This is a genomic window from Pseudomonas sp. SBB6 (genome assembly GCF_024213215.1).
Classification (GTDB): Bacteria; Pseudomonadota; Gammaproteobacteria; order Pseudomonadales; family Pseudomonadaceae; genus Aquipseudomonas; species Aquipseudomonas donghuensis.
Window position 1 is genome coordinate 560,183 of record NZ_JANAVH010000001.1, and the last position, 57,395, is coordinate 617,577.

Here is a 57,395-nt window from a genome sequence, read left to right on the forward strand (position 1 = left end):
TAACTGTGTCGGCATGGATGTAGGAATCTTAAGTAAGACACTGCCCATCGCGGGGCAAGTCGGACCGCCGCATCGCCGCTCCCACAGGGGGACCATTCCAGCAGATAAAAAAAGCCCCGCCAAAATGACGGGGTTGAGGTACGAGCGTGGCAGCTCGAAATGGGAGCCTGTCTCCCCGGCAGGGGAGACAGGAAACAGCAATTACAGGAGCATGGTGCGGATGTCGGTCAGCAGGTCGCCCAGGCGCTTGGTGAAGCGCGCAGCAGCTGCACCGTTGATCACGCGGTGATCGTAGGACAGCGACAGTGGCAGCATCAGCTTCGGCTGGAAGGCTTTGCCGTCCCAGACTGGCTGGATGGTCGCCTTGGACACACCGAGGATCGCCACTTCCGGCGCGTTGACGATCGGCGTGAAGCCGGTGCCGCCAATGTGGCCGAGGCTGGAGATGGTGAAGCAGGCGCCTTGCATGTCGTCGGCCGAGAGCTTCTTGGTCCGGGCTTTTTCCGCCAGGGCCGCAGCTTCGCCAGCCAGTTGCAGCAGGCTCTTCTGGTCGACGTTCTTGATCACAGGAACCAGCAGGCCGTCCGGGGTATCAACCGCGAAGCCGACGTTGACGTACTTCTTGCGGATGATCGCCTTGCCGCTAGGGGCCAGCGAGCTGTTGAAGTCCGGCAGTTCCTTGAGCAGGTGGGCGCAGGCCTTGAGCAGCAGGGGCAGCACGGTCAGCTTGACGCCAGCCTTCTCGGCCACGGCCTTCTGGGCTACGCGGAAAGCTTCCAGCTCGGTGATGTCGGCGCTGTCGAACTGGGTCACGTGTGGCACGTTCAGCCAGCTGCGGTGCAGGTTGTTGGCGCCAACCTGCATCAGGCGGGTCATCGGCACTTCTTCGACTTCGCCGAAACGGCTGAAATCGACTTCCGGGATCGGCGGGATGCCGGCACCACCGGTTGCACCGGCGGCAGGGGCTTCCTTGGCCTTCTGCATCATGGCCTTGACGTAAACCTGTACGTCTTCCTTGAGCACACGACCGTGCGGGCCGCTGGCCGCTACTGCGCTCAGCTCGACGCCGAACTCACGGGCGAGCTGACGCACGGCAGGGCCGGCATGCACCTTGGCACCGTTTGCCGCAGGGGCAGCAGCAGGAGCAGGTGCGGCCTCGGCTTTGGCAGCTGGCGCAGGGGCGGCTGCGGCGGGCGCAGCTTCAGCCTTGGCCGGAGCAGCAGCGGCAGGCGCTGCTGCTGGCGCGGCGGCGCCCTGGACCTTGAGCTTGAGGATGAAGTCGCCAGTGCCGACTTCGTCTTCCAGCTTGACGCCGATGCTTTCCACCACGCCGGCAGCCGGCGACGGGATTTCCATCGAGGCCTTGTCGGATTCCAGGGTGATCAGCGACTGGTCGGCTTCGACCGTGTCGCCAACCTTGACCAGCAGCTCGATGATCTTGGCCTTGCCCGAGGAGCCGATGTCCGGAACATGAATGTCCTGGACAGTGGCCGCCGCCGGTGCAGCGGCCGGGGCCGCAGGGGCCTCGGCAACAGCAGGTTGTTGCGCAGCAGCAGGTGCTGCGGCAGGGGCAGCCGCCGCAGGGGCCGCAGCAGCGGCGCCCTCGACTTCCAGCTCCAGCAGTTCGTCGCCTTCTTTCAGGCGGTCGCCCAGCTTGACCTTCAGGCTCTTGACCACGCCGGCCTTGGGAGCAGGGATTTCCATGCTCGCCTTGTCCGATTCCAGGGTCAGGATGCTCTGGTCGGCTTCGATACGGTCGCCAACTTTGACGAACAGCTCGATGACTTCACCTTCACCGCTGCCGATGTCAGGTACGCGAATGAGTTCGCTCACTTAAAAATACTCCTCAGCAGTCCAGTGGGTTGCGTTTGTCCGGGTCGATGCCGAACCTGGTGATGGCTTCAGCCACGACCTTCGGTTCGATATCGCCACGGTCAGCCAAGGCTTCCAGGGCAGCCAGCACCACGAAGTGACGGTCGACTTCGAAGAAGTGACGCAGCTTCTTGCGGCTGTCGCTGCGACCGAAGCCATCGGTACCCAGGACTTTGAACTCTTTGCTCGGCACCCACTGGCGAATCTGTTCGGCGAACAGCTTCATGTAGTCGGTGGAGGCGATGACCGGGCCCTTACGGCCAGCCAGGCACTCTTCGACGTAGGTAACCTGAGGTTTCTGACCAGGCTTGAGGCGGTTGCTGCGCTCTACGGCCAGGCCGTCGCGACGCAGTTCGTTGAAGCTGGTAACGCTCCAGACGTCGGCGCCAACGTTGAACTCTTCACGCAGGATCTTCGCCGCTTCGCGTACTTCACGCAGGATGGTGCCGGAGCCCATCAGCTGAACGTGGTGCGCAGCTTCGCGGGTGTCTTCCTCGAGCAGGTACATGCCCTTGATGATGCCTTCCTCGACACCGGCCGGCATGGCTGGCTGCTGGTAGGACTCATTCATCACGGTGATGTAGTAGAAGACGTCCTGTTGCTCTTCGGTCATCTTCTTCATGCCGTCCTGGATGATCACCGCCAGCTCGTAGCCGTAGGTCGGATCATAGGTGCGGCAGTTCGGGATGGTGCCGGCCAGCATGTGGCTGTGACCGTCTTCGTGCTGCAGGCCTTCACCGTTGAGGGTGGTACGGCCGGCGGTGCCGCCGATCAGGAAGCCACGGGTACGGCTGTCGCCTGCGGCCCAGGCCAGGTCACCGATACGCTGGAAGCCGAACATCGAGTAGAAGATGTAGAACGGCAGCATCGGCTGGTTGTGGTTCGAGTACGAAGTACCGGCAGCGATGAAGGAGGACATGGCGCCCGCTTCGTTGATGCCTTCTTCGAGGATCTGGCCCTTCTTGTCTTCGCGGTAGAACATCACCTGGTCTTTATCGACTGGCTCGTAGAGCTGGCCGACGGACGAGTAGATGCCCAGCTGGCGGAACATGCCTTCCATACCGAAGGTACGGGCTTCGTCCGGGATGATCGGGACGATGCGTTGGCCGATTTCCTTGTCCTTGACCAGTTGCGCGAGGATCCGCACGAAGGCCATGGTGGTGGAGATTTCACGGTCGCCCGAGCCGTCGAGGATCGCCTTCAGGGTTTCCAGTGGCGGCGTCGGGATGCTGAAGCTCTTCGCGCGGCGCTGTGGCACGAAGCCACCCAGGGCGCTGCGGCGCTCGGCCAGGTAACGGGCCTCGGCGCTGCCTTCTTCAGGCTTGAAGAACGGCAGGTTTTCCAGCTCTTCGTCCTTGACCGGGATGTCGAAGCGGTCGCGGAAGTGACGCAGGCTGTCGACGTCGACCTTCTTGGTGTTGTGCGCGGTGTTCTTGGCTTCGCCAGCACCGGTGCCATAACCCTTGATGGTCTTGGCCAGGATGACGGTCGGCTGGTCTTTGTGGTTGACCGCCTGGTGGTAGGCCGCGTAGACCTTGTACGGGTCGTGACCGCCACGGTTGAGCTTCCAGATCTCGTCGTCGGACAGGTCTTCGACCATGGCCTTGAGCTCTGGAGTGTTGAAGAAGTGCTCACGGACGAATGCACCGTCCTTGGCCTTGTAGTTCTGGTACTCGCCGTCGATGACTTCGTCCATGCGCCGTTGCAGGATGCCGTCGACGTCCTTGGCCAGCAGTGGGTCCCAGAAACGGCCCCAGACCACTTTGTTGACGTTCCAGCCACCGCCACGGAACACGCCTTCGAGTTCCTGGATGATCTTGCCGTTGCCGCGAACCGGGCCGTCGAGGCGCTGCAGGTTGCAGTTGATGACGAAGATCAGGTTGTCCAGCTTCTCGCGGCCAGCCAGGGAGATCGCGCCCAGGGATTCCGGCTCGTCGCACTCGCCGTCGCCCATGAAGCACCAGATCTTCTGCTTGCCGGCAGGAATGTAGCCACGGCTTTCCATGTACTTCATGAAACGCGCCTGGTAGATCGCCTGGATCGGGCCCAGACCCATGGAAACGGTCGGGAACTGCCAGAAGTCAGGCATCAGCCATGGGTGTGGGTAGGACGACAGGCCCTTGCCATCGACTTCCTGACGGAAGTTGTTCATTTGGTCTTCGGTGATCCGGCCTTCCATGAACGCACGGGCGTAGACGCCTGGCGAAGCGTGACCCTGGAAGTAGATCAGGTCGCCGCCGTGCTCGTCGGTCGGGGCCTGGAAGAAGTAGTTGAAGCCGATGTCGTACAGGGTGGCACTGGAGGCGAAGCTCGAAATGTGGCCGCCCAGGTCCGAGTCTTTCAGGTTGGTGCGCATTACCATGGCCAGCGCGTTCCAACGCACCAACGAGCGAATGCGGCGTTCCATGAACAGGTCGCCAGGCATGCGTGCTTCGTGGGTGACGGGGATGGTGTTGCGGTATGGCGTGGTGATGGCATATGGCAGCTGAGAGCCACTACGGGTGGCCAGCTCACCCATACGGGTCATCAGGTAGTGAGCGCGGTCTTCGCCTTCTTTGTCGAGAACCGACTCCAGGGCGTCCAGCCATTCCTGGGTTTCGACGGGATCGAGGTCTTGCATGGCTTGCTCCAGGGCGGAAAGGCTTCCAGAATCGGTTGCCTGAGTTTGCGACTGGCCTTTTGGGCAGACGACATAAAATTCTTGGATTACCGGAGAGTGTACCGGCGTTGTGTAGTTTTACTACAAATGAATCACCATTTCATGCTTTTGAGGTGATCGGGCAGTAGTAAAACTACAGAAAAATGGCTCGTGGCCGCTGTTCGGGTTGTGGGAAAAATCGATACCGGTGGTTAAAAACAAGTTAAGAAAAGGTTTGCTGCGATGGTTTCTGCCATAAAATCAGTTTTTTCAGCTATTTCTAACTTTTGTACGACAGTCCAACCGTGGTCAGGGTTCCCCAGTCCGCTCGCTGCCAATCCAATCTCGCCGATCAAGGATAGACCATGAGCCTGCCTTTGCTGGCCGAACTGCCGGCCACTTTCACTGCGTTGGTCAGCCGTAACGCGCAATCGTTTCGTACGGCTGTTGCCCTGCAACCTGAACTGACTGTCGAAAACTGGAGCGCCGACCGCTGGGCGCAGTTCGCCCGGGTAGCCGCGGCCAGTGATTTCGCCCTTGAGCAGGTGGTGCGCGCCCCGGCGATGCTGGTTGATCTGGCCGCCAGTGGCGAACTCGACCGGGCCTTTGCCCCGGGCGAGCTGTGCGCCCAGATCGCTGCCGCTGCCCAGGCTGCCGAGAGCGAAGACGAACTGGCGCGCAACCTGCGCCGCCAGCGCAGCCGCCAGCAGGTGCGGATCATCTGGCGTGACCTGACCCGCCAGGCTGACCTGGTGCAGACCTGCCGCGATCTGTCCGACCTTGCCGACGCTTCTATCGATCAGGCCTACAACTGGCTGTACCCGCGCCACTGCCAGCAGTTCGGCACGCCGATCGGTCATCGCAGCGGCCAGCCGCAGCACATGGTGGTGCTGGGCATGGGCAAGCTCGGCGCGGTGGAGCTGAACCTGTCGTCGGACATCGATCTGATCTTCGCCTTCCCTGAAGGCGGTGAGACTGAAGGGGTCAAGCGCTCGCTGGACAACCAGGAGTTTTTCACCCGCCTGGGCCAGCGCCTGATCAAGGCCCTGGACCCGATCACCGTCGACGGCTTCGTGTTCCGTGTCGACATGCGCTTGCGTCCTTACGGCTCGGCCGGCGCCCTGGTGCTCAGCTTCAATGCCCTGGAGCAGTATTACCAGGACCAGGGGCGCGACTGGGAACGCTATGCAATGATCAAGGCGCGGGTAGTTGCCGGTGACCAGGTCGCCGGCGCGCAGTTGCTGGATATGCTGCGGCCCTTCGTTTACCGGCGTTACCTGGACTTCTCGGCGATCGAAGCGCTGCGCACCATGAAGCAGCTGATCCAGCAGGAAGTGCGGCGCAAGGGCATGGCCGAGAACATCAAGCTGGGTGCCGGCGGCATCCGCGAAGTCGAGTTTATTGCCCAGGCCTTCCAGTTGATCCACGGCGGGCGCGACCTGAGCCTGCAGCAGCGGCCATTGCTCAAGGTGCTGTCGACCCTCGAAGGCCAAGGCTACCTGCCGCCGGCGGTGATTGCCGAGCTGCGTGAAGGCTATGAGTTTTTGCGTTACACCGAGCACGCGATCCAGGCCATTGCCGACCGCCAGACCCAGATGCTCCCGGACGATGAACTGGACCGTGCGCGGATTGCCTTCATGCTCGGCTTTGCCGACTGGCCGAGCTTCCATGCCCAGCTGATGCACTGGCGTGGGCGTATCGACTGGCACTTCCGCCAGGTGATTGCCGACCCGGACGAAGACGAGAATGAAGAGGGCGAAGTGATCGTCGGCGGCGAATGGCTGCCGCTGTGGGAAGAAGCCCAGAATGAAGAGGCCGCCTGCCGTCAGTTGCAGGACGCCGGTTTCGCCGACCCGCAAAAGGCCCTCAAGCAGCTGGCCGGCCTGCGTGTCAGCCCGCAGTTGCGGGCCATGCAGCGCCTGGGTCGTGAGCGTCTGGATGCCTTTATTCCACGTTTGCTGGCCCAGGCGGTGGAGCACGCCGACCCAGACCTGGTGCTGGAACGGGTGTTGCCGCTGGTCGAAGCCGTAGCCCGGCGTTCGGCCTACCTGGTGCTGCTCACCGAAAACCCCGGGGCGTTGCGCCGTCTGTTGACCCTGTGCGCCGCCAGCCCGTGGATCGCCGAACAGATCACCCGTTTCCCGCTGCTGCTCGACGAGCTGCTCAACGAGGGGCGCCTGTTCAGCCCGCCGCAGGCCCCGGAACTGGCCGCCGAGTTGCGTGAACGGCTGACGCGCATCCCCGAAGACGACCTTGAACAGCAAATGGAAGCCCTGCGCCACTTCAAGCTGGCCCACAGCCTGCGCGTGGCCGCTTCGGAAATCGCCGGCAACCTGCCGTTGATGAAAGTCAGCGACTACCTGACCTGGCTGGCCGAAGCCATCCTCAACCAGGTGCTGGCCCTGGCCTGGCGCCAGACCGTGAGCCGTCACGGCCAGCCCAAGCGCAGCGACGGCAGCCTGTGCGACCCGGGCTTCATTATTGTCGGCTATGGCAAGGTTGGCGGCATCGAGCTGGGCCACGGCTCGGACCTGGACCTGGTGTTCATCCACGATGGTGACCCGCAGGCTGATACCGACGGTGCCAAGCCGATCGACAGCGCGCAGTTCTTCACCCGCCTGGGCCAGCGCATCATTCACCTGCTGACCACCCAGACCAACTCCGGCCAGCTCTACGACGTGGATATGCGCCTGCGCCCCTCGGGCGCCTCAGGTTTGCTGGTCAGCTCGCTGGGCGCCTTTGAGCGCTACCAGCAGAACGAAGCCTGGACCTGGGAGCATCAGGCCCTGGTTCGCGCCCGGGTGCTGGTCGGTTGCCCGCAGGTGGGCGCGGCGTTCGAGGCCGTGCGTGCACGCATTCTCGGCCAGGCCCGCGACCTGCCCAAGCTGCAGGCCGAAGTCAGCGAGATGCGCGCCAAGATGCGCGACAACCTCGGCACCAAGCTCAGCGCTGCCGGGACGGCGGCCAATGCCTTCGATGCCGGCGTGCCCTTCGATATCAAGCAGGATGCCGGTGGTATCGTCGATATCGAATTTATGGTGCAATACGCCGCTTTGGCATGGTCTCACGACCATCCGGCACTGCTGCGCTGGACCGACAATATCCGCATCCTCGAAGAGCTCGAGCAAGCCGGGCTGATGCCGGCCAGCGATGCCGTGCTGCTGCGCGAGGTGTACAAGGCGTTCCGTTCCGCCGCGCACCGCCAGGCCCTGCAGAAGCAGGCCGGGGTGATCGACGCCGAACAGTTCGTTCAGGAGCGCCAGGAGGTGCGGCGAATCTGGTCGCAGCTGGGCTTGAGTTGATACATCGGCCAGGCGGTTCAGGCACCAGGACGCCTGCCACGACCACAGTACAGCCCGAGTGGCGTACACTGGTCGATATATAGCCTGAATATAAAGAGGGGAGGCCAGGCTGTTCGCGAACAGTTTGCAGCCTCCCTGATCGTTTCTGGATAAAGCATGAGAATTTTGATCATTGGCCCCAGCTGGGTGGGCGACATGGTAATGGCGCAGACGTTGTTCCAGTGCCTGAAGCAGCGTCACCCGGAATGTGTGATCGATGTGCTGGCCCCCGAGTGGAGCCGGCCGATCCTTGAGCGCATGCCCGAAGTCCGCCAGGCCTTGAGCTTCCCGCTCGGCCACGGCGCGCTCGAGCTGGCTACGCGCCGGCGTATCGGCAAGTCCCTGGCCGGCCAGTACGACCAGGCGATCCTGTTGCCCAACTCGCTGAAATCGGCGCTGGTGCCGTTCTTTGCCGGCATCCCCAAGCGCACCGGCTGGCGCGGCGAGCTGCGTTTCGGCCTGCTCAACGACGTGCGCAAGCTCGACAAGGCCAAGTACCCGCTGATGATCGAGCGCTTCATGGCCCTGGCCTATCCGGCCGGCGCCGAACTGCCGCAGCCGTACCCGCGCCCGAGCCTGCAGATCCAGGCACAGAGCCGCGACGCCGCCCTGGCCAAGTTCGGCCTGAGCCTGGACCGCCCGGTACTGGCGTTGTGCCCTGGCGCCGAGTTCGGTGAAGCTAAGCGCTGGCCGTCGGAGCATTACGCCAAGGTCGCCGAGAGCAAGATCCGCCAAGGCTGGCAAGTCTGGCTGTTCGGCTCGAAGAACGACCACGCGGTCGGCGAAGCCATTCGTGGACGCTTGATCCCGGGCCTGCGCGAAGAGGCGACCAACCTCAGCGGCGAGACCTCGCTGGCCGAGGCCATCGACCTGCTGTCGTGCAGCGATGCGGTGGTGTCCAACGATTCCGGGCTGATGCACGTGGCTGCGGCGCTGAACCGTCCACTGGTGGCGGTCTACGGCTCGACCTCGCCGGGCTTCACCCCGCCTCTGGCCGATCAGGTCGAGGTGGTGCGCCTGGGTCTGGACTGCAGCCCCTGCTTCGACCGTACCTGCCGCTTCGGCCATTACAACTGCTTGCGTCAGCTGGAGCCGGAAGCCGTGGAAGCTGCGCTGCAGCGCCTGAACGGTCCGAACCTGATCGACGTCATGGCCGAGGTCGAGTAAGTGCGGGTACTGCTGATCAAGACTTCGTCCCTGGGCGATGTGATCCACGCGCTGCCGGCGCTGACCGACGCTGCCCGGGCAATCCCTGGCATCCGCTTCGACTGGGTGGTCGAAGAAGGCTTTGCCGAGATCCCCAGCTGGCACCCGGCGGTGGACAAGATCATCCCGGTGGCCATCCGCCGCTGGCGCAAGAGCCTCTGGCAAACCTTCAAGAGCGGCGAGTGGCGCCAGTTCAAGCAGCGTCTGCGCGAGAGCAAGTACGACCTGGTGATCGACGCCCAGGGCCTGGTCAAATCGGCCTGGCTGACCCGTTACGTCAAGGCGCCGGTGGCCGGCATGGACCGCTATTCGGCCCGTGAAGGGCTGTCGAGCCGTTTCTACGACCGGCGTTTGTCGGTGGAGCGCGGCCAGCATGCGGTGGAGCGGGTGCGCCAGCTGTTCGCCCTGGCGCTGGGCTACAACCTGCCGGCCGGGCTCGGTGATTACGGCCTGGACCTCAATCGCCTGCAGCTGCCGCCAGCGGCGCCGTTCGTGGTGTTCCTGCACGGCACCACCTGGGCGACCAAGCACTGGCCGGAAGCCTACTGGCGCCAGTTGGCCGAACGCCTCGGCCAGCAAGGCCTGCAGGTACGCCTGCCGTGGGGCAACGCGGCCGAGCAGGCGCGGGCCGAGCGCATCGCCAAGGGCCTGAGCAACTGCCAGGTGCTGCCCAAGCTGAACCTGGTCGGAGTCGCCCGCGTATTGGCCGCTGCCAAGGCCTGCATTGCCGTGGATACCGGCCTCGGCCACCTGGCGGCGGCACTGGATGTGCCGACCCTGTCGCTGTTCGGTCCGACCAACCCGGGGCTCACCGGTGCCTATGGCAAATCCCAGGTGCATATCGCCAGCGATTTTGCCTGCGCGCCGTGCCTGCAGAAGAAATGTACCTACAAACCGAGCGCTGATGACCAGCGCCGGTTCGATCTCAAACGCGAGTGGCCACTGTGCTTCACTCGCCTGAATCCCGAGCGTGTGGCGAGCCAATTGCGCGCGTTGCTGCTGGCTGAGGATGTTCGTTGATGCAACTGGCTTTTGTGCTGTACAAGTATTTCCCCTTTGGCGGCCTGCAGCGCGACTTCATGCGCATCGCCCTGGAGTGCCAGCGGCGCGGTCACCAGATCCGCGTCTATACGCTGATCTGGGAAGGTGAGGTGCCGGAGGGCTTCGAAGTGCTGGTGGCGCCGGTCAAGGCGCTGTTCAACCATCGGCGCAACGAGAAGCTCAGCGCCTGGATGGGCGCGGACCTGGCCAAGCGCCCGGTCGATCGCCTGATCGGCTTCAACAAGATGCCCGGGCTGGACGTGTACTACGCCGCCGACGGCTGCTTTGAGGACAAGGCGCAGAACCTGCGCAACTCGCTGTACCGGCGCTGGGGCCGCTACCGGCACTTTGCCGAGTACGAGCGGGCAGTGTTCGCCAAGGATGCCAGGACCGAGATCCTGATGATCTCCGAGGTTCAGCAACCGCTGTTCATCAAGCATTACGACACCCCGATCGAGCGCTTCCACCTGCTGCCACCGGGCATCAGCCAGGATCGCCGGGCACCGGCCAATGCCGCCCAGATCCGTGCCGAGTTCCGCCGCGAATTCGAGCTGAAAGACGATCAGCTGCTGATGGTGCAGATCGGCTCGGGCTTCAAGACCAAGGGCGTCGACCGCAGCCTCAAGGCCCTGGCGGCCTTGCCACCGGCCTTGCGCAAGCGTACGCGGCTGATGGTCATCGGCCAGGACGACCCCAAGGTGTTCCAGCTGCAAAGCGCGACCCTCGGCCTGACCGAGCAGGTGCAGTTCCTCAAGGGCCGCAGCGATATCCCGCGCTTTCTGCTCGGCGCCGACCTGCTGATCCACCCGGCCTACAACGAAAACACCGGCACCGTGCTGCTCGAAGCGCTGGTCGCCGGGCTGCCGGTACTGGTCTCGGCCGTGTGCGGCTATGCCCATTACATTGCCGAAGCCGACAGCGGCCTGGTGCTCGATGAGCCGTTCGAGCAGGAGCAGCTCAACCGCTACCTGCAGCGCATGCTCGAAGACGGCCAGGCACGCGCCGCGTGGGCGCGCAATGGCCTGGCGTTTGCCGACACGGCCGACCTCTACAGCATGCCCGAGCATGCCGCCGACGTGATCCTGGCGCAGGAGCGCGCATGAAACTGATACTGGCTGAGCCGTTCAAGCGCCTGTGGGCCGGGCGCGATGCCTTCGAGGCCGTCGAGGCCTTGCAAGGCGAGGTGTACCGCGAGCTGGAAGGCCGCCGTACCCTGCGCACCGAAGTCGAAGGCCGCGGCTATTTCGTCAAGATCCACCGCGGCATCGGCTGGGGCGAGATCTTCAAGAACCTGTTCACCGCCAAGCTGCCGGTGCTCGGCGCCGGCCAGGAATGGCAGGCGATCCAGCGCCTGCACGAAGTGGGCGTGCCGACCATGACCGCAGTGGCCTATGGTGAGCGTGGTGATAACCCGGCTGCCCAGCATTCGTTTATCGTCACCGAAGAACTGGCGCCGACCGTCAGCCTCGAAGACTTCAGCATCGACTGGGTCAAGCAGCCGCCCGCGCCGCGCCTCAAGCGTGCGCTGATCGCCGAAGTGGCACGCATGACCGGCATGATGCACCGCGCCGGGGTCAACCACCGCGACTGTTACATCTGCCATTTCTTGCTGCACACCGACCGGCCGGTGACGGCCGATGATTTCAAGTTGTCGGTTATCGACCTGCACCGCGCCCAGACCCGGGCGAAAATCTCCCACCGCTGGCGTGACAAGGACCTGGCCGCGCTGTACTTCTCGGCGCTGGACATCGGCCTGACCCGGCGCGACAAGTTGCGCTTCTTGCGTGGTTACTTCCAGCAGCCGCTACGGCAGATCCTCGCCGAGGAAGCCGGGCTGCTGGCCTGGCTGGAAGGCAAGGCGCAGAAGCTCTACGAGCGTAAACAACGGTACGGAGACGCGCTCTGATGGCGGGTTGGAAACTGGAGCCTGCCTACCAGGCCCTGGCGACGGATTTTGGCAGTATCGAAGCGGTGTTCGCCCTCAAGGGCGAGCGCCTGACCCACGACCCGCTGAGCGAAGTGATCCGTGTCGAGCGCGACGGGGTCAACTATTACGTCAAACGCTATACCGGCGCTGGCAAAGGCCTGCGCCGGTATTTGGGGCGCCCGCGGATCAAGGCCGAATGGCAGAACCTCAAGCAGTTCGCCAAGTGGGACATTCCCACCGCCGAAGTGGTCGCCTTTGGCCTTGAGCGTAATGGCCTGGCCTTTGGCCGCGGGGCGATGATCACCCGCGAGCTGCCGCGCACCGAAGACCTCTCGGCGCTGGCCGAGCGCAACGATGCACGCCTGGCCGATCGCGGCTGGGTCGACCACATCAGCCGTCAGCTGGCGCGACACACGCGGATCATGCATGACCACCACTTCACCCATAACGACCTGAAGTGGCGCAACCTGCTGGTGGATGACCAGGCCACGCTATTCTTCATCGACTGCCCGACCGGCGATTTCTGGTGGGGCTTCATGCTGCGTTACCGCATCACCAAAGACCTGGCGTGCCTGGACAAAGTGGCCAAATACCACTTGTCGAACACCCAGCGTCTGCGCTTTTACCTGCAGTACCGCGGGCGCGAACGTCTGAATGAATCGGACAAACGCCGCATTCGCCATGTGGTGACGTTTTTCGAGGGACGCGAATGACTGATTTTCTCTCCAGTGCCGATGTGGCACTGCTTGAGCGCCATGGCCTCAACGGTTTCGATCAGCTGTGGGCGCTGCAGCTCGATGCGGTGGACGAGCCCAACACCGGTCGTGGCGGCTGGAGCAGCGTCTATCGCCTGGAGCTTGAAGGCAAAGGCTATTACCTCAAGCGCCAGAGCGACTACCTGACCCGCACCTTGCACCGACCGTTCGGCGAGCCGACCTTCGCCCGCGAGTTTCGCAATATCAGCCGCTACCAGAAGCTCGGTATCCCCGCCTTGCAGGCGGTGTACTACGGCGAGCGCAAGGTCGCAGGCGAGCGTCGGGCGATCCTCATGACCCGTGCCCTGGATGACTGGAGCGATCTGGACAGCCTGCTGGGGCAGTGGCCACAACTGGACATCGGCGAGCGCCAGGGCATCCTGCGTGCCTGCGGGCAACTGGCGCGTACCCTGCACACTGCCAACCAGGTGCATGGCTGCTTCTATCCCAAGCACATCTTCCTGCGCAACCGCAGCGACAGCTGGCAGGCGCAACTGATCGACCTGGAGAAGACCCGGCCATTGTTGCTGGGCATGCGCGACCGGCTCAAGGATCTTGAGCCGCTGTTGCGCCGGGCACCGATCTGGAGCGAAGCTGAAGTGCGGGTGATGCTCTCGTCTTACCTGGACCAGCCCACCGATAGCCCGCTGGTTGATACCTGGCTGCAGCGCCTGACGCGCCGCCGCCGTGAGAAAGAGGCTCGCTGATGCGTTTGTCTGAACTCAAGGATGCCGGGCGCAGCCCGGACCTGCCCCTGAACATCAACCTGGCCGATGCCGCTGGCAGCGCCGAGCTGCAATTGCTCAGCCTGCTGCGGGTGCTGCCGGGCCAGCGCTATGTTGGCGCCGGGATCTGGCGTGGCAAGCCGGTGTTGGCCAAGTTGCTGGTCGGCAGCAGCGCCGCCCGGCATTTTCAGCGTGAACTGCAAGGTGCGCGGCTGCTGGCCGCCCAGGGCCTGACCACGCCGCTGCTGCTGGCCGATGGTTTGCGCGAAGGCGAGGGCGGTTGGCTGCTGTTCGAGTTTCTCGAAAGCGCCGTGAGCCTGGCCGATGCCTGGGCTGAAGTCGAAGCCCTGCCGCCGCTGGCCGATGAACAGCACCTGGTGCTCGGCGAAGCCCTGACCGCAGTGGCGCACATGCACGCCAAGGGCCTGTGGCAGGACGACCTGCACCTGGACAACCTGCTGCGCCATAACGGCCAGCTGTATTTGATCGATGGCGCCGGGATCAAGGCCGAAACCCTTGGCCAGCCGCTGTCGCGCCAACAGGTGTTGCAGAACCTCGGGGTACTGTTCGCCCAGTTGCCCAAGCGCCTGGAGCCCTTTATCGAAGAGCTGCTGGTGCATTACCTGCTGGCCAACGCCGAGCACGCGCTGCCGCTGGAAGCCCTGCAGAAGCAGATCGACAAGGTGCGCAGCTGGCGCCTGAAGGACTACCTCGACAAGGCCGGGCGCGAGTGCACGCTGTTTAGCGTCGAGCGCGGCACGTCGGGCCTGCGTTCAATTCGTCGCAACGAAGTGGCCGCCATGCTGCCGGTGCTGGAGCAGGCCGATACCCTGATCGACCAGGGCCACCTGTACAAGACCGGCGGCGCCGCCAGCGTGGCCAAGGTCGAGGTCAATGGCCGGCCACTGGTGCTCAAGCGCTACAACATCAAGAACACCGCCCACTGGTTCAAGCGCTTCTGGCGCCCGAGCCGGGCCTGGCATTCGTGGATCGAAGGGCATCGCCTGGAGTTTCTCGGCATTGCCACGCCCAGGCCGCTGGCGGTGCAGGAGCTGCGCTTCATGGGCTTGCGCAGCCGCGCCTATCTGGTTACCGAGTATGCTGATGGCCCGGACCTGTTGGCCTGTTTCGCGCCGTATGTCGAATCCGGCGAGGTGCCCGAGGAGCAACTGCAGGCCTTGCAGCACCTGCTCGCTCAGTTGATCCACGAGCGCATCAGCCACGGCGACATGAAGGGCCACAACCTGTTCTGGCAGGACGGCCAATGGTCGCTGATCGATCTGGATGCCATGTGTCATCACGCTACCCAGATGAGCTTTGCCCAGGCTTTTGCCCGTGATCGGGCGCGGTTGTTGCGCAACTGGCCCGCTGGCAGTGCGCTGTACAAGCGGCTGGATGAGTGCCTGCCGAAGCTGGCGGACTGATAAAACCGCATCGCGGGGCTTGCCCCGCGATTGCTATCTAGCCAAGCCACGCAAGCTGTACAGCGCTGGCAAGCCCAACCCCGCCCAGGCCAGGGCATCCCACCAGCCATCGCCAAGCAAGGCGGCAAACAGCCCCAGCGTGCCCACCAGTGCTATCGCCACTGGCATGCCGAACACGGTCCAGAAACTTGACGACTTGCGCTTCATCGCACCGTCTCCGCTTGCGCCGCAGCAACCGGGGCGCTGGCGCGGCGGCGCACCAGCCACAGGTACACGCCGCTGCCCAGCACAATGATGGTCAGCACATCCAGCAGCGCCCAGAGGATCTGCATCGGCCGGCCGCCGTAGTCACCGAAGTGCAGCGGCTGCGACAGGCCCATGGCGTCCATGTACCAGGGCCTGTCGCCGATGGCGGTGACCTGCAGGTTGCTGGCGTCGATCAGTACCGGGGTCAGCAGGTGTGCAGTCAGGTGGGTACTGCCTTTCATGAACACCGCATAGTGATGCTCGCTGGAAAAGCGCGTGCCGGGGAAGGCGATGAAGTCCGGCTGCATGCCCGGTGCGGCTTGCGCAGCGATATCCAGAACCCGGCTGACCGGTGCCAGCTCGGTCAGTGGCGGCGCATCACGGTAGGGCGCCACCATCGCAGTCAGGCTCTCGTTGCGCCAGGCCGCGATGACCAGGTCCGACAGCGCGCTGATGACCCCGGTGACGCCGACTACCAGCGCCCAGGTCAGGGTGACGATGCCGATCAGGTTGTGCAGGTCGAGCCAGCGCAGGCGCGTGGACTTGTCGTTGCGCACGGTGGCGAACTTCAGCCGGCGCATGAACGGCGCATAGAGCACCACGCCGGAGACGATCGCCACCACGAACAACAGGCCCATGAACGCCAGCAGCAGCTTGCCGGGCAGCCCGGCGAACATGTCCACGTGCAAGCGCAGCATGGTCATCATCAAGCCGCCGTTGGCCGAAGGCATTTCCACCGCTTCACCGCTGCGGGCATCGAGCATGAAGGTGTGCGAAGCATTCGGCTCGGTGCCTGCGGTGGCCGCCATGATTGCGATCACGCCGTTGCTGTCGTCCTCATCCCAGCCGAAGTACTGCATCACCTCGCCCGGGCGATGGGCCTGGGCCTTGTGCACCAGTTCCTGCAAGTCGAGCCTGGGCGTGTCGGCCGGCATCTGCTTGAGCTCGGGGGCATCGCCCAGCAGGTGGTCGATCTCGTGATGGAAGATCAACGGCAAGCCGGTGACCGCCAGCATCAGCAGGAACAGGGTGCAGATCAGGCTGGTCCAGGTGTGGACGAAGGACCAGCGGCGAATGGTTCGGCTGTTCATCCAGGGCCTTAGAACTTGTAGTTGACGCTGGCAACGACGTTGCGCTCGTCACCGTAGTAGCACCAGTAACCGTCGCAGTTGGCCAGGTAGTCCTTGTTGAACAGGTTCTTGGCTTCGACGGCGACGGTCATGCCCTTGAGCGTGCTGACCTTGCGGCCCAGATCGTAGTGCACCGACGCGTCGTAGACGGTGTAGGAGCCGACATAACCGAGATCGGTATTGGTGGTGTTGCCGTAGTTGTCACCGACATAACGCACGCCACCGCCGACGCCGAAGCCGTCGAGCAGGCCGCTGTGCCAGGTGTAGTCGGCCCACAGGGTCGCCTGGTTGCGCGGGATCAGCGCCATGCGGTTGCCTTGCTCGTTGGCCGCACCCTTGAGGATCTCGGTGTCGGTGTAGCTGTAGGAGCCGATCAGCTTGAGGTTTTCGGTCACCTGGCTGGTGGCCTCCAGCTCAAGGCCGCGAACCTGCAACTGGCCAACCTGCTGGGTGATGTTGCCTTCGGTGACTTTCACGTTGTCCTGGCGCAGGTCATACACGGCAGCGGTGTAGAGGTTCTTGCTGCCAACCGGCTGGTACTTGATGCCGACTTCGTATTGGCGGCCTTCGGTCGGTTTGAACGAATCGGTGGAGGCGACGGCGGCGCCGGTAGTCGGCTGGAACGACTCGGTGTAGGAGATGTACGGGGTCACGCCGTTGTCGAACACGTAGCTCAGGCCGACGTTGCCGGTGAAGGCCTTGTCGCGTTCGGTGCTGGTCGCATCGCTCTGATTGTGGAAGGTGGTGCCGGTGTGTACCCAGTCTTCACGCCCGCCCAGGGTCAGGCGCCAGTTGTCGAGGGCGATCTGGTCTTGTACGTAGAAGCCGGTCTGGCGGGTTTTCTGGCCGTAGTCGTACATGGTGAAGTAATCCACCTTGGAAAAGTCCTGGCCGTACGGCGGGTTGATTACATTGCCTGGCGGTACGCTGTAGCTCAGGCCGTAGTCCCAGCGGTAGTTGGTGTTCGAGCGCTGGTGGTCGAGGCCGATCAGCAGGGTATGGCTCAGGGCGCCGGTCTGGAAGTCGGCCTGGAAGTTGTTGTCGACGGCGAACTGGCTGATGTCTTCGTTGACGATGCCGGTCTCGCGAGGAACGGTGCCGTCAGGCTGGATCGTGTCGTTGTTCATGGTCGCGACGTTGATGCCCTGGAACGACAGGTCGCTCTTGGTGTAGCGCAGGTTCTGGCGGAACTGCCAGACATCGTTCAGACGGTGCTCGAAGGCATAGCCCAGGGCGTAGTAGGTGCGATCGTAGAATTCCCAGTCCGGGTCGCCGAGGTTCTTGTGGTGGGAGATGTCGCCGGCCGGCGAGCCCAGCTTGGTGCCCTGCAGCGGCAGGAACTGGCCACTGATACCGGTATCGTCACGGGTGAACTGGGTGATGAAGGTCAGGCTGGTGTCTTCATCCATGTTCCAGGTCAGGCTTGGCGCAAGGTTATAGCGCTTGTCCGGGACATGGTCGGTTGGCGAGTCACTGTCGCGGACGACGCCGCTGATGCGGTAAAGGAACTGGCCGTCGTCATCGATTTTGCCGGTGCTGTCGAAGTTGATCTGGCGATGGTTGTTGCTGCCAACCTGCGCTTCGATCTGGTGGGCGCTTTGCGCCTGCGGGCGGCGGCTGACCATGTCGAGCATGCCGCCGGGTGGGGTCTGGCCGTAAACCGACGATGCCGGGCCGCGCAGCACGGCGATGCGCTCCAGGTTCCATGGCTCGACTTTCGGGTTGGCGAACGAGCCTTTGGGCAACGGCAGACCGTCGAGGAACTGGGTCGGGTCGAAACCGCGTACCCGCAGCCAGTCGGCGCGGGGGTCGGAGGCGTAGCCGCTGCTCTGCACGCCGGCGGTATAGCGCAAGGCGTCGTTGAGGTTGAGGATCTGGCGGTCGTCCAGTTGCTCGCGGGTGATCACGCTCATCGAGCGCGGCACTTCAACGATCGGTGTATCGGTTTTGGTACCGGCTGCGGTGCGGGTGGCGGTGAAGCCGGTGGCCGGGCCCCAGGCGCTTTCGTAGTCGCTGCGGGCGTTGACGCTGGTTTCCGGCAGGGCCAGGGTGCCTTCGGGGGCGGCGATCAGGCTGTAGGTGCCGGCGCTGCTCTGCTGCAGTTGCAGGCCGGTGCCACGCAGGGCCGCTTGCAGGGCACCGACGCCGTCGTACTGGCCGTTGACCGGCGCCGACGTGCGGCCGCGGGCCAGGCTCGGGTCCAGGGTCAGGGCGATGCCGGCCTGGCTGGCGATCTGGTTGAGCGTGGTGGAGAGCGGGGCGGCGGGCAGGTTGTAGCTGCGCAGGCTGGCCGATTGTTCGGCGGCAAACAGCGGGCTGCTCGCCAGAGGTGCTGCCAGGGCAATGGCCACGGCCAGCAGACCGGGACGCAGAACGTTCTCAAAAGCGCGGGACATACAGCGGCTCCTCGACGGAAGTAAGTGCTAACTAGCTTCCTTGCCGAGTGAGTTGGGAAAAGTGTCAGGGGGTAGTGGAAATAATTTCGATTTTTATTTCAGGCTGCTCTCGGGGCAAGCCAGCGCCTGTAGGAGCGGGATTGCCCCGCGATCGGGCTCAGTGCGTATCGCGTTTAGCCACCACCGTCACCCACCACGGTGTACGTTGCTCGATCTGCACCGGCAAGGTCGGCAGCAACGAGGTCAGTGCCAGGTCGGTATTGTTGAGCGGGAAGCTGCCGGTGATGCGCAGGTCGGCTACATCCGCAGCAACCCCCAGATGCCCGCTGCGATAGCGCCCCAGCTCGTCAATCAGATCGGCCAGGCGCACGTTGTCGACCACCAGCATGCCGCGGGTCCAGGCATCGGCACCGGCGGCCAGGCCACCGATGCGGCCCAGGCGGTCGTGACTCATCAGCACTTGTTGGCCTTCCTTGAGGATCTGCTCGTCGCCACTGTCCTGTGGCCGGGCCGCCACCGCCGACTGCAGCACGCTCAGGCGCGTGCCCTGGCCTTCGAGCTTGACCAGAAAGCGCGTACCCAGCGCCCGCATGCGGCCGTCTTCAGTGCTGACCACGAACGGACGATCATCCTTGTGGCCGGTCTCGATGGAGATTTCGCCTTCGTGCAACACAATCAGGCGTTGTTTCTCGTCGAAGCGGATGTCCACTGCCGAATGGGTGTTGAGACTGATCAGGGTGCCGTCGGTCAGGCGCAGGGTGCGCTGCTCGCCAGTGCCGGTGCGCTGGTCGGCCAGCCAGTAGCCCAGCGACTGATGGGCACTGACCCAGCTCAGCAGGCCAACCACCAGCATCAGGCTGGCCAGGCCACCGCCCAGCTTGCGCACCCGCTGGCGCAGACCGGCGCGTGATTGCAACAGGGCCTGGCGCGCAGGGCCGGCGGCGGCACTGAAGCGCTGGTCGAGCATGCCCAGTTGCATCCAGGCGCGGGCGTGCTCTTCGTTGGCGGCATGCCAGCGGGCGAACTCGGCGCGCTCATCGGCGTTGCCAGTGCCCGAGTCCAGGCACAGCTGCCAAGCGATCGCGGCATCCAGCACACGCGCCGAAACCGGCTTGTTGTTCATGTCGGCTCACCGTACAGCGCCACATAACACTGGCGCAGGCCCTGGGCCAGGTACTGGCGTACCCGTGAGACGGACACACCCAGGCGCTCGGCGATCTCGGCATGGCCCAGGCCGTCCAGGCGGTTGTACAGGAAGGCCGCCCGTGCCTTGCTCGACAGCTTGCCGAGCAGGTGGTCGATGGCCTTGAGGTCTTCGAGGATCAGCTGCTGTTGTTCAGGGGAGGGGTGCTCGGCCTCGGGGATCAGCATCAACTCGGCCAGATACGCCTGCTCCAGTGCTGCACGGCGAAAGTGGTCGAACAGCAGGCCTTTGGCGATGGCCAGGAGGAACGCCCGGGGTTCGCGCGGCGCAGGCAATTGCGCGCGCCCGAGCAGGCGCACGAAAGTGTCCTGGCTCAGGTCTTCGGCACGCTCGGCGCAGGCGATGTTGCGCCGCAGCCAGGCGAGCAGCCAACTGCGATGGTCACGGTACAGCGCACCGACCAGCTCAGTGTGTGGGCTTTGCACAGACGACAAGGCGTTCCCCGAAAAGATGCGTTAACTAACGAGAATTATTCGCGATTGTCGCAGAAGCTCCCCATCAGACGCAATTCACACTCATCGGATGATGCTTAAAAGCCATGACTTTGTTGCCGACGCCTGCGCAGCCGCTGCAGTTGCTGGTCAAGCAGCGCCGGGCTGTCCAGTTGCTGGCGCCGGGCCTGGCTGAACAGGATCAGCGCCAGCTCGGCAGTCACCATGGCATCGGCACTGGCGTTATGGCGCTCGGCGGCTTGCAGGCCGAAGTAGGCGGTCCAGTCGTCCAGCCCGGCTTCGCGCAGGGTGACCTGCGGGTTGAGCAGGGGGGCCAGCTCGGCGACATCCAGGAACGGATGCTGCAGGCGACAGCCCAGGTGGTCTTTCAGGGCGCGGCCGAGCATGCGCTGGTCGAAGGGCGCATGAAAGGCCAGCAGCGGGCTGTCGCCGATAAAGTCCATCAGCGCGAGCAGGGCTTCGGCCGGCTCGCAACCTGCAGCGATGGCACTGGGGCCCAGGCCGTGGATCAGCACGCTGGAGGTGAGCTTGTGATCGCGCTGGTTCAGCGTGCGCTCGAACTGCTGACTGAAGTCGATGGCGCCGTCTTCGATCACCACCGCGCCGATCGACAGCACCTGGTCACGGTTGAGATTCAGGCCGCTGGTTTCCAGGTCGAGCACCACCCAGCGCTGCTGGCGCAGGCTGTGTTCGGCCAGTGGTGCCGGGGCCGTCAGTTGCTCCACGCGCTGGCGCAGGTGTTCGTCGAGCCGCGGTTGGCTGGGGCGCAGCCAGGCAAACAGGCTCATAGCTGGTACCGCAGGGCCAGGCTGCTTTGCAGGCGCTGGGCCTGGCGCAGGGACTCGCGCAGGATGCGCCGGTCCAGGTGGTTGAGGCTGTCGGGGTCGACTCGGTTGGAGTACGGCAGGTTTTGCCGGCTCTGCAGTTGATGTTGCTGCATGCGGGTTTGCTGGATGAAGTGGTAGGCCTCCTCATAAGCGGCGCCGTCGAGCGGGTCGATCACTTCCTTGGCCACCAACTGGCGCAGGCGCTCCAGCGTGTTGTTGGCACCGATGCCATTGGCCAGGGCCAGCAGGCGTGCGCCATCGACAAACGGCGTCAGGCCCTGGACCTTGAGGTCGAGGGTGGCGGCTTTGTCATTGCCCTGGCGGGTCAGCACGAACTCACGAAAACGCCCCACCGGCGGCCGCTGACGCCGGGCATTCTCGGCCATCATGCGCTGGAACAGACGGTTGTCGGCCACTTGCTCGAGGATGCTCTGGCGCAGTTGTTCACAGGCCTGTTCATCGCCCCAGACCACTCGCAGGTCGAAGTAGATGCTTGAAGCCAGCAGGTTTTCCGGCGTGGCTTCGCGAATGAAAGCGGCAAAGCGCCGTGCCCATTCCGCGCGGGACAGGCACAGTTCGGGGTTGCCGGCCATGATGTTGCCCTTGCACAGGCTGAAGCCGCACTGCGCCAGGCCCTGGTTGATGTGTTGGGCCAGCGGCAGCAGGCGGCCGCGAATGTCGGCGGCATGGGCGGCATCGCGCGCTTCGAAAATAATGCCGTTGTCCTGGTCGGTGTGCAGGGTCTGTTCGCGGCGCCCTTCACTGCCAAAGCAAAGCCAGCTGAACGGCACGCCCGGGTCACCCTTGTCTTCGATCGCCAGCTCGATGACCCGGCATACGGTATGGTCATTGAGCAGGGTGATGATCTGGGTGATCTGCGTAGACGAAGCACCGTGGGCCAGCATGCGCTCGACCAGTTGGCTGATCTCGCCGCGCAGCGACACCAGGTTTTCGACCCGGCTGGCATGGCGGATGGTGCGTGCCAGATGGACCAGATCGACCCGTTGCAGGGAGAACAGATCGCGCTCGGACACCACACCGCACAAGCGCCGCTCTTCGACCAGGCAGACGTGGGCAATATGCCGCTCGGTCATGGCGATGGCGGCATCGAAGGCGCTGGCCTGCGGGCTCAGGTAGAAAGGTGAGGCGGTCATGTGCCGGCTGATCGGCTGGGTGAAGTCGGCGCTGGCATCGGCCACCACCTGGCGCAGGTCGCGCAGGGTGAAGATACCGATCGGGAAGCGTTGCTCATCGACAATGGCAATGCTGCCGACCTGCTGCTCGTGCATCAGACGTACGGCCTCACGCAGCGGTGTGGCCGGATCGCAGACCACCGGATGACGCATGGCCAGTTCGCCCAGGCGGGTGTTCAGTGAATACTGGTTGCCGAGGGTTTCTACCGCACGGCGCTGGACCTGCTGGTTGACCTGATCGAGCAGGCTGCTGACCCCGCGCAGGGCAAAGTCGCGAAACGCTTCGGACAGGGTGAACAGGCGGATGAACGCGGCCTTGTTCAATTGCAGGCAGAAGGTGTCTTCGCCGGCCAGGTGTTCGGTGCGGGTAGCCCGTTCGCCGAGCAGGGCGGCCAGGGGGAAGCACTCGCCGCTGGTGATCTCGAAAGTGGTTTCGGTGCCGGGGCGGGTGACGTGCTGGCGCTCGCCGATCACCCGGCCTTGCTTAACGATGTAGAAGTGCTCGACCGGACCGTCGCAGGGCTTGATGATACTGTCATTGGCCGCATAGAAGCGCAGTTGGCACTGTTCGACGAGAAACGCCAGGTGGGCGTTCTCCATCTGATTGAACGGTGGAAAGCGTTGCAAAAACTGCATGGTCCCCTGGATGTTCTGCATCACTGCAGTCTTTCCTGCCTGGGCGAAGGCGTCCATTTTGCTCATGAGCATTACCGCGTCTTTGTGTCGAGCTGTGACCATCGACCTTGTTGTTTTCGTTGTTCATGGTCGGTCGCGGGCTGCTCAGTGCCCATTGGACGTAAGTCTATACACCGCTTCAGGGCGTTGAAGTGCTGCGTATTGTGTCAACTACCCGACGAAAGGCAGTTTGCAACTAATCTCAATGCAGTCTGAACTTGATTCAAAGGACATTCAGCAGGTCATTGATGATGAGACAGCCATGTCCGACCACGAAAACATTCTGAGCGAGGCCGAGCGTGAGGCGCTGGCCTCGGTAACGGCGCGGTCGGCGGCGCCGAAGGTATTGATCGTTGATGACAACCGGGTGGCCCGCGAAGCGTTGGCCAGGTACCTGAGTTCCAAGCGGTTCAAATGCCTGACCGCCGACAGCGGCCAGCAGGCACTGGAGTGTCTGGACAAGGAGCGGGGTATTGGCCTGGTGATCACCGACCTGCGCATGGGCACGTTCGGTGGTCTGGAGCTGATTCGACACATACGCGACTCGGAGCGCGCGGCGATGCCGATCATCATTGTGTCAGGGGCTGCGGATGTGAAGGACGCCATCGAGGCGATGCACTTGAGCGTCGTCGACTTTCTGCTCAAGCCGATCGATCTGGACAAGCTGGTGAGGTTGGTGCGCAGGGAACTGGGGATTTCTTAGACAGGTCTGGCCTCATCGCTGGCAAGCCAGCTCCCACAGGGACTGCATTCACCGACCCTGTGGGAGCTGGCTTGCCAGCGATGGGGCTGCAAAGCAGCCCCCGAGGATGTTACAGACCGTTCTTGGCCTTGAACTCACGACGACGACGATGCAGTACCGGCTCGGTATAACCGTTCGGTTGCTTGGTGCCTTCGACGACCAGTTCGACTGCCGCCTGGAAGGCGATGTTGTTGTCGAAGTCCGGTGCCAGCGGGCGGTACAGCGGGTCGTTGGCGTTCTGCTTGTCGACCACCGGCGCCATGCGCTTGAGGCTTTCAAGGATCTGCGCTTCAGTCACCACGCCATGACGCAGCCAGTTGGCCAGCAACTGCGCGGAAATCCGCAGGGTGGCGCGGTCTTCCATCAGGCCGACATCGTTGATGTCCGGCACTTTCGAGCAGCCCACACCCTGGTCGATCCAGCGCACCACATAACCGAGGATGCCCTGGGCATTGTTGTCCAGCTCGTTGCGCTTTTCTTCGTCCGACCAGTTGGTGTCGGTCGCCAGCGGGATGGTCAGGATGTCATCGACCGAAGCCGGTGCACGCTTGGCCAGTTCCGCCTGGCGGGCGAACACGTCAACCTTGTGGTAGTGCAGGGCGTGCAGGGCCGCGGCAGTCGGCGACGGCACCCAGGCGGTGTTGGCACCGGCCAGCGGGTGGGCGATCTTCTGCTCGAGCATGTCGGCCATCAGGTCCGGCATGGCCCACATGCCTTTACCGATCTGGGCGCGGCCTTGCAGGCCGGTGGCCAGGCCGATGTCGACGTTGGAGTTCTCGTAGGCGCCGATCCACTTCTGGGTCTTCATGGCGCCCTTGCGCACGACGGCGCCGGCTTCCATGGAGGTGTGGATCTCGTCACCGGTACGGTCGAGGAAGCCGGTGTTGATGAACACTACGCGCTCGCTGGCAGCTTTGATACAGGCCTTGAGGTTGACCGTGGTGCGGCGCTCCTCATCCATGATGCCGACCTTCAGGGTGTTGCGCTTGAGGCCCAGGGCATCTTCGATACGGCCGAACAGCTCGTTGGTGAACGCGGCTTCTTCCGGGCCATGCATCTTCGGTTTGACGATGTACATGGAGCCGGTGCGGCTGTTCTTGCGGCTGGTGTTGCCGTTGAGGTTGTGGATCGAGGCCAGGCTGGTGACCAGGCCATCGAGGATACCTTCCGGCACTTCGTTGCCGTCTTTGTCGAGAATGGCATCGATGGTCATCAGGTGACCGACGTTACGCACGAACAGCAGCGAACGGCCGTGCAGGCTGAGCGAGCCACCGTTTGGCGCGGTGTATTCGCGGTCCGGGTTCATGGTCCGGGTGAAGGTCTGGCCCGCTTTGCTGACGCTTTCAGCCAGGTCGCCTTTCATCAGGCCCAGCCAGTTGCGGTAGATCACCACCTTGTCGTCGGCGTCGACGGCGGCGACCGAGTCTTCGCAGTCCATGATGGTGGTCAGGGCGGCTTCCATCAGCACGTCCTTGACGCCGGCGGCGTCGGTCTGGCCGACCGGGGTGCTGGCGTCGATCTGGATCTCGAAGTGCAGGCCGTTGTGCTTGAGCAGGATCGCGGTCGGCGCCGAGGCGTCGCCCTGGTAACCGATCAACTGGGCGTCATCGCGCAGGCCGCTGTTGCTGCCACCCTTGAGGGCGACAACCAACTTGGCGCCTTCAATGCGGTAAGCCGTGGAGTCGACATGGGAGCCGGCGGCCAGTGGCGCCGATTCGTCGAGGAAGGCGCGGGCGAAGGCAATCACCTTGTCGCCGCGGACCTTGTTGTAGCCTTTGCCTTTCTCCGCGCCGCCGGCTTCGCTGATGGCGTCAGTGCCATACAGTGCGTCGTACAGCGAACCCCAACGGGCGTTGGAGGCGTTCAGGGCGAAGCGGGCATTCATGACCGGCACTACCAGCTGCGGGCCGGCCATGCGAGCGATTTCGTCATCGACGTTCTGGGTCGAGGCCTGGAAGTCTGCAGCTTCTGGCAGCAGGTAACCGATGTCCTGAAGGAAGGCTTTGTAAGCCACGGCATCGTGAGCCTGGCCTTTGCGCGCCTGGTGCCAGGCGTCGATCTGCGCCTGCAGTGCGTCACGTTTGGCCAGCAGTGCTTTGTTCTTTGGAGCGAGGTCGTTGATGATCTTTTCCGCACCCACCCAGAATTGCTCGGCGCTGACGCCGGTTCCGGGAATGGCTTCGTTGTTCACGAAGTCGAACAGGACTTTGGCGACCTGAAGGCCACCGACTTGAACGTGTTCAGTCATTGCTTGCCTCACTCTGCTCAGCTATTCAGCTCTTCTATTTAAGCCTTGCGCGCTTCTCTAAACACGGCACCAGAACATGCCCTCGCGGGCGGCTGGGTGCGGCCTGCCAGACAGGCTGGCGGGCGTTGGCGTATTTTCACAGGCGCCTTGGCAGACATCGATCCAACGTTTTGTAGTCCGCGCTGCGGCATACTACATGATGCGCTGCGGTTGTGAAAATTAGACTAAATACGTCGTTCTGCGACCAATTGGTCGCATGGGGTCACGCTGGGAGTCGGTATGTTCTCAAAAAACCGGCAGATTGTTCCAGATAAATCTTGAAACAGTACACGATTAGTCATTCGAAGCTCCTGCGGCAGGTTGCCGCGCCTTGCCTATACTTTCTCCGCGCCCTTTGATTTCAGGGGCTGAACGTTAAATGCAGAGGGTTGCCGCGTGGATCATCTCGTATTGACAGTGATCGCCCCCGACAAGGCCGGGCAGGTCGAGCGTATCGCTGAATGCATTGCCGAGCATAACGGTAACTGGTTGGAGAGCCGCATGTCGCGGATGGCCGGGCAATTTGCCGGCATTCTCAAGGTAGCGGTACCGGCCGAGTCCTACGATGAACTGGTCGAGGCGCTACAGGCCTTGGGCAAGCACGATATTCGTGTATTGATCGCCGAAAGCGGTATCGAGCCGTCCTGCACCTGGAAGCCGATCGCCATGGAGCTGGTGGGCAATGACCGCCCGGGTATCGTCCGCGACATCACCCGGCTGCTGGCCGATCAGGGCGTCAACGTCGAGCGCTTGACCACCGAGGTGCGCCCGGCACCGATGAGCAGCGAGCCGCTGTTCCATGCCGATGCCTTGCTGGCGGTGCCGCTGACGCTGTCGCTGGATGTCCTGCAGCACAAACTGGAAGCCTTGGCCGACGACCTGATGGTGGAATTGAACCTGCGCCCAGAGGATTAGTTATCCCGGTTTATCGGGGATGCGCCTGTGGATAACCTTGGGAGATGTCACTGCAGGCCACAGATTGCGTGGCCTGCAAAGCTTCGTGCATTTTTTGATCATCTGCGCCGGCGCAGGCTCAACCAGGCATCCACGCTATACAGCGCCAGGCCTGCCCAGATGAACATGAAGGCCACCAGGGTGCTGCTCGACAGGTGCTCGTCAAACAGCCACACCGCCTGCAGCAGTACCAGGGTGGGGGCCAGGTACTGCAAGAAGCCCAGGGTGGTATAGGGCAGGTGCCGCGCGGCGGCGTTGAAACACACCAGGGGTACCAGCGTGACTGGCCCTGCGGCTATCAGCCAGAGCGCTTCGCTGCTGGTATAGAAGCTTGCCTGGGCACTGTGCGCCATGGGGTTGAGCAGCATCCAGCCGATGGCCAGCGGCACCAGCATCCAGGTCTCGACCACCAGCCCGGGCAGGGCGGCTACCGGCGCCTGCTTGCGGATCAGGCCGTAGAAGCCAAAGCTCAATGCCAGCACCAACGACACCCAGGGCAGGCTGCCCACTTGCCAGACCTGTTGGGCCACCCCGAGCGCGGCCAGGCCCACGGCAATCCACTGCAGGCGGCGCAAGCGCTCACCGAGCAGGAGCATGCCGAGCAGCACGTTGACCAGCGGGTTGATGTAGTAGCCCAGGCTGGCTTCGAGCATGCGCCCGTTGTTCACCGACCACACGTAGGTCAACCAGTTGCCGGCGATCAGCGAGCCGCTCAAGGCCAGGATCGCCAGGCGTTTGGGGTTTTCGCGCAGTTCGCGCAGCCAGCCCGGATGCTTCCAGACCAGCAGCAGCAACGAGCCGAACAACGCCGACCAGAGCACCCGATGGACGATGATTTCCACTGCGGGGACGCTTTGCAGCGCTTTGAAGTAGAGCGGGAACAAGCCCCAGATGATGTAGGCGCTCAGGCCCAGGATGTACCCGCGGCGCGGGTTGGCGGCGTGCATGCAGATTCCTTGCTTAGGCAGCTATCTAAAAGCAGGGGGCTATTGTAGACAGACTCACGCGCGCTTCAGAACAATTTCAGCGGTTCTTCATCCAGCGCAGCGATCTGCTCGCGCAGGGCGAGGATCTGGTCGCCCCAGTAACGCTCCTGGCCGAACCAGGGGAAGCTGCGCGGGAATGCCGGATCGTCCCAGCGCCGGGCCAGCCAGGCGCTGTAGTGCAACAGGCGCAGGGCCCGCAAAGGTTCGATCAGGGCCAGTTCGCGCGGGTCGAAATCGTGGAACTCGTTGTAGCCATCCATCAGCTCGGCCAACTGGCCCAGGCGTTCGTGGCGCTCGCCGGCGAGCATCATCCACAGATCCTGTACCGCCGGGCCCATGCGGCAGTCATCGAGGTCGACGATGTGAAACACCTCGTCGCGACACATCATGTTGCCCGGGTGGCAGTCGCCGTGCAGGCGAATGACCTGGTGCGGGGTACTGGCGTAAATCGCCTCGACCCGCTTGAGCAGGTCGCGGGCCACCGACTCGAAGGCCGGCAGCAGGCTTTTGGGGATGAAGTTGCCTTCGAGCAGGGTATTGAGCGAGGCGTGGCCGAAGTTATCCACGGCCAGTGCTTCGCGATGCTCGAACGGGCGGGTGGCGCCGACCCCATGCAGACGACCGAGCAGTTGCCCGAGGCGATACAGCTGATCGAGGTTGCCCGGCTCCGGCGCCCGGCCGCCACGGCGCGGGAACAGGGTGAAGCGAAAGCCGCTGTGTTCGAACAGGGTTTTGCCGTTATGGATAAGTGGCGCCACCACCGGCACTTCGCATTCGGCCAGTTCAGCGGTAAAGCTGTGTTCTTCGAGGATCGCCGCGTCGCTCCAGCGGTCCGGGCGGTAGAACTTGGCGATCAGTGGTTCAGCCCCTTCGATGCCCACCTGGTAGACCCGGTTCTCGTAGCTGTTGAGTGCCAGTACCCGGGCGTCGCTGAGAAAACCGATGCTTTCCACGGCGTCCAGGACCAGGTCGGGGGTGAGTGTTTCAAAGGGGTGGGACATGCTCGCTCCTGCTGTGCGGCAGGTCGCCGCAAGGTTCCTGCATGGTATCGCACATCGCCGGCTCGTGTGGGAGCCGGCTGCACAGGCTCAAGCCCCAACGACCCCGCCGTCCTCCCTGCTGATCGCCATCACCGACGACCGAGGCTTGCCATTGGGCAGGTGCTCGGGAAAGGTCGAACCACCGGTTTCCCCCGGGTGCTGGATACCCACGAACAAGGTGCGCTGATCCGGGGCAAAAGCGATACCCGTCACCTCACACGCCACCGGGCCGACCATGAAGCGGCGGATTTCCCCAGTGACCGGGTCGGCGCAAAGCATCTGGTTGTTGCCCATGCCGGCAAAATCGCCGCTGTTGCTGTAGTCGCCGTCAGTCAGGATCCACAAGCGGCCCTCAGCATCGAAACCCAGGCCATCCGGGCTATTGAACATGTTCTGCGGGGTGATGTTGGCAGAGCCTGCCTTGGCCTCACCGGCATGCACCGATGGATTACCGGCCACCACAAACAGGTCCCAGTCGAAATTCATCGCACCATGGTCATCGGCGTTTTCACGCCAGCGCAGAATCTGCCCATAGAGATTTTTCTCGCGCGGGTTGGGGCCGCCGACCGGCTGGCCTTCTTCTCCGCGTTTGACGTTGTTGGTCAGGGTGCAATACACCTGGCCGTCCTTGGGGCTGACCACGATCCATTCCGGGCGGTCCATACGCGTGGCCTTGAGATGGCTGGCGGCCAGGCGCGCATGAATCAGTACCTGGGCCTGGCTGGCAAAACCGTTGGCGGCGTTGAGGCCGTTCTTGCCATGGGTCAGCTCCAGCCACTGGCCCTTGCCGCGCGGATGATCAAGGCTATGGTCGCCATCGTCGAAGCGCGCCACGTATAAGGTGCCGTGGTCCAGCAGGTTGCGGTTGGCGTTGGCATTCTTGTGGTCGATGCGGTCGCGGCTGATGAACTTGTAAATGAACTCGCCACGCTCGTCGTCGCCCATGTACACCACGGCGCGGCCATCGCGGGTCTCGGCCAGGGCGGCATTCTCGTGCTTGAAACGGCCCAGGGCGGTGCGCTTGACCGGGGTCGACTGCGGGTTGAACGGATCGATTTCCACCACCCAGCCATGACGGTTCAGTTCGTTGGGGTTCTTCGCCAGGTCGAAACGTGGGTCGTGCTGATGCCAGTCGACCTCCTTGCCTGTGACCGAGGCACCGTAGCGCTTTTGGGCGGCATCGAAGGCCTGGGCCGGATCACTGCTGCCGAAGCAGTCGGTGAAGTTCTCTTCGCAGGTCAGGTAGGTGCCCCACGGCGTTTTGCCGTTGGCGCAGTTCTGGAAGGTGCCCAGTGCCTTGCGCCCGCTGTTGTCGGTCGCGGTTCTAAGCAGGGCATCGCCGGCGGCCGGGCCGCTGATGCTGATTGGCGTGTTGCCATGGATGCGCCGGTTGTAGGGCGAATCCTGGACGAACTGCCACTGGCCATCGCGGCGCTGCACTTCGATCACCGACACCCCTTCGGCGGCCTGGGCTTTGTGCACTTCTTCAGCAGAGGCCGGTTTGCCGCCGTGGCTGAACAGGTATCGGTAGTTGGTGTATTCGTTGTTGATCGCCATCAGCGCGCGATTGGCGTCGCCGGGGAAGGGGAACAGGCTCATGCCGTCATTGTGGTCGCCGAACTGCAGTTCCTGGGCCTGGGCGCTGCCGTTGCCGGAAGGATCGAAGGCCGGGGCGCCGGCATGCAGTGGCTGGCCCCAGCTGATCAATACCGAGGCTTTGTAACCAGGCGGCAGGCTGATGCTGTCGGCGGTGGCGGCGGCGATGCTGGCAAAGCCCAGCAGGCTGCTGTTGCCGGCGCTGACGCTGGCTGCCAGTACGCTGCGGCTGAGCAAATTGCCGCCGAGAAACAGCGCTGCGCCGCACAGCGCGCCGGCGCCGATGAAGCGGCGGCGGCTGAGGCTGGTCAGCTGTTCGAGGTCGGTTGGCTGATGTTCTTCTAGTAGGTGCATGACAGGCTTCCTGCGGGTTTGGCAGTCACCTTAGTCAGGGTCCATGACATTTTTGTGGCAGTTTTACAGCGGCGTTCCAAGAAGCACGTAAGAAGGCTGAAATTGCACCTGCAGGTCACTGCCGACAATGACCTGATGGTCTTGTAGCCAGTGTGCGTCGGCGAAAGCACACAGGGTTTGCCCGCTGGCCAGGAGCAGACGCACTTCGGTCGGCCCCTCGGTGTCTTCAAGCAAGGCATCGACCTTGACTGGCAAGCAGTTGTAGCCCTCGGCTGGCTGTTGATCGAGGTCCAGCAGTTCGAGCCAGCCCGCCTTGATCAGCGCCACTACTGCGGTACCCGGGCTCAGTTCAAGGCGTCCGGTACTGTCGTGGGTGATCTGGGCATCGATGCGCAGCTCGCCCGCCAGGGTCAGGCTGATGCGGTCATAGCGGCCCTGGGCCTCGATCGAGCTGATGCGCCCGTGCAGCTGGTTGCGCGCGCTGGTGCGCAGCATCAGGCGGCCGAGCAGGTCGAGATCGCTGGCGTCTTCGGCCGCTTCAAGGATCTGCGCCTGCAGGGCCTGCAAGCGCTGGTACAGGCGCAGCACCCGCTGGCCCTCGGCAGACAGTTTCGCCCCACCGCCGCCGCGCCCACCAACACTGCGTTCCACCAGTGGGCTGGCGGCCAGGTTGTTGAGTTCGTCGATGGCATCCCAGGCCGCCTTGTAACTCATGCCGGCGCTTTTCGCCGCACGGGTGATCGAGCCTTGTTCGGCAATGTGTTGCAGCAAGGCAATACGCTGCGGGCGGCGGACGATGTGCTGGGTGAGCAGGGCAGGCAGGGACATAAGCGGCAACGGGCACCAGTGGGGAATCAGCCCGAAAGTGCCCGCACCCCGCGCCCAAGTCAAGCGCTGCCGGGCTTGGCGGTGCGCGCCAGGCAGTAGACATCGACCCGCCGGGCGCCGGCCTTGAGCAACAGGCTGGCCAATGCCTGGGCGGTGGCGCCAGTGGTCAGTACGTCATCCACCAGCGCGACATGACGCCCGGCAATCATCGGGCTGTGGTGCACGGCAAAGGCCTGGCGCAGGTTGCGTTTGCGTGCCTGGGCCTTGAGACCTTGCTGGGCCGGGGTATCGAAGGTGCGGGTGAGCACCTGTTCGCTGCAGCGAATGCCCAGTTGTTGTGCCAACCAGTTAGCCAACATACCCGCCTGATTGTAGCCGCGCTGACGCAATCGCCGCCTTGACAGCGGTACCGGCAGCAACAAAGCCGGGCGCGGTAGCCCTTCGTCAAAGCGGTGGCTCAACCAGCGCCCGAGCAGTTGCGCGAGCAGGCGGCCCAGCGGCCACTGGCTATTGTGCTTGAAGCGGGTAACCAGCGCATCGACCGGGAAGCCGTAGTACCAGGGCGCCTCGACCCGATAGAAGGCCGGCGGGCGCCGGCTGCACTGGCCGCAGACCAGGCCGTGCATGGGTAGCGGCAGGGCACAGACCTGGCAATGCTCGCCCAGCCAGGGCAGTTCGCTCTCGCAGGCGATGCACAGTGGGTAGGGTTGCTCGGCCGCTTCATTGCAAAGTAAACAGTATTGGTTATTAAACAGCCAATTGTAAACCCGTGTTTTGGCTTGTGGTTGACAGTGCATCAGCCTTCCTTAACTATGCGAGCTATCCGTGATGCGCTGGCGGGGTTTTCTGTGCCGGCGCCTGTACAAGCCTAAACAAGGAATCGCCGATGAGCGCCAGCACAACTGCAACAACACGTCACGACTGGTCCCTGGCCGAGGTCAAAGCCCTGTTCCAGCAACCGTTCAATGACTTGCTGTTCCAGGCGCAAACCGTGCACCGCGCGCATTTCGACGCCAACCGCGTGCAGGTCTCGACGCTGCTGTCGATCAAGACCGGCGCCTGCCCGGAAGATTGCAAATATTGTCCGCAGTCCGGCCACTACAACACCGGGCTGGAAAAACAGAAGCTGATGGAAGTGCAGAAGGTCCTCGAAGAGGCAGCCCGGGCCAAAGCCATCGGCTCGACGCGCTTTTGCATGGGCGCCGCCTGGAAGCACCCGTCGGCCAAGGACATGCCTTACGTGTTGCAGATGGTCAAAGGGGTCAAGGCCATGGGCCTGGAAACCTGCATGACCCTCGGCAAGCTCGACCTGGAGCAAACCCAGGCGCTGGCCGAGGCCGGGCTTGACTACTACAACCACAACCTCGACACCTCGCCGGAGTTCTACGGCAGTATCATCACCACCCGCACCTACAGTGATCGCCTGCAGACCCTGGCTTACGTGCGCGATGCCGGGATGAAGATCTGCTCGGGCGGCATCCTCGGCATGGGCGAGTCGCTGGACGATCGCGCCGGCTTGCTGATCCAGCTCGCCAACCTGCCGGAACACCCGGAGTCGGTGCCGATCAACATGCTGGTGAAGGTCGCCGGCACGCCGCTGGAGAACGCCGAAGAAGTCGACCCGTTCGACTTCATCCGCATGCTCGCCGTGGCCCGGATTCTTATGCCCAAGTCCCACGTGCGGTTGTCCGCTGGCCGTGAAGCGATGAATGAGCAGATGCAGGCCCTGGCCTTCTTCGCCGGCGCCAACTCGATCTTCTACGGCGAGAAACTGCTGACCACCGCCAACCCGCAAGCTGACAAGGACATGCAACTGTTCGCACGCCTGGGCATCCAGCCGGAAGCCCGTGAAGAGCACGCCGACGAAGTCCATCAGGCGGCCATCGAGCAGGCACTGGTGGAGCAGAAGAGCAGCGAGCTGTTCTACAACGCCGCCTCGGCCTGAGGCAGCCATGGCGTTTGATCTTCGCGCGCGGCTGGAGCAACGCCGCGCCGCTGACCTGTACCGTCAGCGCCCGCTGCTGCAAAGCCCGCAGGGCCCGGAAGTGGTGGTCGATGGCCAGCCGTTGTTGGCGTTTTGCAGCAACGACTACCTGGGCCTGGCCAATCATCCGCAAGTGATCGCAGCCTGGCGCGCCGGTGCCGAGCGCTGGGGTGTCGGCGGCGGTGCTTCGCACCTGGTGATCGGCCACAGCAGTCCCCATCACGCGGTGGAAGAGGCCTTGGCCGAATTGACCGGGCGGCCGCGGGCGCTGCTGTTTTCCACCGGCTACATGGCCAACCTGGGTGCCTTGACGGCGCTGGTCGGGCAGGGCGACACGGTGCTGCAGGACCGTCTCAACCATGCCTCGCTGCTCGATGCCGGCCTGCTCAGCGGTGCGCGTTTCAATCGCTACCTGCACAACGATGCCGAGAGCCTCGCCAACCGCCTGGACAAGGCCGTCGGCAACACCCTGGTGGTGACCGACGGGGTGTTCAGCATGGACGGCGACCTGGCCGATTTGCCTGCCCTGGCTGCGGTGGCCAATGCCCGCGACGCCTGGCTGATGGTCGACGATGCCCATGGCCTGGGCACCCTGGGGCGCAACGGCGGCGGTATCGTCGAGCATTTCGGCCTGAGTCTTGAGCAGGTACCGGTACTGATTGGCACCCTGGGCAAAGCCTGCGGCACCGCGGGTGCATTTGTCGCCGGCAGCGACGAGCTGATCGAGTGCCTGATCCAGTTCGCCCGGCCCTACATCTATACCACCAGCCAGCCTCCGGCCCTGGCGTGCGCCACCCTGCGCAGCCTGGAACTGCTGCGCGGCGAGCATTGGCGTCGCGAGCACCTGGCGGCGTTGATTCAGCAGTTTCGTAGCGGCGCCGAGCAGATCGGCCTGCAACTGATGGACAGCTTCACGCCGATCCAGCCGATCCTGATCGGCGACAGCACGCGGGCCTTGCGCCTGTCGCAGATGCTTCGCGAGCGTGGCTTGCTGGTCACCGCGATCCGCCCGCCGACCGTGCCTGCCGGCAGCGCCCGCTTGCGTGTGACCTTGAGCGCGGCACACAGCCCGGCGCAGGTGCAGCTATTGTTGAATGCATTGGCTGACTGTTATCCGCTGCTGGAGCCTGCTGATGCGTAACCATCTGATCCTGTTGCCGGGCTGGGGCCTGGGCAGTTCTGCCTTGCAGCCCTTGGTGGCGACCTTGCGGGCCATCGACCCTGGCTTGCGGGTCGAAATCCAGGCCTTGCCCAGCCTGGTGTCCAGCAACCCCGAGGACTGGCTCGACAAGCTCGATCGGCAGTTGCCGCGCCATGCCTGGCTGGGCGGCTGGTCGCTGGGCGGCATGCTCGCCGCCGAACTGGCCGCGCGGCGCGGCGATGACTGTCATGGGTTGATCACCCTGGGCAGCAACCTCAGTTTTGTCAGCCGCCCGGACTGGCCGCACGGCATGGCGGTGGATACCTTCCAGACCTTCCTCGAAGGTTGCCGCTATCACACCCAGGTCACCCTCAAGCGCTTCGTTTCGTTGTGCAGCCAGGGCGCCGAAGACCCGCGCAGCCTGGCCCGCCTGCTCAGCGCGGGGATGCCAGCTCCGGCTCCGGAAGTGTTGGTGGCGGGGCTCGAAGTCCTTGGCCAGCTCGATACCCGTGCCGCGCTGCAGCGCTATGGCGGTCCGCAATTGCACCTGTTTGCCGGGCGTGACGGGCTGGTGCCGGCGGAGGTCGCCGGCGAACTGCTGGAGATACTGCCCGACGTGGAAGTCGGGCTGCTGGAAGACAGTGCTCATGGTTTTGTGATGGAAACACCTCATGAGTTGGCGGCAGCAATCAAGGCCTTTGTACATGAGAGTGGCGATGACTGATCTTTCCCAGCCGGGCCTGCCCGGCGGCTTGCCCGATAAACGTCAGGTCGCAGCGTCGTTCTCCCGCGCTGCCGCCAGCTACGACAGCGTTGCCGAACTGCAGCGGGCGGTGGGCGCGGCGCTGCTTGAACAGTTGCCCGCTGCATTCGAGCCGCAACGCTGGCTGGACTTGGGCAGCGGTACCGGCTACTTCAGCCGCGCCCTGAACAGCCGTTTTCCCCAGGCCGCCGGTGTGGCTGTGGATATTGCCGAAGGCATGCTCCAGCACGCGCGGGAGCAGGGCGGGGCGCACCACCATGTGGCAGGCGATGCCGAGCGCTTGCCGCTGCGAGAGGCCAGCGTCGAGCTGATCTTCAGCAGCCTGGCGGTGCAATGGTGTGGCGATTTTCGCGCCGTGCTCAGCGAGGCCCGGCGTGTCCTGCAACCAGGCGGTGTATTGGCTTTTGCCAGTCTTTGCGTCGGCACCCTGCATGAGCTGCGCGAAAGCTGGCAGGCGGTCGATGGCCTGGTGCACGTCAATCGTTTTCGGCGCCTTGAGGACTATCAACGCCTGTGTGGCGAAAGCGAACTGCAGGTACTGAGCCTGGCGGCTCGGCCCCATGTGTTGCACTACCCGGATGTGCGCAGCCTGACCCACGAGCTCAAGGCCCTCGGTGCTCACAACCTCAACCCGGGGCGCCCGGCCGGGCTGACCGGGCGGGCACGGATGCAGGGCCTGCTGCAGGCGTATGAGGGCTTCCGTCAGCCCCAGGGACTACCGGCGACCTATCAGGTGGTCTACGGTGTACTGCAAAAGCCGTCGGTAGAAGGGGAGTGAGATGAACCCGGCCTATTTCATCGCAGGGACCGACACCGACGTTGGCAAGACCACCATCGCCGCTGGCCTGCTGCATGCTGCACGCCTGGCCGGGTTGAGCACCCTGGGCGCCAAACCTGTGGCGTCTGGTTGCGAGCTCAGCAGCAAAGGCTTGCGTAATGCCGACGCCATGGCGCTGATTGCCGAAAGCTCGCTCAAGTTGCCCTATGAACAGGTCAATCCGTTCGCTTTCGAGCCGGCCATTGCCCCGCACCTGGCTGCACGGGAAGCCGGCGTCGCCTTGAGCGTGCAGGCCTTGCTGACACCGATGCGCGAGGTGTTGGCCAACGGTGCCGATTTCACCCTGATCGAAGGTGCTGGTGGCTGGCGCGTGCCGCTGTCCGGCCAGGCCAATCTGTCGGACCTGGCCGTTGCCCTGAAGCTGCCGGTGATTCTGGTGGTCGGTGTGCGCCTGGGCTGCATCAACCACGCCTTGCTCACGGCCGAAGCCATCGCCCGCGATGGCCTGCAACTGGCTGGCTGGGTCGCCAACATTGTCGAGCCGCGCACCTCGCGGCTGGAAGAAAACCTCGCCAGCCTCGCCGAGCGTTTACCGGCGCCATGCCTGGGGCGGGTGCCCAAGCTCAAGCAGGTCAGCGCGCAAGCGGTAGCGGCGTACCTGCAACTGGACCTGCTGGACTGACGCGCGTCTATCGTGTGGCATTTTGCTATTAGTGTTTTCAACGGGCCTTTTGCCGGTAAGTCTGCTTCAATAGAGGCTGTTCGCTTTCAGGGTCATGGAGTTTCGACATGGAAATCTCGGGCAACTCAGCATTCTACGCAGGGCTTGGCGCCATACAGGCCGGGCAGAGTCGCGTCGATCAGGCTGCCAGCCAGATCGCCAACACCACTGTCGAGCGTGCCGCCACCAGCCAGTCCAGCGACTATCAGGCCGAGCGCCTGCGCGCGGTCGATCGCAGCCAGCAGATGGACCTGGCCACCAGCAGCGTCGAAATGGCGCTGGGCAAGCATCAGGTCGAATTGGGTGTCAAAGTGGCCAAAGCATCGGACGAAATGCTTGGTACCTTGATCGATACCTACGCCTGACCCCCTTCGGCTCGCCCTCTGTGAGCCTTCAACTAGTCTTTATGTATCAGCGCTTTGCCCTTGCTGGCGGGCGCTCGGCTGCGCGTTTGCGGGGTGTTTTGCCAGGGCAATCGCGCAGTCTGGCATGGCCGAACTGCCCTCTGCTTGATGCTTGACAAGTTTTCGGCGTAAACGTATGTTTCAAACAACTGTTTGACCGAAAGCCGCCTAGAGCTGGTCGGTATATCGCGGTCTCCCTATCCAGGATTCATCAGCAGAGGTTCATCGCTATGCCTGATTACAAAGCCCCCTTGCGTGATATTCGCTTCGTTCGTGACGAGCTGCTCGGCTACGAAGCGCATTATCAGAGCCTGCCGGCTTGCCAGGACGCCACCCCGGACATGGTTGACGCCATCCTCGAGGAAGGCGCCAAGTTTTGTGAACAGGTACTGGCCCCGCTGAACCGTGTCGGCGACCTCGAAGGCTGCACCTGGAGCGAGTCGGGGGTCAAAACCCCGACCGGCTTCAAGGAAGCCTACAAGCAGTTCGTCGAAGGCGGCTGGCCAAGCCTGGCCCATGACGTCGAGCACGGCGGCCAGGGGCTGCCTGAGTCGCTGGGCCTGGCGGTCAGCGAAATGGTCGGTGAGTCGAACTGGTCCTGGGGTATGTACCCTGGCCTGTCTCATGGCGCGATGAACACCATCTCCGAGCACGGCACCGCCGAGCAGCAGGAGACCTACCTGACCAAGCTGGTATCCGGCGAATGGACCGGCACCATGTGCCTGACCGAGCCGCACTGCGGCACCGACCTGGGCATGCTGCGCACCAAGGCCGAACCTCAGGCCGACGGTTCCTACAAAGTCACCGGCACCAAGATCTTCATCTCGGCCGGTGAGCACGACATGGCCGACAACATCGTCCACATCGTCCTGGCCCGCCTGCCCGATGCACCGGCTGGCACCAAAGGCATTTCGCTGTTCATCGTGCCGAAATTCCTGCCGACCGCCGAAGGCACCGTCGGTGAGCGCAACGCCGTGTCCTGTGGCTCCATCGAACACAAGATGGGCATCCACGGCAACGCCACCTGCGTGATGAACTTCGACGCCGCTACCGGCTACCTGATCGGCCCGGCCAACAAAGGCCTGAACTGCATGTTCACCTTCATGAACACCGCTCGCCTGGGTACCGCGCTGCAAGGCCTGGCCCACGCTGAAGTGGCGTTCCAGGGCGGCCTGAAATACGCTCGCGACCGTCTGCAAATGCGCTCGCTGACTGGCCCGAAAGCGCCGGACAAAGCCGCTGACCCGATCATCGTTCACCCGGACGTACGGCGCATGCTGCTGACCATGAAGGCGTTCGCCGAAGGCAACCGCGCCATGGTCTACTTCACCGCCAAGCAGGTGGACATCGTCAAGTACAGCCAGGACGAAGAAGAGAAGAAGAAAGCCGACGCACTGCTGGCCTTCATGACGCCGATCGCCAAGGCGTTCATGACCGAAGTCGGCTTCGAAGCGGCCAACCACGGTGTGCAGATCTATGGCGGCCACGGCTTCATCGCCGAGTGGGGCATGGAGCAGAACGTTCGCGACAGCCGTATCTCGATGCTGTACGAAGGCACCACCGGCATCCAGGCGCTGGACCTGCTCGGCCGTAAAGTGCTGATGACCCAGGGCGAAGCGCTCAAGGGCTTCACCAAGATCGTGCACAAGTTCTGCCAGGGCAACGAAGGCAACGAAGCGATCAGCGAGTTCGTAGCACCGCTGGCCCAACTGAACAAAGAGTGGGGCGAGCTGACCATGAAGGTCGGTATGGCAGCGATGAAAGACCGCGAAGAAGTCGGTGCCGCTTCGGTGGACTACCTGATGTACTCCGGTTACGCCTGCCTGGCTTACTTCTGGGCTGACATGGCGCGCCTGGCTGCCGAGAAACTGGCTGCCGGCACCACTGAGGAAGCCTTCTACACCGCCAAGCTGCAGACCGCGCGCTTCTACTTCCAGCGCATCCTGCCGCGTACCCGTACCCACGTGGCAACCATGCTGTCGGGCGCCAACAACCTGATGGACATGAAAGAAGAGGACTTCGGTCTCTCCTACTAAGTCAAAGGCTGTAAGAAAAAACGCCTGCCCTCACCGGCAGGCGTTTTTTTTTGCCTTTGCTCCCACCCTACCGTTCCGACCAAGTGAATTCATCTATTCATGTGTGCGGCCGATACATTAAAGGCACAATGCCATTATTGATCTGCCGGGTCGGAGATTACCCTTGTTTCGTTTATCCGCTGTACGCCTGAGCCACTTCCTGCCTTCAGCCTGTCTGCTGGTGTCAGGGCTCGCGGCCGCTTACGTGAGAGACCTCAATGTGTTCTTCACGTCGCTGTTCAATGTCCTGCCCACTCTGGTCCTGTTGCTGGGCGGCGCCTACTGCGCCGTGTACCGCCGCCAGCGTGAACTGTTTCTGATGATCACGGTGTATATCGCCTACTTCCTGCTCGATACCCAGACTGATTTCTACCGTGACAACGGCCGGGTCCGAGAAGACGCGGCAGTGGTGTTCCACCTGGTCTGCCTGCTGTTGCCGCTGATGTTTGCCCTGTATGGCGCCTGGCAGGAGCGTACGCACCTGTTCCAGGACATGGTCGCGCGCTTTGCCGTGCTGCTGGCGGTCGGCAGCGTCGCCCTGGGCCTGGAGCAGAGCTTCCCCCAGGCCCTGCTCGGTTGGCTGGCAGAGATTCGCTGGCCGTCATTACACGGCCAATGGATGAGCTTGATCCAGCTGGCTTACCCGGTGTTCCTCTGCGCGTTCATCCTGCTGGTGGTGCAGTACCTGCGCCAGCCAAGGCCCTTGCATGCGGCGCAGGTGATTGGCCTGATCGGTATCTTCTGGATGCTGCCCAAGACCTTCATCCTGCCCTTCACCCTGAACATCATGTGCAGCCAGGTGATGCTGATGATTGCCGCGGCGGTGTCCCATGAGGCTTATCAAATGGCCTTTCGCGATGAGCTGACCGGTTTGCCCGGCCGTCGCGCGCTCAACGAACGCATGCAGCGCCTGGGGCGCAATTATGTGTTGGCGATGACCGACGTCGATCACTTCAAGAAATTCAACGACACCCATGGTCACGACGTTGGCGACCAGGTGTTGCGTCTGGTGGCCAGCAAGCTTTCCAAGGTCACAGGCGGTGGCCGGGCCTATCGTTATGGTGGTGAGGAGTTTGCCGTGGTGTTCGCCGGCAAAAGCATTGAAGAGTGCATGCCGCATCTTGAGGCCGTGCGTGAGGTGATCGCCAACTACAACATCCAGTTGCGCAACCAGGACAGCCGTCCCCAGGACGACCAGCAAGGGCGCCAGCGCCGTGGCGCGTCGGCGGCTTCCAGTGTGTCGGTGACTATCAGTATCGGCGTCAGTGAGCGCCTGGCCGATCATCGCTCACCCGACGAAGTGCTCAAGTCTGCCGACCAGGCTCTGTACAGCGCCAAGGGCGCCGGCCGTAACTGCGTCGTGGCTTATGGCGTTCAGGCCAGGCGTGGTGCGGTACGCATGGCGTGACCGAAATAGACTGTTCAGTCGCCAGATGACCCTATGTCTCGCAAAAGTTGTTCGGGTACACTGGCTCCATAACAGTGACGCGGCCTGCAGGCCGTCCCCGACTCTAATATGAGAGGTTGCCATGGCTGACTATAAAGCGCCGCTGCGCGATATGCGCTTCGTCCTCAATGAAGTCTTCGAAGTCTCCAAGCTCTGGGCCCAGTTGCCCGGCATTGCCGAAGCGGTGGACGAAGACACCGCCCTGGCGGTGCTGGAAGAAGCCGGCAAGGTCACCAGCAAGAGCATCGCGCCACTGAGCCGCAGTGGTGACGAAGAAGGTTGCCATTGGGACAACGGCGCGGTGAGTACCCCGGCCGGTTTCATCGAGGCTTACAAGACCTACGCCGAAGGCGGCTGGGTTGGCGTCGGTGGCGACCCTGCCTACGGCGGCATGGGCATGCCCAAGGTGATCGCGGCCCAGGTCGAGGAAATGGTCAACTCGTCCAGCCTGGCCTTTGGCCTGTACCCGATGCTGACGGCTGGCGCCTGCCTGTCGATCAATGCCCACGCCAGCGAAGCGCTGAAGGAAAAGTACCTGCCGAACATGTACGCCGGTGTCTGGGCCGGTTCCATGTGCCTGACCGAGCCTCACGCCGGCACCGACCTGGGCATCATCCGCACCAAGGCTGAGCCGCAGGCGGATGGCAGTTACAAGGTCAGCGGTACCAAGATCTTCATCACCGGTGGCGAACACGACCTCACCGAGAACATCATTCACCTGGTGCTGGCCAAGCTGCCGGACGCGCCCGCCGGGCCGAAGGGCATTTCCCTGTTCCTGGTGCCGAAGTTCCTGGTCAACGCCGATGGCAGCCTGGGTGCGCGCAACCCGGCCAACTGCGGCTCGATCGAGCACAAGATGGGCATCCAGGCGTCGGCCACCTGCGTGATGAACTTCGACGACGCGGTCGGTTACCTGGTCGGCGAGCCGAACAAGGGCCTGGCGGCGATGTTCACCATGATGAACTACGAGCGCCTGGGCGTAGGTATCCAGGGCCTGGCCTCGGCCGAGCGCTCTTACCAGAACGCCATCGAGTATGCGCGCGACCGCTTGCAGAGCCGTGCGCCGACCGGCCCGCAGGCCAAGGACAAGGTCGCTGACCCGATCATCGTCCACCCGGATGTACGGCGCATGCTGTTGACCATGAAGGCTCTCAACGAAGGCGGGCGTGCGTTCTCCACGTATGTTGCGATGCAACTGGATACCGCCAAGTTCAGCGAAGACGCCGACACGCGCAAACGCGCCGAAGAGCTGGTGGCGCTGCTGACCCCGGTAGCCAAGGCATTCCTCACCGACCTGGGCCTGGAGTCGGCGGTACATGGCCAGCAAGTGTTCGGCGGCCATGGTTACATCCGTGAGTGGGGCCAGGAGCAACTGGTACGTGATGTGCGCATCACCCAGATCTACGAAGGCACCAACGGTATCCAGGCCCTCGACCTGATGGGACGCAAGGTGGTCGGTAGCGGCGGCGCGCTGTACAAGCTGTTTGCCGACGAAATCCGTCACTTCACCGCCAGCGCCGGCAGCGACCTGGGCGAATTCGTCAAACCGCTCAATGCTGCCCTGGACAACCTTGATGACCTGACCGCCTGGGTGCTGGATCGGGCCAAAAACAACCCGAATGAAATCGGTGCGGCTTCGGTGGAATACCTGCAGGCATTCGGCTATACCGCTTATGCCTACATGTGGGCGCTGATGGCCCGTACGGCCTTGGCCAAGCAAGGCGAAGACGACTTCTATGCCAGCAAGCTGGGCACCGCACGCTTCTATTTCGCCCGTTTGCTGCCGCGTATCCACTCGCTCAGCGCTTCGGTTAAAGCCGGTAGCGAGTCGCTGTACTTGCTGGATGCCGCGCAGTTTTGAGCGTAATAGTTGTTTGTAAGCATTCTCTTACATTACGTGGTGACTTTTCGCCTCTATCGAAAGATTGGATCCACAGTTAATCTTCTTACATGGACGTAGCGCAGGAAGCGCAAAGTACAGAACACGGACACGAAGGATTCCTGCCAGGATGGTGGGGCGAAAAGGATGTCAGGGAAACAGTCTGCAAAGCCCCGCTTCGGCGGGGTTTTCTTTTGCCTGCGATTTGACCTCAGCCCAGCACATCCAGCGGCGACCCCCCGATCTGCCGCGGGTCGGCTTCTTCTTCCAGCAGATTGCGCAGCAGCTCCACCGACGCCTGCTGGCGCTGCGCATCGCGAAACACCAGGCCGATCTTCAGCGGCACTCGTGGCTCGCTCAGCGGCTTCCACAGCAGTTCCTGGTCATCTTCGACCACTTCCTTGGCGCGCCCCGGCAACACGGTTGCCAGTGAGGTATGCGCCAGGCTGTCGAGAATCCCGCCCATGTTGTTCATCTCGGCCTGCACCTGCGGCCGCCGGCCCAGGTTGGCCAGTTGCGACTGCCAGATCTGCCGCACCTGGAATTCTTCGCCGAGCAATAGCATCGGCAGCTCGGCAGCCTGCTTCAGCGAGACCTTCTTGAATTCACGCAGGGGGTGGGTGTTGGGGATGACCAATTGCAGTTCATCTTCGTACAACAACAGCCCATGCAGGCCTGGCTGGCGCGGTGGCAGGTAGCTGATGCCGATGTCCAGGCTGCCATTGAGCAGGCGCCGTTCGATTTCCAGGCCCGACAGTTCGTAGATCTGTACCACCAGATGCGGCTGTGCCTTGCGCACCCGGTCGAGCAGCTGCGGTACCAGGCTTGGGCGCACGGTTTGCAGGACGCCAATGGCCAGGGTACGCAGTGCCTGGCCCTTGAAGTTGCGCAGTGCCTCGCGAGCGCGCTGCAGGCCGTCGAGCAAGGGCAGGGCGTGGTTGTACAGGGTGTGCGCGGCCAGGGTCGGCAACAGGCGCTTGTTGCCGCGCTCGAACAGGCTCACATCGAGGTTTTGCTCAAGTTGGCGGATCTGCTGCGAAAGCGCCGGTTGCGACAGTGACAGGCGCTCGGCAGCCCGGCCAACGTGGCCTTCTTCATACACCGCGACGAAATAACGCAGTTGGCGAAAATCCATAAGAGTTACTTATCAAAAATGCTCGAAAAACCAAATGGCCGTTAGCCTGCAAGAAGCCTAGTCTATCCCGTATTCACAAGGTTTACAGGGCCAGAAGGCGCGATGAATACCGTGTATGTGGATGGCGTTTACATAGGCAAGGCAAAAAACCTCGGGTATGGCTTATTGACCGATATCGATAAGCAGGAGGTTGCAAGACGGTTGTGGTTATGGCCACAGGGGCTGGGGAGCGACGAACACGGCGACCCACGCTTTCACACCGGCCCTGAACGGGCTTTGCACCATTACCCGGCCGAGCACTACGCCTGGTGGCGGCAACGTTATCCACAGATCGATTGGCGCGCCCCGGGTTTCGGCGAAAACCTCTCGACCCGCGGCCTGGATGAACACCAGGTGTGCCTGGGCGATATGTTCCGCTGGGGCGGGGCGCTGTTGCAGGTCAGTCAGCCGCGTTCGCCCTGTTATCGCCTGAGCCATCGCTGGGGCTTGCCGAACCTGCCGCAACAGGCGCAGGACAGTGGCCGTTGTGGCTGGTTCTACCGGGTGCTCAAGCCAGGTTTCGTCAGCGCCGATGAGCCCTTTGAACTGATTCAACGTAGTTATCCGGGCTTGACCGTGGCCTGGGCACTGCGCACTTTTTACCGTGAGCCTTTGGAGCATGCAGGTTTGAAAAAGCTGGTGGATTGTCCGGCACTCTCGACACGCTGGCGCGATATCGCGATCAAGCGTCTGCGTACCGGCCAGGTCGAAGACTGGACCGCGCGTCTGCTTGGCCTGCCGCTCGAGGGGCTGCGCGCATGAACCTGTTCAACCTGCGCCGCCCGGCTGCGGCCGTGGCCGAGCACAAGGTCGCAGCCGTTGTGGCGCAACCTGCGCAAGCCGTGTCGCGCGAATACCTGATGCCCGCCGTCGAGCGCGCGCCACAGGTGTTCGTCCGTGGCCAGGGTTCATGGCTGTGGGACAGCGAAGGCCACGCGTATCTGGATTTTACCCAGGGCTGCGCGGTCAACAGCCTCGGTCACAGCCCCGGTGCGCTGGTCAAAGCCCTGGGCAGCCAGGCGCAGGCGCTGATCAATCCGGGCGCGGGTTTTCATAACCGTGGCCTGTTGAACCTGGTCAGTCGCCTGTGCGAAAGCACCGGCAGTGACCAGGCCTACCTGCTCAACAGCGGCGCCGAAGCCTGCGAAGGGGCGATCAAGCTGGCGCGCAAATGGGGCCAACTGCACCGCAACGGCGCCTATCACATCATCACTGCCAGCCAGAGCTGCCATGGCCGCAGCCTGGGCGCGCTGTCGGCTTCCGACCCCTCGCCGTGCAACCGTTGCGAGCCGGGGTTGCCGGGCTTCAGCAAGGTGCCATTCAACGACCTTGAAGCGCTGCACGCGGCGGTCGATTCGCGCACCGTGGCAATCATGCTCGAACCGATCCAGGGCGAAGCGGGCGTGATTCCAGCGACCCAGGCGTACCTTCAGGGGGTCGAGCGGCTGTGCCGCGAACTGGGCATCCTGCTGATTCTCGATGAAGTGCAGACCGGCGTCGGCCGCTGCGGGGCGATGCTCGCTGAACAGCTGTATGGCGTGCGCGCCGACATCCTCACTCTCGGCAAGGGCTTGGGCGGCGGTGTTCCGTTGGCGGCCCTGCTGGCTCGTGGCAGCGCCTGCTGCGCCGAGGCCGGCGAGCTGGAAGGCAGCCACCATGGCAATGCGTTGATGAGTGCGGCGGGCCTGGCGGTGCTGGAGACCGTGCTGGAGCCGGGCTTCTTCGAGCATGTGCAGGATTCCGGGCGCCACCTGCGCGACGGCCTGAGCCGTCTGGCCGGTCGCTATGGCCAGGTCGAGGTGCGCGGCCAGGGGTTGCTCTGGGCTTTGCAACTGAGCGAAGACAATGCCGCCGAGCTGGTCCAGGCCGCCTTGCAGGAAGGCTTGCTACTGAATGCCCCGCAAGCCGACGTGCTGCGTTTCTCCCCGGCGCTGACAGTGAGCAAGGGCAACATCGACGAGATGCTCCTGCGCCTGGCCCGAGCCTTCGCCCGTGTCCATGCGGCGCAGCAAAACCAGCGGCGCGAGGCCACGGCCTGATCAATAAACCGCGCTAACGAATTTTCCGAACCGTCTCGCGTTCCTGCGCATCGCCCCGGGCCTGTTGTTTTTGGCTTGGGGCGTTTTTTTGTCTGCCGCCTACAGGTTCTGTGGGAGCGGGCTTGATCCGCGATAGCAATCTAACTGCCTTCCAGCACCCGCCGATAAAACTTCCACTCCTCCTCCAGCGCATGCGCCAGGTTGCTTGCCGTGCGAAAACCATGGCGCTCCGACGGGTAGAAATGCCCTTCGGCGTGAATGCCGTTGGCTTGCAGGGCGTCCAGCATCGAGCGGGTCTGCTCCGGCACCACGACAACGTCCAGTTCGCCCTGGAAGAAGATCACCGGTACCTTGATGTTCGAGGCGTGCAGCAACGGCGTGCGTCGCTGATAGCGTTCTGCATCCGCCACGGGGTCACCGATCAGCCAGTCCAGGTAATCACCTTCGAACTTGTGCGTGGTCCGGGCCAGGGCCTGCGGATCACTGACGCCATAAAGACTGGCACCGGCACGGAACACATTGTGGAACGCCAGGGCGCAGAGCGTGGTGTAGCCGCCAGCGCTGCCGCCGCGGATAAACGCTCGCTGCGGATCGATCAGTTGGCGCTCGGCCAGGTGGGTGACTACCGCGCAGGCATCTTCGACATCGATCTCACCCCAGCGCAGGTGCAGGGCCTGGCGATAGTCACGGCCGTAGCCGCTGCTGCCGCGGTAATTGAGATCGGCCACGGCAAAGCCGCGCTGGGTCCAGTACTGGATGCGCGGGTCGAGCACCGGGAAGCAGGCAGAGGTCGGGCCGCCATGGATGAACACCAGCAGCGGCGGCTGCGCGTCACCGTTCATGGCCGGGTAGAAAAAGCCATGGGCGATGCCATCACCGCTGGGATAGCGCAGCGCCTGCGGGCGGCTGATGCGCTCGGCAGGCAGCGGCAAGGCTCCGCCCGCCAGTACCTGGGCCTTATGGTTCTGGCGATCGATGGCGATGATGGCGGGTGGACTGATGGCCGACGCGGCAATGGCATAGAGGTACTGCTCGTCCAGGTCGAGGCAGCGAAAGCGGCTGTAGTCTGTGCTGTAGTCCTCTACCGAACCATCGAGATGACAGACGCCCAAGCGGCTGAAGCCGTTATCGAACCAGCTTGCCAGGTAGCGCTGCTCGTCCAGCGGCAGCCAGGTGCTGGCGCCCAGTTGCCAGGGGGCACCGGCATGGTCGGCAGCGGCGGCTGGCAATGGGCCCCAGCCTGTTGCCGTCTCACCCCAGGGTTGCCAATAGCCGTTGCGATCGGACAGGCAATACAAGCGACCGGCTGCGTCAAAGCGGGGTTGTTGCAGGGATTGTTGCGCGCCCTCTTCACCGGCGATGCAGTGCGGCGTGCCCCACTGGCCCTCTGCCTGGCGTTGGCAGCAAAGCAGCCGGGTTGCTGTCCAGGGTTGTTCGGGGCGGTTCCATTCAACCCAGGCCAGGCGCGAGCCATCGGCGCTCAGGGTTGGTGAGGCGTAAAAGTCGGCGCCTTCGGCCAGCACTTCACGGCTGCCCTTGGCGATGGCGACCAGGCGATGCTCGACTGCCCCGGGGCCATGGCTTTCTTCCACTGCCAGCACGTGCCCGTTGGCCCAGCGCAGATCACCGTAGCGCCGCACGCCCTCGGTCAGCGGCTGCGGTAACCCGCCGTTGAGGTCCTGGGTATACAGCTGCTGGTCGGCCTCGTTGACGAACACCAGGCCATCGTCGCTCAGGCAGAAGCTGCCGCCACCGTATTCATAGACCCGGCTGCGTACGCTGAAGCCATTGGGCGTCAGGCAACGGGCCTGGCCATCGCGCCAGTGCCAGATCCGGCAGGCGCCATCGCTGGGGCGAAATTCGTTCCAGAACAATCCTTGGGCAGTCACCCGCAGCTCGGCAAAATCGGTACCGGCGGCGACCGCCTGGGCGGCGCTGAAACGCTCAGCCGCGGACAATGACACGGGAGTTTCGCTCATTACGGAAGGTCAGCTCATCGATGGTCTGGTGGGTATGCTCGGCGTCTTCACGAGCCTTGAGGATAATGCCGTGCTCGGCCGACTTGGCGCAAACCGGGTCGGCATTGCTGGCGTCGCCGGTGAGCATGAACGCCTGGCAGCGGCAGCCACCGAAGTCCTTCTCTTTCTCGTCACAGGAGCGGCATGGCTCGGGCATCCAGTCGTAACCGCGGAAGCGATTGAAGCCGAACGAGTCGTACCAGATGTGCTGCATGCTGTGCTCACGCACATTGGGAAACTGCACTGGCAGCTGGCGGGCGCCGTGGCAGGGCAGGGCGGTGCCGTCCGGGGTGACGGTGAGGAACACGCTGCCCCAGCCGTTCATGCAGGCCTTGGGGCGCTCTTCGTAATAGTCCGGGGTGACGAAGATCAGCTTGCAGGGGTTGCCGGCGGCCTGCAGTTTGGCCCGGTATTCGTTGGTGATGCGCTCGGCGCGTTCGAGCTGGGCACGGGTTGGCAGCAGACCGACGCGGTTGAGGTGCGCCCAGCCATAGAACTGACAGGTGGCCAGTTCGACGAAGTCGGCTTCCAGGGCCACGCACAGCTCGATGATGCGGTCGATCTTGTCGATATTGTGCCGATGGGTGACAAAGTTCAGCACCATCGGGTAGCCATGGGCTTTTACTGCCCGGGCCATTTCCAGCTTCTGCGCGAAGGCCTTCTTCGAGCCGGCCAGCAGGTTGTTGACCTGTTCGTCGCTGGCCTGGAAGCTGATCTGGATATGGTCCAGCCCGGCCTCCTTGAAGGCGGCGATCTTCTGTTCGGTCAGGCCGATGCCGGAGGTGATCAGGTTGGTGTAATAGCCCAGGCGCCGACCTTCGCCGATCAGTTCGGCAAGGTCCTGGCGCACCAGCGGCTCACCACCGGAAAACCCCAATTGCGCCGCGCCCATCTCCCGCGCCTCGGCCATGACCCTGAACCACTGCTCGGTGCTCAGTTCCTGACCCTGGGCGGCGAAGTCCAGGGGGTTGGAGCAGTACGGGCACTGTAGCGGGCAACGGTAGGTCAGCTCGGCGAGCAGCCACAGCGGCAGGCCGACTTCGGGTTTTGCCGGCAGCTCAGGCAAGGGTGATCCAGTGTTCGGCACGGGCCACCTCCATGAATTGCTCGATGTCGTCACCAAGCTCGGGTACGCCGGGGAACTGCGTGTCGAGCTCGGCAATGATTGCCGCCACATCGCGCTGGCCGTCGATCAGCCCGCCGATCAGCGCGGCGCTCTCATTGAGCTTGATCATGCCTTCCGGATATAGCAGTACATGAGCTTTCTGCGCTGGTTCGTACTGAAAGCGGTAGCCGGGACGCCAATTGGGGGTGAGTGAACGATCGAAACTCATAAGGCGATTCCTTTGTGCCAGACCCTTTCGCGGGTGACACTGTGGTACGGCGGGCGGTTCAGTTCGTAGGCCATGCTCATGGCATCGAGCATGCTCCAGAGAATGTCCAGTTTGAACTGCAGGATCTCCAGCATGCGCTGCTGGCCCTCGACTGTAGTGTAGTGCTGCAGGGTGATCGCCAGCCCATGCTCGACGTCACGCCGGGCCTGGCCCAAGCGGGTGCGGAAGTACTCGTAGCCGGCCGGGTCGATCCACGGATAGTGTTGTGGCCAGCTGTCCAGGCGCGACTGGTGGATCTGTGGGGCGAACAGTTCGGTCAGCGAGCTGCTGGCCGCTTCCTGCCAGCTGGCGCGGCGGGCGAAGTTGACGTAGGCATCCACGGCGAAACGCACACCGGGCAGCACCAGTTCCTGGGAGCGCAGTTGCTCCGGGTCGAGGCCGACAGCCTGGCCCAGGCGTAGCCAGGCTTCGATGCCGCCGTCTTCACCGGGAGCGCCGTCATGGTCGAGCAGGCGCTGAATCCATTCGCGGCGAATTTCGCGGTCCGGGCAATTGGCCAGGATCGCGGCATCCTTCAGCGGAATATTGACCTGGTAGTAGAAGCGGTTGGCGACCCAGCCCTGGATCTGCTCGCGGCTCGCACGGCCTTCATACATCGCTACATGGTAGGGATGATGGATATGGTAATAGGCGCCCTTTGCGCGCAGAGCCTGTTCGAATTCGGCGGGGGACAGCGGTTTGGCGTCACTCATGTCGGCTCCTAGAGGGTGATGCTCATGCCGTCGAAGGCCACTTCGACGCCGCGCCGGGCACATTCGGCGCGTTCGGCCGAATCCTCGTCGAGAATCGGGTTGGTGTTGTTGATGTGGATAAGCACCTTGCGCTGGCGTGGGAAGCTTTCCAGTACCTCGAGCATACCGCCTGGGCCGTTCTGCGCCAGGTGGCCCATCTCGCGGCCAGTGCGGGTGCCGACACCGCGGCGCTGCATTTCATCATCCTCCCACAGGGTGCCGTCGACCAGCAGGCAGTCGGCCTCGCTCATCATCTGCAGCAGCTTGGCGTCGACCTGGCCCAGGCCAGGGGCGTAGAACAGCTTGCCGCCGCTGCGCAGGTCCTCGACCATCAGCCCGAGGTTGTCGCCCGGGTGTGGGTCGAAGCGGTGCGGCGAGTAGGGCGGCGCTGCACTGCGCAGCGGGAAGGGGGTGAAGCGCAGGTTCGGGCAGGCATCGATGACGAAACTGCCTTCAAGCTCGATGCGGTTCCACTGCAGGCCGCCGTTCCAGTGGCTGAGCATGGTGAACAGCGGAAATCCGCTGCTCAGGTCCTGATGGACCATGTCGGTGCACCAGACCTGGTGTGGGCAGCCTTCGCGCAGGCTGAGCAGACCGGTGGTGTGGTCGATCTGGCTGTCGAGCAGGACGATGGCGTTGATGCCGGTGTCGCGCAGGGCGCGGGCCGGTTGCATGGGGGCAAAGCTTTGCAGCTGCGCGCGAATATCCGGCGAGGCGTTGCACAGTACCCAGTGAACGCCATCGTCAGACAGGGCAATCGATGACTGGGTACGCGCCGTGGCGCGCAAGCTGCCGTCGCGAAAGCCTTTGCAGTTTGCGCAGTTGCAGTTCCACTGCGGAAACCCGCCACCGGCGGCGGAACCTAGAATCTGGATGTACATGGCCACTCCTGCCGCGTGCTGAAATAAAAACGCCCCGGCGGACCGAGGCGTTGTACCGCAAGCAGGCTCAGCGGCTTGCGAAATACATGGTCACTTCAAAGCCGATACGCAGGTCAGTGTAAGCAGGTTTGGTCCACATGGGATTACTCCTTCCGGATAGGTCTGGGGTTTGCCAGCTACTTATTTAGTCCACCCTCCAGATGAGGGGTTCCCATAGCCGAGATTGCGCTATCTTACTAAAAAAATACGAACTGAATGGTTAAATCTAAGATAAACGTCGTTACAGGGACGGTAAGAATCGCCAGCGTAAGTGCCAGTTTCCAGTGGGCGCCGGACCATTGGCCAGGCACAGCCAGCCTTGTTCGGCCTGGCTCGTCTGGCGGGCCAGGCGCTGCAGTTGTGGCATCTCGACTGCCAGGATCGCCGCTTGCAGATCGCTCAACAACGGCTGCTGCTGGCCGGCCAGATGCGCCTGCCAGGCCCATTCGGCAACGTCATTGTTGGCCATGGCCTGTTCGTCGAACTGCGCGGCCAGTGCCTGTTTATCCGCAGTGTTGCAGCTCAGCGTGGCAGGCAGGGCATCGAGCACTGCCTGGATGTGCCCGATGATCTCGGCATGGCTGGCCGACGGCGACTGCACGCCGAGCAGCAGGCCATTGCAGCCTTCAATCTGGCGGAAGGCGCTGAACACCGCGTAGCCCACATTCAACTCGACTCGCAGCCGTTGATAGAACGGCCCTTGCAACTGCTGGGCAAGGAGTCGGGCAGCGGCTTGGTTTTCGATCGAGACCGGGCAAAACAGCAAAAGCGCTTGTTCGCTGGCCGGCGGCGGCAGCATTTGCCAGCGGCGCAAAGCTTCTATTCGGATGGGAAGCTGCTTGCCTGCGCGCCCAGGCACCTTCCCCAGGGCCTGATTCAGTGCCTGTTGTTCGGTAAAGCCGAAACCGGTCGAAAGCCCCTGCCAGGTTGAATACTCCCACAGTGCATCAAGATTGCTCTGGCTGATGGTGCAGACCGGTAACGGTTCGTCCACGCGGCCCATTACGTGCTCCGGTAACTGCCTGAGCAGGGCCCGGATAGGCATCGAATCGGGTTGCTCGGCAGCGGCGGGTGTCCAGCTTTGGCTCGCTGGCAGCCGCAGGATTGCCAGCGCATGGTCGATAACCGTGGGCACCACGGCGCCGTTACCGGCGCAGCGCAACTGCCAGTAGGTGTCGCAGGCACTCCAGTGCACGTGTACGCCAGCCTGGGCTGCCTGTTCGCGCAGTGGTTGCAGGGCCCGATCAAGCACCTGCCAGAGGCGCTCACGCAAGGCTGAGGTCAATTGCCAGCGCAGGTAGACAACGCCGTGCTGGCGTATGGGCGGGAGCAGAGGAGACAGGGTCAGGCCGTCGGGCGCTGCGGTGGCAGGAACGCTTACGGGCGCTATCTTCAGCAGCGGATTGGCAGCGGGCAGTCGCCAGGGTTCTAGCAGTGTTTGCGCCTGGCCATCGAGCAGGGTATCGAGCAACCGTTCGAGCGCTACAAACCCTTGCTCATCCAGTGCCTTGAAGTGTTGCCTGGTGCTATCGCGGCGAGCCAGCTCCAAGGCGCTGGCGGTCTGTTCGCGACAGTGCTGCAATCGGCCGTATTCCTGGTTGATGTCGCTCAGGTCGGCGCTGCGCAAAAACGCCAGCCAGTCGCTCAGCAGGGCCTGGACCTGATTGACGCGGGCTGCATCGGTGAGCTTCAGGCCTGCATGCAGCAGGGCCTGGCCGGCAAAGCTGTAGAGCGATGAAAACTCGAAATGCTCCAGCCAACCCCGTTCACGCAACGTCGCCGATAACCCGCCAGGCCGGGTGTCGCTCAACCAGGTTGCGAGAAAGTCGATGGCCTGCTCAACGCCTGGGTGAAGGTTGTCGCACGGGTACAACAGATCCAGTTGCCGCTTGTCACTCATCAGTAGCGGCGCTTGGCCGTTGAAGCTCGGTGGTAGCGCCTGCTGCACTGTCGTCCCGGCGCTGAACACATGCGCGAATCGACGCGCCAGCGCCTCCAGCTGCGCAAGGCTCTGCGGCCCGCTCAGGCTCAGGGTGAACTGCCCGGCCTGATAGAAACGCTGATGAAAATCTCGCAGGGCCGCCTGGAACGCCGGGCTTTGGACCTGCAGGCTGTAACGATTGCCCGCCTGAAAAGCGCTCAAGGGATGTTCGTGGCCGGCCGCCTGAAGCAAGGCAAACTGCCGCTGCATTTGTGCGTTGCGCGACCATGCAATGAACTCGGCATGGATCACTTCGCGTTCGCGCAGTTGTCGCTCAAGCCCGAACTGCGGGTGCGCGAGCATGTCGCAAAGACGCTCCAGGCCACCGGCAAACGCGGCCTGAGGCACTTCAAAGAAGAACTCGGTAGTGCGCTCACGGGTGCTGGCATTGACCTGCCCGCCGTGGTGCTGCACGTAGCGCATCAGGCCGTCTTCCAGCGTGAAGCGCTGAGTGCCGAGAAAAAACAGGTGCTCGAGAAAGTGCGCCAACCCCGGCCACGCTCGTGGCGCGTCATGGCTGCCGGCCTGGACCCGCACCGCCGCCGCACAACGCTTGAGCTGCGGGGCATGGCGCAGGCTGACCTGCAGGCCGTTGTCGAGGGTCAGTTGATGAAGGGCGCAGGGCATGGCGGCTCCGGAGACAGGCGAACCGTCATGCTAGCGGATTATCGGCGCGGCGTACTGTAGAGCTCGGGGCGCAGGTCATGCAGGTAAGGGGTGTTGGCCCGCCCCTGGTGTACCCGCTGCAGTTCCAGGTCGGCGCTCAGCAGCGCCGTGTCACGACCGGCCATGGCCAGGATGCTGCCATCCGGGCCGACGATACTGCTTTGCCCGCAGTAGTGGATCTCGTCTTCGCTGCCGCAGTAGTTGGCGTACACCAGGTAGCACTGGTTCTCGTAGGCACGGGCGCGCACGGTAACCTGGGCGATGAAGTCGAAGGGCACCATGTTCGCCGTCGGCACCAGGATCAGCTCGGCACCGGCCAGGGCCAAGCGTCGGGCGGTTTCCGGGAACTCGATGTCATAGCAGATCAGAATCCCCAGACGCCAACCGTTGAGCTCGACCACCGGGAAGTGATCAGGGCCTGGGCTGAACATCGCCCGGTCGAGGCCGCCGAACAGGTGGGTCTTGCGGTAGTTGCACAGGCTGCTGCCGTGGGCGTCGATCAGTTGCACGCTATTGAAGACCTGACCGTCGTCCGCCAGCTCCGGGTAGCCGTAGGCGATGGCAATGCGATTGCTCTGGGCGATCTCCACCACGGCCATGGCCGAGGGGCCGTCTTCGGCTTCGGCCAGGCGCGCCACGGCTTCGCTGCCGATGTTGTAGCCCGTCAGGAACATCTCCGGGCACACCAACAGCTCGGCGCCGCGTGCAGCGGCCAGTTGCGCCTGCTGGTGCAGGCGCTCGAGGTTGCCGGGCAGGTCCAGCGGTTGCGGTTCGCCTTGGAACAGGGCGATGCGCATGGCGATTCTCCCGTCAGTCGGCCAGGGCGATCGGTCCGATCTCATTGAACACATCGCCCGGGCCTGGGTTGTCCGGGTGGGTATGCCCACCGAAGTGAGTCATGATACCCCAGACCGCATTGAGCGAAGTCTGCACCGCGCCCTCGACCCAGGCCGGGGTCCACGACACATCGTCACCGGCAATGAAGATGCCGCGTTGTTCGGCCGGCATGTCCTGCTGCATGAAGTGCGCGTACATACGCTGATTGTAGCGGTAGTGGCCGGGCAGGGCGCCTTTGAAGGCGCCGAGGAAGTGCGGATCGGCCTCCCACGAGACGGTGATCGGGTCGCCGATGATATGCCCGGCGATATCGACTTTCGGGTAGATCTTCTTCAGCGCATCGAGGGCCAGCTTGACGCGTTTTTCCACCGGGTGCGGGAGCATCTTCAATGCATCGCTCATCCACGAGTAGGACAGGCAGATCACCCCCGGCTTGTCGTCGCCGTTGTCGAACAGGTAGGTGCCGCGGGTCAGGCGGTCGGTCAGAGTCATGCTCATCAGGTCGCGACCGGTTTGCGGGTCCTTGTCCTTCCAGAATGGCCGGTCGACCATGACGAAGGTCTTCGATGACTGCATGTAACGGGTGCGGTCCAGGGCCATCCACATTTTCTGCGAGAACAGCGATTCTTCGCATTCGATCTGGGTGGTCAGCAGCCAGCTCTGGCAGGTGGTCAGCACGGCGGCGTAGTGGCGGGTGTCGCCCCAGTTATCGGTTACTGCCAGGCGCCCATCGCTGTCGCGGGCAATGCTCTTCACCCCGGGGCGTGGCGCGCCGCGATGCAGCGAGCTCAGGCTGGTGCCGGCCGGCCAGTGCGCGCAGCGCTCCGGCACATGGCGCCAGATGCCCAGCGGCACCTGTTCGACGCCGCCGACGACCAGATGCTGGTGATCGTCGCAGTTGGTCATCACCACACGGAAGATTTCCAGCATCGAGTTGGGGAAGTCCGAGTCCCAGCCGCCGGTGCCGAAACCGACCTGGCCGAATACTTCGCGGTGCAGGAAGCTGAGCTTGGCGAATGCCTTGGAGGTGGCGACGAAATCGTAGAAGGTGCGGTCGTCCCACAGCGGTACCAGGGTGTTCCACAGTTCTTTCAGGCGTGGCACATCGCGATCGCGGATGGCCTGCTGGATATCGCCGAAGCGGGCGCCGTCTTCCAGGGCATCGGCCCAGGCGTCAGCCACTTCCTGAAACAGCTTGGGCAGGTCGGAGAGTTTTTCCGCGTAGTGGGTCTGGCCTTCCAGGTCGATTACCGTGCTGCCCGAAGCGGGGGTCAGCGGGTTGGGGAAGGGTTTGGTTTCAAGCCCCAACTTGTCGACGTAGTGATAGAACGCGGTGGACGACACCGGGAAACGCATGCCGCCGAGCTCGGCGATGATCCCGTCGGTGCCTTCGAAGGTTTGCGAACGCAGGCGCCCGCCCATTTTCGAGGCTTCGTACACCACCGGCTTGAGGCCCAGCTTCATCAGCTCGTAGGCTGCCACCAGGCCAGCAATACCGGCACCGACAATGGCCACTTCTTCGCCGTGGCGTTCAGCCGGAATGCTGCCCAGGCCGGCCGGGTGCTCGATCCAGTCGTCAAAGGCGAACGGGAAATCCGGGCCGAAAATGGTGATGGGTTTCTTGCCGTCGGCGGGGTGGCGATTGTTCTTGTTCATAAGTGACCTTGCCAGGCGCTGCGCGGGGTGCGGAGCTTGAGTATAGAAAAACACTGGCGGTCATTTTAGGGGGTGGGGGTTACGTTATTAAGATGCAGAGTGTCGTCGTTTGGTCGTGTTTTTGGTCGATATGACATATTTATCATTCATATTGACTCCTGCGCACAACATGACTTTAAACCGGCTGCCCGCGATCCACCTTGCTGCTTAGGATGATCGAGGTCGTGGTCTTTTCCACCCCATCAACGCTGCCGATCTGATCGAGCAACTGGTCGAGTTGCTCGGGCGAGTCGCTGCGCAGCCAGGCGACGTAATCGAATTCGCCGCTGACCGCGCACAATTGCTGTACTTGGCCCATGGCGCTCAGGCGCCGCACCACGTCCTTGCCCGAGCGCGGTTGCACCTTGATGCCGACATAAGCCTGCAGGCCACCATCGATCAGGCGCTGGCCCAGGCGCACACCATAGCCGCTGATGACCTTGGTCTTTTCCAGGCGGGCCAGGCGCGAGGTCACCGTGGTGCGCGCGATGCCCAGTTGCCGGGCGAGCGTGGCGACGCTTTCACGGGCGTTGATCTGCAGCAGCGAGATCAGCTGGCGATCGATTTCGTCGAGGGCGACGGGGCGGCTGTCGGACATGGGCACTCTCTGGCAAGAGCCGCATTTCGCGGCTCATGGAATAAGCGCGATAGCCTATCCATTGCCCTCACCCTTGGGCAAGGCGTCTGTGCTCAGCGCGCCTTGAAGCAGTGTTCGGCCTGGGGAAAGCTGCCGTCGCGCACTTCCCGGGCATAGGCGGCCAGGGCTTGGGCAATCTGTGGCTGCAGGTCGGCGAAACGTTTGACGAAGCGTGGCTGGTATTCACCGAACAGCCCCAGCAAATCCTCGGTGACCAGTACCTGACCATCGCAGGCTGGCGACGCGCCGATACCGATGGTGGGGATGGCCAG

The 57,395-nt window shown here is 63.3% G+C and carries 48 protein-coding genes (1 of these 48 cut by a window edge); 21 read left to right on the forward strand and 27 right to left on the reverse strand.

The annotated features are described in order from the left end of the window. Window positions 1–201: 201 nt before the first annotated feature. Complete coding sequence (gene aceF / locus NLX68_RS02690) at window positions 202–1,833, reverse strand: dihydrolipoyllysine-residue acetyltransferase (protein WP_254282572.1); 1,632 nt, start codon at window positions 1,831–1,833, stop codon at window positions 202–204. Between the two features lie 13 nt (window positions 1,834–1,846). Next, window positions 1,847–4,492 carry a pyruvate dehydrogenase (acetyl-transferring), homodimeric type gene (gene aceE, locus NLX68_RS02695; RefSeq protein ID WP_254282573.1) on the reverse strand — a complete coding sequence of 882 codons (2,646 nt, stop codon included), beginning with the start codon at window positions 4,490–4,492 and terminating at the stop codon, window positions 1,847–1,849. Between the two features lie 383 nt (window positions 4,493–4,875). On the opposite strand from aceE, the gene glnE reads away from it, so the two are divergent. The 8 genes from glnE to NLX68_RS02735 all read left to right on the forward strand — a co-directional run bounded on the left by glnE (window position 4,876) and on the right by NLX68_RS02735 (window position 14,929). Next, entirely contained in the window at window positions 4,876–7,812 is a 2,937-nt protein-coding gene (glnE, locus tag NLX68_RS02700) for a bifunctional [glutamate--ammonia ligase]-adenylyl-L-tyrosine phosphorylase/[glutamate--ammonia-ligase] adenylyltransferase (RefSeq protein WP_254282574.1), read from the forward strand. Between the two features lie 156 nt (window positions 7,813–7,968). After that, window positions 7,969–9,018: a lipopolysaccharide heptosyltransferase II gene (gene waaF, locus NLX68_RS02705; RefSeq protein ID WP_254282575.1), complete on the forward strand. Its 1,050-nt coding sequence runs from the start codon at window positions 7,969–7,971 to the stop codon at window positions 9,016–9,018. Then, window positions 9,019–10,077, forward strand: coding sequence for a lipopolysaccharide heptosyltransferase I (gene waaC, locus NLX68_RS02710; RefSeq protein ID WP_254282576.1), 1,059 nt, complete (start codon window positions 9,019–9,021; stop codon window positions 10,075–10,077). Then, entirely contained in the window at window positions 10,077–11,201 is a 1,125-nt protein-coding gene (locus tag NLX68_RS02715) for a glycosyltransferase family 4 protein (protein WP_254282577.1), read from the forward strand. Before waaC ends, NLX68_RS02715 begins: the two co-directional genes overlap by 1 nt. Continuing rightward, window positions 11,198–12,004: a lipopolysaccharide core heptose(I) kinase RfaP gene (gene rfaP / locus NLX68_RS02720; protein ID WP_036995030.1), complete on the forward strand. Its 807-nt coding sequence runs from the start codon at window positions 11,198–11,200 to the stop codon at window positions 12,002–12,004. The genes NLX68_RS02715 and rfaP overlap by 4 nt, the downstream gene beginning before the upstream one ends. Beyond that, on the forward strand, window positions 12,004–12,738 hold the full coding sequence (locus NLX68_RS02725; protein WP_254282578.1) for a lipopolysaccharide kinase InaA family protein: 735 nt from the start codon (window positions 12,004–12,006) through the stop codon (window positions 12,736–12,738). Before rfaP ends, NLX68_RS02725 begins: the two co-directional genes overlap by 1 nt. After that, window positions 12,735–13,487 carry a lipopolysaccharide kinase InaA family protein gene (locus NLX68_RS02730; RefSeq protein WP_254282579.1) on the forward strand — a complete coding sequence of 251 codons (753 nt, stop codon included), beginning with the start codon at window positions 12,735–12,737 and terminating at the stop codon, window positions 13,485–13,487. The genes NLX68_RS02725 and NLX68_RS02730 overlap by 4 nt, the downstream gene beginning before the upstream one ends. Beyond that, window positions 13,487–14,929: a lipopolysaccharide kinase InaA family protein gene (locus tag NLX68_RS02735; RefSeq protein ID WP_254282580.1), complete on the forward strand. Its 1,443-nt coding sequence runs from the start codon at window positions 13,487–13,489 to the stop codon at window positions 14,927–14,929. The genes NLX68_RS02730 and NLX68_RS02735 overlap by 1 nt, the downstream gene beginning before the upstream one ends. Window positions 14,930–14,962: 33 nt before the next feature. Here NLX68_RS02735 and NLX68_RS02740 read toward each other — a convergent pair whose 3' ends face one another. The 7 genes from NLX68_RS02740 to NLX68_RS02770 all read right to left on the reverse strand — a co-directional run bounded on the left by NLX68_RS02740 (window position 14,963) and on the right by NLX68_RS02770 (window position 23,079). Further along, window positions 14,963–15,136 carry a hypothetical protein gene (locus tag NLX68_RS02740; RefSeq protein ID WP_254282581.1) on the reverse strand — a complete coding sequence of 58 codons (174 nt, stop codon included), beginning with the start codon at window positions 15,134–15,136 and terminating at the stop codon, window positions 14,963–14,965. Next, the gene (locus tag NLX68_RS02745; protein WP_254282582.1) at window positions 15,133–16,266 is read right to left on the reverse strand and encodes a PepSY domain-containing protein; all 1,134 of its coding nucleotides are present in this window, start codon (window positions 16,264–16,266) and stop codon (window positions 15,133–15,135) included. Before NLX68_RS02745 ends, NLX68_RS02740 begins: the two co-directional genes overlap by 4 nt. Before the next feature lie 8 nt (window positions 16,267–16,274). Further along, window positions 16,275–18,701: a TonB-dependent siderophore receptor gene (locus NLX68_RS02750; protein ID WP_254282583.1), complete on the reverse strand. Its 2,427-nt coding sequence runs from the start codon at window positions 18,699–18,701 to the stop codon at window positions 16,275–16,277. Window positions 18,702–18,858: 157 nt separating this feature from the next. Then, window positions 18,859–19,824, reverse strand: coding sequence for a FecR domain-containing protein (locus tag NLX68_RS02755; protein WP_254282584.1), 966 nt, complete (start codon window positions 19,822–19,824; stop codon window positions 18,859–18,861). After that, the gene (locus NLX68_RS02760) at window positions 19,821–20,339 is read right to left on the reverse strand and encodes an RNA polymerase sigma factor (protein ID WP_254282585.1); all 519 of its coding nucleotides are present in this window, start codon (window positions 20,337–20,339) and stop codon (window positions 19,821–19,823) included. Before NLX68_RS02760 ends, NLX68_RS02755 begins: the two co-directional genes overlap by 4 nt. A gap of 95 nt (window positions 20,340–20,434) precedes the next feature. Further along, window positions 20,435–21,145 carry a PolC-type DNA polymerase III gene (locus NLX68_RS02765; RefSeq protein ID WP_254282586.1) on the reverse strand — a complete coding sequence of 237 codons (711 nt, stop codon included), beginning with the start codon at window positions 21,143–21,145 and terminating at the stop codon, window positions 20,435–20,437. Beyond that, window positions 21,142–23,079 (reverse strand): DUF294 nucleotidyltransferase-like domain-containing protein, encoded by a 1,938-nt coding sequence (locus NLX68_RS02770; RefSeq protein ID WP_254282649.1) that lies wholly within the window; start codon window positions 23,077–23,079, stop codon window positions 21,142–21,144. The genes NLX68_RS02765 and NLX68_RS02770 overlap by 4 nt, the downstream gene beginning before the upstream one ends. Window positions 23,080–23,314: 235 nt before the next feature. Here NLX68_RS02770 and NLX68_RS02775 point away from each other — a divergent pair, with 235 nt between their 5' ends. Further along, the gene (locus tag NLX68_RS02775; RefSeq protein ID WP_010221396.1) at window positions 23,315–23,755 is read left to right on the forward strand and encodes a response regulator; all 441 of its coding nucleotides are present in this window, start codon (window positions 23,315–23,317) and stop codon (window positions 23,753–23,755) included. A 109-nt stretch (window positions 23,756–23,864) separates the two neighbouring features. On the opposite strand, the gene NLX68_RS02780 is transcribed toward NLX68_RS02775, so the two are convergent. Then, a complete protein-coding gene (locus tag NLX68_RS02780; RefSeq protein ID WP_010221397.1) occupies window positions 23,865–26,042 on the reverse strand; it encodes a malate synthase G in 2,178 nt (725 codons plus the stop codon). 435 nt (window positions 26,043–26,477) lie between these two features. Between NLX68_RS02780 and NLX68_RS02785 the strand changes: the two genes are divergently transcribed. Next, the gene (locus tag NLX68_RS02785; RefSeq protein ID WP_010221398.1) at window positions 26,478–26,996 is read left to right on the forward strand and encodes a glycine cleavage system protein R; all 519 of its coding nucleotides are present in this window, start codon (window positions 26,478–26,480) and stop codon (window positions 26,994–26,996) included. Window positions 26,997–27,094: 98 nt separating this feature from the next. Here NLX68_RS02785 and rarD read toward each other — a convergent pair whose 3' ends face one another. From rarD to NLX68_RS02810, 5 genes are all read right to left on the reverse strand, one after another. Beyond that, a complete protein-coding gene (gene rarD, locus NLX68_RS02790; RefSeq protein WP_254282587.1) occupies window positions 27,095–27,982 on the reverse strand; it encodes an EamA family transporter RarD in 888 nt (295 codons plus the stop codon). Window positions 27,983–28,047: 65 nt separating this feature from the next. Beyond that, window positions 28,048–29,022, reverse strand: coding sequence for a serine/threonine protein kinase (locus NLX68_RS02795; protein WP_010221400.1), 975 nt, complete (start codon window positions 29,020–29,022; stop codon window positions 28,048–28,050). A gap of 87 nt (window positions 29,023–29,109) precedes the next feature. Continuing rightward, window positions 29,110–31,011, reverse strand: a complete 1,902-nt coding sequence (locus NLX68_RS02800) for a PhoX family phosphatase (RefSeq protein ID WP_254282588.1) — start codon at window positions 31,009–31,011, stop codon at window positions 29,110–29,112. A gap of 63 nt (window positions 31,012–31,074) precedes the next feature. Continuing rightward, window positions 31,075–31,839, reverse strand: a complete 765-nt coding sequence (locus tag NLX68_RS02805) for a TOBE domain-containing protein (RefSeq protein ID WP_254282589.1) — start codon at window positions 31,837–31,839, stop codon at window positions 31,075–31,077. Between the two features lie 59 nt (window positions 31,840–31,898). After that, window positions 31,899–32,636: a ComF family protein gene (locus NLX68_RS02810; RefSeq protein ID WP_254282590.1), complete on the reverse strand. Its 738-nt coding sequence runs from the start codon at window positions 32,634–32,636 to the stop codon at window positions 31,899–31,901. 89 nt (window positions 32,637–32,725) lie between these two features. Between NLX68_RS02810 and bioB the strand changes: the two genes are divergently transcribed. The 9 genes from bioB (at window position 32,726) to NLX68_RS02855 (ending at window position 43,013) form a co-directional block, all read left to right on the forward strand. Beyond that, window positions 32,726–33,784 (forward strand): biotin synthase BioB, encoded by a 1,059-nt coding sequence (gene bioB, locus NLX68_RS02815; protein WP_010221404.1) that lies wholly within the window; start codon window positions 32,726–32,728, stop codon window positions 33,782–33,784. 7 nt (window positions 33,785–33,791) lie between these two features. Next, on the forward strand, window positions 33,792–34,964 hold the full coding sequence (gene bioF / locus NLX68_RS02820; protein WP_254282591.1) for an 8-amino-7-oxononanoate synthase: 1,173 nt from the start codon (window positions 33,792–33,794) through the stop codon (window positions 34,962–34,964). After that, window positions 34,957–35,688, forward strand: coding sequence for an alpha/beta fold hydrolase (locus tag NLX68_RS02825; protein ID WP_010221406.1), 732 nt, complete (start codon window positions 34,957–34,959; stop codon window positions 35,686–35,688). The genes bioF and NLX68_RS02825 overlap by 8 nt, the downstream gene beginning before the upstream one ends. Further along, entirely contained in the window at window positions 35,681–36,505 is an 825-nt protein-coding gene (bioC, locus tag NLX68_RS02830) for a malonyl-ACP O-methyltransferase BioC (protein ID WP_254282592.1), read from the forward strand. Before NLX68_RS02825 ends, bioC begins: the two co-directional genes overlap by 8 nt. A gap of 1 nt (window position 36,506) precedes the next feature. Further along, window positions 36,507–37,187: a dethiobiotin synthase gene (gene bioD, locus NLX68_RS02835; RefSeq protein WP_010221409.1), complete on the forward strand. Its 681-nt coding sequence runs from the start codon at window positions 36,507–36,509 to the stop codon at window positions 37,185–37,187. A 107-nt stretch (window positions 37,188–37,294) separates the two neighbouring features. Next, window positions 37,295–37,591, forward strand: a complete 297-nt coding sequence (locus tag NLX68_RS02840; RefSeq protein ID WP_010221410.1) for a hypothetical protein — start codon at window positions 37,295–37,297, stop codon at window positions 37,589–37,591. Window positions 37,592–37,860: 269 nt separating this feature from the next. Beyond that, window positions 37,861–39,666: a phenylacyl-CoA dehydrogenase gene (locus NLX68_RS02845; protein WP_254282593.1), complete on the forward strand. Its 1,806-nt coding sequence runs from the start codon at window positions 37,861–37,863 to the stop codon at window positions 39,664–39,666. Window positions 39,667–39,829: 163 nt separating this feature from the next. After that, a complete protein-coding gene (locus tag NLX68_RS02850) occupies window positions 39,830–41,113 on the forward strand; it encodes a diguanylate cyclase (protein ID WP_254282594.1) in 1,284 nt (427 codons plus the stop codon). A gap of 121 nt (window positions 41,114–41,234) precedes the next feature. Further along, a complete protein-coding gene (locus NLX68_RS02855; RefSeq protein ID WP_254282595.1) occupies window positions 41,235–43,013 on the forward strand; it encodes an acyl-CoA dehydrogenase C-terminal domain-containing protein in 1,779 nt (592 codons plus the stop codon). 229 nt (window positions 43,014–43,242) lie between these two features. On the opposite strand, the gene NLX68_RS02860 is transcribed toward NLX68_RS02855, so the two are convergent. Beyond that, complete coding sequence (locus NLX68_RS02860) at window positions 43,243–44,166, reverse strand: LysR family transcriptional regulator (protein ID WP_254282596.1); 924 nt, start codon at window positions 44,164–44,166, stop codon at window positions 43,243–43,245. Between the two features lie 102 nt (window positions 44,167–44,268). On the opposite strand from NLX68_RS02860, the gene NLX68_RS02865 reads away from it, so the two are divergent. Together NLX68_RS02865 and NLX68_RS02870 are read left to right on the forward strand one after the other, a co-directional pair. Further along, complete coding sequence (locus tag NLX68_RS02865) at window positions 44,269–44,967, forward strand: MOSC domain-containing protein (protein ID WP_254282597.1); 699 nt, start codon at window positions 44,269–44,271, stop codon at window positions 44,965–44,967. Then, window positions 44,964–46,244: an aspartate aminotransferase family protein gene (locus NLX68_RS02870; RefSeq protein ID WP_254282598.1), complete on the forward strand. Its 1,281-nt coding sequence runs from the start codon at window positions 44,964–44,966 to the stop codon at window positions 46,242–46,244. Before NLX68_RS02865 ends, NLX68_RS02870 begins: the two co-directional genes overlap by 4 nt. Before the next feature lie 140 nt (window positions 46,245–46,384). On the opposite strand, the gene NLX68_RS02875 is transcribed toward NLX68_RS02870, so the two are convergent. The 11 genes from NLX68_RS02875 to panB form a co-directional block, all read right to left on the reverse strand. Next, window positions 46,385–48,223 (reverse strand): S9 family peptidase, encoded by a 1,839-nt coding sequence (locus NLX68_RS02875; protein ID WP_254282599.1) that lies wholly within the window; start codon window positions 48,221–48,223, stop codon window positions 46,385–46,387. Next, complete coding sequence (gene pqqE / locus NLX68_RS02880) at window positions 48,189–49,349, reverse strand: pyrroloquinoline quinone biosynthesis protein PqqE (protein WP_254282600.1); 1,161 nt, start codon at window positions 49,347–49,349, stop codon at window positions 48,189–48,191. The genes NLX68_RS02875 and pqqE overlap by 35 nt, the downstream gene beginning before the upstream one ends. Beyond that, entirely contained in the window at window positions 49,321–49,596 is a 276-nt protein-coding gene (pqqD, locus tag NLX68_RS02885; protein WP_254282601.1) for a pyrroloquinoline quinone biosynthesis peptide chaperone PqqD, read from the reverse strand. Before pqqD ends, pqqE begins: the two co-directional genes overlap by 29 nt. Continuing rightward, window positions 49,593–50,348 carry a pyrroloquinoline-quinone synthase PqqC gene (gene pqqC / locus NLX68_RS02890; protein WP_010221421.1) on the reverse strand — a complete coding sequence of 252 codons (756 nt, stop codon included), beginning with the start codon at window positions 50,346–50,348 and terminating at the stop codon, window positions 49,593–49,595. Before pqqC ends, pqqD begins: the two co-directional genes overlap by 4 nt. Window positions 50,349–50,356: 8 nt before the next feature. Next, the gene (gene pqqB / locus NLX68_RS02895; protein ID WP_254282602.1) at window positions 50,357–51,268 is read right to left on the reverse strand and encodes a pyrroloquinoline quinone biosynthesis protein PqqB; all 912 of its coding nucleotides are present in this window, start codon (window positions 51,266–51,268) and stop codon (window positions 50,357–50,359) included. Between the two features lie 67 nt (window positions 51,269–51,335). Beyond that, window positions 51,336–51,407 carry a pyrroloquinoline quinone precursor peptide PqqA gene (gene pqqA / locus NLX68_RS02900; protein ID WP_008365141.1) on the reverse strand — a complete coding sequence of 24 codons (72 nt, stop codon included), beginning with the start codon at window positions 51,405–51,407 and terminating at the stop codon, window positions 51,336–51,338. Window positions 51,408–51,548: 141 nt separating this feature from the next. Then, entirely contained in the window at window positions 51,549–53,915 is a 2,367-nt protein-coding gene (pqqF, locus tag NLX68_RS02905) for a pyrroloquinoline quinone biosynthesis protein PqqF (protein ID WP_254282603.1), read from the reverse strand. 38 nt (window positions 53,916–53,953) lie between these two features. After that, a complete protein-coding gene (locus tag NLX68_RS02910) occupies window positions 53,954–54,751 on the reverse strand; it encodes a carbon-nitrogen hydrolase family protein (protein WP_254282604.1) in 798 nt (265 codons plus the stop codon). Between the two features lie 13 nt (window positions 54,752–54,764). Next, window positions 54,765–56,447, reverse strand: coding sequence for an NAD(P)/FAD-dependent oxidoreductase (locus NLX68_RS02915; protein WP_213570177.1), 1,683 nt, complete (start codon window positions 56,445–56,447; stop codon window positions 54,765–54,767). A gap of 175 nt (window positions 56,448–56,622) precedes the next feature. Beyond that, window positions 56,623–57,084 (reverse strand): Lrp/AsnC family transcriptional regulator, encoded by a 462-nt coding sequence (locus NLX68_RS02920; protein ID WP_010221428.1) that lies wholly within the window; start codon window positions 57,082–57,084, stop codon window positions 56,623–56,625. Between the two features lie 92 nt (window positions 57,085–57,176). Continuing rightward, window positions 57,177–57,395: the 3' portion of a 3-methyl-2-oxobutanoate hydroxymethyltransferase gene (panB, locus tag NLX68_RS02925; RefSeq protein WP_010221429.1), read on the reverse strand. The gene runs 600 nt beyond the window's last position; the window shows 219 of its 819 coding nt (coding positions 601–819); its start codon lies off the right edge, out of view; its stop codon occupies window positions 57,177–57,179.

Excerpts from the sequence above, each read along its gene's own strand:
- NLX68_RS02910 (WP_254282604.1), bottom strand. The coding sequence starts at position 54,751 with ATGCGCATCGCCCTGTTCCAAGGCGAACCGCAACCGCTGGACCTGCCC.
- NLX68_RS02870 (WP_254282598.1), top strand. The coding sequence starts at position 44,964 with ATGAACCTGTTCAACCTGCGCCGCCCGGCTGCGGCCGTGGCCGAGCAC.
- NLX68_RS02805 (WP_254282589.1), bottom strand. The coding sequence starts at position 31,839 with ATGTCCCTGCCTGCCCTGCTCACCCAGCACATCGTCCGCCGCCCGCAG.
- pqqF (WP_254282603.1), bottom strand. The coding sequence starts at position 53,915 with ATGCCCTGCGCCCTTCATCAACTGACCCTCGACAACGGCCTGCAGGTC.
- NLX68_RS02745 (WP_254282582.1), bottom strand. The coding sequence starts at position 16,266 with ATGAACAGCCGAACCATTCGCCGCTGGTCCTTCGTCCACACCTGGACC.
- bioC (WP_254282592.1), top strand. The coding sequence starts at position 35,681 with ATGACTGATCTTTCCCAGCCGGGCCTGCCCGGCGGCTTGCCCGATAAA.
- NLX68_RS02920 (WP_010221428.1), bottom strand. The coding sequence starts at position 57,084 with ATGTCCGACAGCCGCCCCGTCGCCCTCGACGAAATCGATCGCCAGCTG.
- NLX68_RS02740 (WP_254282581.1), bottom strand. The coding sequence starts at position 15,136 with ATGAAGCGCAAGTCGTCAAGTTTCTGGACCGTGTTCGGCATGCCAGTG.
- NLX68_RS02800 (WP_254282588.1), bottom strand. The coding sequence starts at position 31,011 with ATGCACCTACTAGAAGAACATCAGCCAACCGACCTCGAACAGCTGACC.
- rfaP (WP_036995030.1), top strand. The coding sequence starts at position 11,198 with ATGAAACTGATACTGGCTGAGCCGTTCAAGCGCCTGTGGGCCGGGCGC.
- NLX68_RS02755 (WP_254282584.1), bottom strand. The coding sequence starts at position 19,824 with ATGAACAACAAGCCGGTTTCGGCGCGTGTGCTGGATGCCGCGATCGCT.
- NLX68_RS02810 (WP_254282590.1), bottom strand. The coding sequence starts at position 32,636 with ATGCACTGTCAACCACAAGCCAAAACACGGGTTTACAATTGGCTGTTT.
- NLX68_RS02795 (WP_010221400.1), bottom strand. The coding sequence starts at position 29,022 with ATGTCCCACCCCTTTGAAACACTCACCCCCGACCTGGTCCTGGACGCC.
- NLX68_RS02845 (WP_254282593.1), top strand. The coding sequence starts at position 37,861 with ATGCCTGATTACAAAGCCCCCTTGCGTGATATTCGCTTCGTTCGTGAC.
- NLX68_RS02775 (WP_010221396.1), top strand. The coding sequence starts at position 23,315 with ATGTCCGACCACGAAAACATTCTGAGCGAGGCCGAGCGTGAGGCGCTG.
- NLX68_RS02840 (WP_010221410.1), top strand. The coding sequence starts at position 37,295 with ATGGAAATCTCGGGCAACTCAGCATTCTACGCAGGGCTTGGCGCCATA.
- NLX68_RS02735 (WP_254282580.1), top strand. The coding sequence starts at position 13,487 with ATGCGTTTGTCTGAACTCAAGGATGCCGGGCGCAGCCCGGACCTGCCC.
- pqqC (WP_010221421.1), bottom strand. The coding sequence starts at position 50,348 with ATGAGTGACGCCAAACCGCTGTCCCCCGCCGAATTCGAACAGGCTCTG.
- NLX68_RS02780 (WP_010221397.1), bottom strand. The coding sequence starts at position 26,042 with ATGACTGAACACGTTCAAGTCGGTGGCCTTCAGGTCGCCAAAGTCCTG.
- pqqD (WP_254282601.1), bottom strand. The coding sequence starts at position 49,596 with ATGAGTTTCGATCGTTCACTCACCCCCAATTGGCGTCCCGGCTACCGC.
- waaF (WP_254282575.1), top strand. The coding sequence starts at position 7,969 with ATGAGAATTTTGATCATTGGCCCCAGCTGGGTGGGCGACATGGTAATG.
- NLX68_RS02825 (WP_010221406.1), top strand. The coding sequence starts at position 34,957 with ATGCGTAACCATCTGATCCTGTTGCCGGGCTGGGGCCTGGGCAGTTCT.
- glnE (WP_254282574.1), top strand. The coding sequence starts at position 4,876 with ATGAGCCTGCCTTTGCTGGCCGAACTGCCGGCCACTTTCACTGCGTTG.
- pqqB (WP_254282602.1), bottom strand. The coding sequence starts at position 51,268 with ATGTACATCCAGATTCTAGGTTCCGCCGCCGGTGGCGGGTTTCCGCAG.
- NLX68_RS02770 (WP_254282649.1), bottom strand. The coding sequence starts at position 23,079 with ATGAGCAAAATGGACGCCTTCGCCCAGGCAGGAAAGACTGCAGTGATG.
- bioB (WP_010221404.1), top strand. The coding sequence starts at position 32,726 with ATGAGCGCCAGCACAACTGCAACAACACGTCACGACTGGTCCCTGGCC.
- NLX68_RS02750 (WP_254282583.1), bottom strand. The coding sequence starts at position 18,701 with ATGTCCCGCGCTTTTGAGAACGTTCTGCGTCCCGGTCTGCTGGCCGTG.
- NLX68_RS02875 (WP_254282599.1), bottom strand. The coding sequence starts at position 48,223 with ATGAGCGAAACTCCCGTGTCATTGTCCGCGGCTGAGCGTTTCAGCGCC.
- bioF (WP_254282591.1), top strand. The coding sequence starts at position 33,792 with ATGGCGTTTGATCTTCGCGCGCGGCTGGAGCAACGCCGCGCCGCTGAC.
- NLX68_RS02725 (WP_254282578.1), top strand. The coding sequence starts at position 12,004 with ATGGCGGGTTGGAAACTGGAGCCTGCCTACCAGGCCCTGGCGACGGAT.
- NLX68_RS02855 (WP_254282595.1), top strand. The coding sequence starts at position 41,235 with ATGGCTGACTATAAAGCGCCGCTGCGCGATATGCGCTTCGTCCTCAAT.
- NLX68_RS02860 (WP_254282596.1), bottom strand. The coding sequence starts at position 44,166 with ATGGATTTTCGCCAACTGCGTTATTTCGTCGCGGTGTATGAAGAAGGC.
- NLX68_RS02915 (WP_213570177.1), bottom strand. The coding sequence starts at position 56,447 with ATGAACAAGAACAATCGCCACCCCGCCGACGGCAAGAAACCCATCACC.
- bioD (WP_010221409.1), top strand. The coding sequence starts at position 36,507 with ATGAACCCGGCCTATTTCATCGCAGGGACCGACACCGACGTTGGCAAG.
- rarD (WP_254282587.1), bottom strand. The coding sequence starts at position 27,982 with ATGCACGCCGCCAACCCGCGCCGCGGGTACATCCTGGGCCTGAGCGCC.
- NLX68_RS02730 (WP_254282579.1), top strand. The coding sequence starts at position 12,735 with ATGACTGATTTTCTCTCCAGTGCCGATGTGGCACTGCTTGAGCGCCAT.
- aceE (WP_254282573.1), bottom strand. The coding sequence starts at position 4,492 with ATGCAAGACCTCGATCCCGTCGAAACCCAGGAATGGCTGGACGCCCTG.
- NLX68_RS02765 (WP_254282586.1), bottom strand. The coding sequence starts at position 21,145 with ATGAGCCTGTTTGCCTGGCTGCGCCCCAGCCAACCGCGGCTCGACGAA.
- NLX68_RS02715 (WP_254282577.1), top strand. The coding sequence starts at position 10,077 with ATGCAACTGGCTTTTGTGCTGTACAAGTATTTCCCCTTTGGCGGCCTG.
- NLX68_RS02865 (WP_254282597.1), top strand. The coding sequence starts at position 44,269 with ATGAATACCGTGTATGTGGATGGCGTTTACATAGGCAAGGCAAAAAAC.